Genomic DNA, 55709 nt, shown 5'->3' with positions numbered 1-55709 from the left:
CGCTGTACGAGTGGAACCACGCCAAGCAGTTGCTGCGGATCACCGCGGGCCGCAACGAGAGCTGGGATGAGACCCGTACCGACATCTTCGGCGAGGAGTTCCTGCTCTCCCGTCCGCTGCTCACCGCGATCCGCTCCGACGAACCGACCGTGCTGCTCGTCGACGAGACCGACAAGGCCGACGTGGAGGTCGAGGGGCTCCTCCTGGAGGTGCTGAGCGACTTCCAGGTCACCGTGCCAGAGCTGGGGACCATCACCGCCACCCGCCGCCCCTTCGTCGTGCTCACCTCCAACGCGAGCCGCGAGCTCTCCGAGGCGCTACGCCGCCGCTGTCTCTTCCTCCACATCGGCTTCCCCGAGGAGGAGCTGGAGCGCCGGATCGTACGGAGCAAGGTGCCGGGCATCGACGAGGCCCTAGCCGCGTCGGTGGTGCGGGTCGTCGGCGCCCTGCGGGCGATGGACCTGCGGAAGGCGCCCTCGGTCGCGGAGACCGTCGACTGGGCGCGCACGCTGCTCGCGCTCGGCGCGGACACGCTGTCCGAGGCGGTCGTGCGGGACAGCCTCGGGGTGATCCTCAAGCACCAGGAGGACATCCGGCAGGCCGCGGCCAAGCTCGACCTGGACGCGGTGTGACGGCGGCTCCCGACGGGGCCCCGGCCCGGGTCGCCGACGGGGGCCCCGACCGGATCGCCGACCGGGTGACCGGCCTGGTGCGGGCACTGCGGTCGCACGGCCTCGGCATCGGCACGGGCGAGACCGTCGACGCCGGCCTCGCCCTGGAGGCCGTCGGCTTCGACGACCGGGAGCGGATGCGCGCGGCCCTCGCCGCGACCCTGCTGCACGGCGAGGCCCAGCGACGGGTGTTCGACCGGGTCTTCGACCTCTACTTCCCGCTGGCCCGTCTCCCGCTCGCCGAGGGGCGACCGGAGGCGACGGGGCCTCCGACCGGAGAGGATCCCCCGGCCGGCCTCGCCCGGCTGCGCGACCGGCTGGCCGCCGCGCTCGCCGCCGGCGACGACGCGGCGCTGAACCTGCTCGCGGCCGAGGCCGTCGGCGCGCTCGGCGGGTACGGCGAGTCGCCCGGCTCGGACGGCTGGTCCTCGTACCGGACGCTGTCCCGGCTCCGGCCGGAGACCCTGCTCGCCCGGGTCCGCGCGCTGCTGCGGGAGGGTGCCGGCCCGGAGCCGGAGTTCACGGACCGGCTGACGGACGACGAGATCCGGCGGCGGATCGAGGACTTCCGGGAGCGGGTACGGACGGAGGCGCGGCGCCGGGTCGCCGAGCGGCAGGGCCGCGAGCACGTGGCCCGGCGAGCCGTCGCCGCGACCCCGGACCGGGTGGACTTCCTGCTGGCAGGGCGGGCCCAGCTCGACGAGCTGCGCCGCACGGTGCGGCCGCTCGCCCGCCGGCTCGCGACCCGGCTCGCGGCGCGGCGCCGCCGGGCCGCACGCGGCGAGATCGACCTGCGGCGCACCCTGCGGGCTTCGCTGTCGACCGGTGGCGTGCCGGTGCGGCCCGTCCTGCGGCGGCGCCGGCCGGGTCGGCCGGAGCTGGTCCTGCTCTGCGACGTGTCGGGTTCGGTGGCGGGCTTCGCCCACTTCACGATGCTCCTGGTGCAGGCGCTGCACGAGCAGTTCAGCCGGGTGTGGGTGTTCGCCTTCGTCAACCGGGTCGACGAGGTGACGGACCTGGTGGCCCGGGGCCGGACCGACCCTGCGGGGCTCGGCGAGCGGATCCTCGCCGAGGCGACGGTCACCGGCTGGCACGGGCAGAGCGACTACGGGACCGCCCTCGGCGAGTTCGCCGAGCGGTACGCCGACGCGCTGGGCCCCCGGACCGTCGTCTTCGTGCTCGGCGACGCCCGCACCAACCACAGCGACCCGAATACGCCGGCACTGAAACGAATCGCGGACCGGGCCCGCCGGGTCTACTGGCTCAACCCGGAACCGCCCACCCTGTGGCCCACCGGCGACTCGGTCGCCCCCACCTACGCAGAGCTGGTGCCCATGCACCCCTGCCGCAACGCCCGGCAGCTCACGGAACTCATCGGCCGCCTGCTCCCGATCTAGCGCGGGAAGCGGTTTCCGGGCCCGGGCCCTGCCCTGGGGCCGCCCGCAAGAAGCCGGGGCCCGGTTCCGGTCGGGCATGCCGCCTGAGCAGGGGCGACCTCCGCGCACCCGGTAGCGTGACCCGCATGGAACTCATAGGTGAGATCACCGCCGACCGTCCCCTGCTCGTGCTGGCGGTCAAGGAGGAGGCGCAGCACCTCGACACCGACCTGCCGGTGCTGCTGACCGGCATGGGCAAGGTCAACGCGGCGACGGCGCTCGCCACGGTTCTGGCGCGCGGGACGCGCCCCTCCGAGGTCGTCAACCTGGGCACGGCTGGCGCGCTGCGCCCCGGCTGGACGGGGACGCACGTCGTCGGCACGGTCGTCCAGCACGATCTGGACGGCGAGCTGCTCGCCACGCTCACCGGCGAGACGTACGGGGCGCCGCTCACCCTGCCGGACGGCGGCGACGTGGTCCTCGCGACCGGTGACGCGTTCATCGCGGACGACGCGGCGCGTGAGCGGCTCGCCCTGCGGGCCGCCCTGGTCGACATGGAGGGCTACGCGCTGGCGACGGCGGCCGGGCTCGCCGGGGTGCCGCTGCGGATGGTGAAGCACGTCAGCGACGAGGCCGGCGACGGCGCGGCCCGAAGCTGGCGCGAGTCGGTCGCCGCGTGCGCGCGAGCCCTCGCCGACTGGGCCGCGGCCCACACCCCTTACCGCGCCTGAACCCAGAGAGCGCATGAAGGGCGCGTGAGACGCCCAACCGGGGCAGGGGCGACACCGGTTGCCCGGGTTCCCGCGTGTGAAGCGGGTCGGGTCCGCTACCGCCGGGGGGCCGGAGCGGCCGGCTCGGGCGCGGCGGCCGATTCCGGCGCGGCGACGGATTCCGACGGTCGTACGACGAGCAGGGCGGCCACGTCGTCGTCGAGGCCGTTCACCCCGTAGGCGGCGAGATCGCGGTGGAGCAGCGGCAGGACGCGGTCGCCGGGCTCCGCGGCCCAGCCGAGCATCCGCTCCTCCAGGGGGTAGAACGCTCCGGCGCGGTCGCGGGTCTCGCTCACCCCGTCGGTGAAGAGCAGCAGCCGGTCGCCGGGCCGGAAGGGCACCTCCTCGATGTGGTGCCGGGAGGCGCACAGTCCGGCGAGGTTGAGCGGCAGGGAGGGGTCGTTGAGCGGGACGGGCCGCACCCGGTCGCCGTGCTGGAGCAGTGGGGCGGGATGGCCGCAGCTCAGGAGCCGTACGACGTCGTGGTCGTCGGGCAGTTCCAGGAGCAGGACGGTGGCGAAGCGTTCGGCGGCGTCGGAGTCGGGGTTCCAGGCCCCGTACCGTTCCAGGCCCTCTTCGAGGCGGTCGGCGAGCGCGGCGAGGTCGGGGGCCTCGGTGACGGCGGCGCGGTAGGCGCCGAGCAGCACGGAGGCGGTCTCGACCGCGCCGAGGCCCTTGCCCTGGACGTCGCCGAGCATCACGCGGACGGCGCCCGGTACCCGGACGGCCTCGTAGAAGTCGCCGCCGATCCGGGCCTTGGCGGCCGCGGAGACGTACAGCAGGTGGAGGTCGATGCCGCCGATCCGGGGGGCCAGCGGGCGCAGCAGGACCCGCTGGACCACTTCGGCGACGGCGGTGACCTCGCGCAGGTCGCGCTCGTAGCGGGTGCGGACCTGGCTGACCCAGACGGCGGCGGCGATGACGGCGGCGAGCACCAGCTCGGCGGCCACGGTGTCCTGGGCCGGGTCGCCCTGCGCCACGGCGAGCACGAGCCGCAGCCCGATCGCCAGCACGCCGACGACGAGGGTGCCGCGGGCGCTCCACGTGATGGCGGCGAGGGCGGGCCCGATGACGAGCAGCCGGTCGAAGTGCTGGCCCTCCGAGGTGATGAGGTCGGCCACCACCACGAGGGCGAGGGCGAGGAACGGCAGGGCGAGGCCGAGGTTGAACTGGGCGCGCGTCCCCGTCGCGGCGGGGAGGCGGGAACCACCGGTGGGCATTTCGTGATCGTACGTACGAGGTGGGGCGGACCGGGATGTTACGCCCCCGCTGGCGTGTCCGTGCCCCGTTCCGGCCCCGGTAGGGCGAGGGCGGCGGGGACGGCGAGCGCGGCGACGGCGGCGAGGGCCGGCAGGGCCGTCCCGGACGCGAGGAGCGGAGTCGCCAGGGCGACGCCGATGATCGGGCCGGTGTTCATGGCGGTCTGCTGGAGCCCGCCGGCGACACCCGCGTGCTCCTCGGCGGCCCGGTGCACCACGACGGAGGTCGCCGTGACCATGACGGCACCGAATCCGGCGCCGATGAGGGCGGCGCAGGCGCCTGTGGCGAGCCCGGAGTCGGTCACGGCGGGCCGGGCGAGCAGCAGCACTCCGGCGGCGAGCAGAACGGCACCGCCGGTGGCGACGCGGCGTGCCCCGAAGCGCTTCTTGAGCACGGCGCTGAGCGGCGCCCCGATCACCATGAGGACGGCGAGCGGCACCATGCGGCGGGCGGTGGTCGGCGCGTCGAGGCCGAGGGTGTCCTGGAGCAGGAACGTGGCGGTGAAGAGGGTGCCGGACAGGGCGGCCGAGGCGGCGAGCAGCACACCGAGCCCGGCGGCGACCGGCCCCGGCCGCAGCATGCCCGGCGGCAGCAACGGCGAGGGCGCCCGCCGCTCGCGCCACAGAAACGCCACCCCGGCGACTCCGGCCGCCCCCAGCGCGGGCACGGCTCCGGCGACGAGCCCCTGCACGAGGCAGGCGAGCGCCAGCCCGAGCAGACAGGCCCCGGGCAGATCGAGCGCCGCGAGCCCCTCGGGCGGGGCGGGAGAGACCGCCGCGAGCCTCTCGGGCGGGGCGGGAGAGACCTCCGCCTGTGGCGCGGGCGGGGCGGGGGCGGTGCCGCCGGGCGCCGGGGTGGTGGCCTCGGACGCCGGGGCGTCGGCCAGGGACGCCGGGGCGGTGACCTCGGAAGCCGAGACGGTGGCGCCGGACGCCGAAGCGTCGGTCACGGGCGCCGGGGCGGTGACCTTGGACGCCAAGACGGTGACACCGGACGCCGAAGCGTCGGCCACGGACGCCGGGGCGGCGGCTCCGGGCGCCGGGGCGGGTCCGGCCGCCCGGCTGCCGGGCGCGCGTTCGAGGCCGGTGGCGGTGGCCCGCGGCTCGGTCGTGAAGCGGCCCGCCGGGAGGCGGGGCGCCCTGGTGACCGTGGGGGCGGGGCCGGCAGCCGGTGCCGCCCCGGTGCCGGGCCCGGTCGCGAACCGGCCGGCCGTGCCCACGGGTTCGGGCGCCGGAACCACCGCCGCGCCGGATACCGGTCCGGCCTCAGGCCCGCCCGTGGCGCGCGACCCGGCACCGGCCGAGCATCGCCCGACGGGCCCGCCGCCGGCCACCGCGGCGACCGTGGCGCCCGCCCCCGGCATGGGCATCCCACCGCGTCCGGGCACCAATGGAGCTCCGCTCCTCAGTACCGCCCGCGTCTCAGGCCCGGTCCCGGACCGGCGGGCGCCGGGCGTGGTCAGGCAGAGGAGGGCGACGGCAACGGTCGGGGGCACGCCGAGGAGGAAGACCGCGCGCCAGCCGTACGCGTCGACGAGGACGCCGCCGATCAGCGGGCCGGCCGCCGCGGCGAGGCCGATGGCGCTGGTGCGCAGGGCAACGGGCATCCCGAGCCGTTCGGGCGGATAGGCGCCGCGCAGCATGCCGAGGGTGGCGGGCTGGAGGAGTGCGCCGGCCACGCCCTGCGCCACGCGCAGGGCGACGACCCAGCCGATCCCGGGCGCGGCGGAGATCGCGGCGGAAGTGGCGGCGAAGCCGAGACAGCCGACGGCGAAGAGCCTGCGGTGCCCGTAACGGTCGCCGAGCCGGCCCGCGAAGACGAGCATGCTCGCCACGGCGACGAGGTAACCGGTGCTGGTCCACTGCACCTGCCCGGTGTCCGCGCCGAGGTCGCGTCGCAGGGCGGGCTGGGCGATGGTCAGCACGGTGCCGTCGAGGGCGACGACCGCGGCGCCGACGACGCTGCAGGTGAGGACGAGGGTGCGGTGGAGGGCGGTGCGCTTCACCGGCGATCCTCCGCCGGTCCGAGGTGGGCGTCGAGCGCGGCGGTGAGCAGCGGTGCCACGTCGTCCGCGCCGGTCGCCAGGCGCAGGCTGCCCCAGCGCCACAGTTGGACGATGCCGTGCAGATTGGCCCAGAGGGCACCGGCCGCCGCGACGGGATCGACGATGTCCGGGCGAGCCAGGGCGAGAAGCTCGGCGAGCCGGGCGAACAGCGGCAGGCTGGTGTCCCGCAGGCCGAGCCGTCCGCTCTCCAGAAGGTCGTGCCGGAACATCAGCTCGTACATGCCGGGGCGGCCGTGCGCGAAGTCGAGGTAGCCGCGGGCCAGGGCCTCGATACGGGTGCGGGCCTGCTGCCCTTCGTCGTCCACCGCCGCCGTGCGCGCGGCGAGCTCGCGGAAGCCTTCGCGGGCGATGGCGGAGAGCAGGTCGAGATGGGTCGGGAAGTGGCGGCGGGGCGCACCGTGGGAGACGCCGGCGCGCCGGGCGATCTCGCGGAGCGAGAGGGCCGGCACGCCTTCGGCGTCGACGAGCTCGACGCCCGCCCGGACCAGCCGGTCACGGAGCCCGTCCTCGGAGGACGCGGAACCGGACGGCGAGGGGCCGGCGGGCGGAGGCTCGGGTCGGGACTCGGGTCGGAACTCGGGTCGGGACTCGCGTCGCGGATCGGGCTGGGGCTGGGGCCGGGGCTCGGGAGGCATGGGGTGTCCGTCCGTTGGCGAGTAGACAGTGTCTACCCCGTTCTACCAGCAGCCGTAGACACTGTCTACGCACAGCACCCACCGCCGTCGGCTACACTTGATCCCGCGAAGGGGAGTAGCCCTGCGAACCGGTCGTCGACACACTGGAGCCCCCGGGTTCCCGGTGACCGGGTCCGCCGCCGTATACCGGCCGCGGACGGGCGAGACCTTCGGCCAGGCAAGAGCGCCACGTCCGCATCCCTGTGGGCGTGGTCCGTCATGCCGGGCCGAGTGGTCCTCCCGTCGCCCACCGAGGCGCCGTGTCGGTCCCGGGCCCGGTCCGAGCAGAGAGCCCCCGGTATGCATCTCGACCCCTTGGCGATCGTCACCGCCTTCGGGCTGATCTTCCTCGCCGAACTACCCGACAAGACGATGTTCGCGTCCCTCGCGATGGGCACGCGCATGCGTCCGCTGTACGTCTGGTTCGGCACCGCCACCGCCTTCGTCGTCCATGTGGCCATCGCCGTCGGCGCGGGCAGCCTGCTCGGCCTCCTTCCCGGCTGGATCGTCAAGCTCGTCTCGGCCCTGCTGTTCGCCTTCGGCGCGTACATGCTGCTGCGCGGCGGAGACGACGAGGACGAGGAGGACGCGGGCGGCGCGACGGTGACCGGCTTCTGGCCGGTCTACTCCACCGCCTTCATGGCCGTGTTCATCAGCGAGTGGGGCGACCTGACCCAGATCACCACGGCCAACCTCGCCGCCACCAACGGCACCTGGTCGACCGCGATCGGCTCCGCCGCCGCCCTGATGTCCGTCTCGGCCCTCGCTCTCGTCGCCGGCCGCTTCATCGCGAAGCGGGTCCCCCTGAAGACGGTGCAGCGCATCGGCGGTCTGTGCATGGCCGCGCTCGCGATCTGGTCGTTCACGGAGATCTTCACCGGCTGACGATCCCGACGACCGGGGGCGGGCCGGGTCGCGCCGCGCTCTTGCTGAAGGTGTGAATCACTGCTTCACTCCTTCCATGCCCTACCGTCGCACGCCCGCGGTCCAGGCCCGTCTCGACGCACAGCGCACCGCCGTCGTCGAGGCGGGCCTCGGGCTGCTCGCCGAGCACGGCTACGCCGGCTGCACCATGGCCGCCGTCGCCACGCGGGCCGGCATCGCCACCGGCAGCGTGTACCGCCACTTCCCCAGCAAGGCCGAGCTCTCCGTCGAGCTGTTCCGGACCGTCGTCCGGCGTGAGGTCGCCGCCGTCTCCGAGGCCGCGGCGCTGTCCTCGCACCGGACGGCCGCCGACCGGGTGGTCGCGGTCATCGAGACCTTCGCGGGCCGCGCCCTGAAGGCACCGCGGCTCGCCTACGCGCTGCTCGCCGAGCCCGTCGACCCGGCCGTCGACGCCGAGCGGCTCGTCTTCCGGCGCGCGTTCCGCGACGTCTTCGCCGAACGGATCGACGCCGGCGTGCGGGCCGGCGAACTGCCTCCCCAGGACGCCGTGCTGACCGCCTCCGCGCTCGTCGGCGCGGGCGCGGAGGCGCTCGTCGGGCCCCTCGCCGAGGGGGCCGTCGGGCCCGGCACCGTCCCCGCCCTGGTCACCTTCACCCTGCGAGCCCTGGGAGTATCCGATGCCGACCACGCATGAGGTCACCAACCAAGTACCGCCGCTCACCGGTCACGACGTCGCGGCCGACCCGGCGCTCCTGGAGGCGCTGCACCGCGAGGGCGCGGGCTGGGCGGAGGCCGAGGTCCGGGAGCTCGGGGTGCGGGCGGGCGGCCGTCAGGCCCAGGAGTGGGGACGGCTCGCGGAACGCCACTCCCCCGTCCTGCACACCCACGACCGCTACGGCCACCGCGTCGACGAGGTCGAGTTCCACCCGTACTGGCACGAGCTGATGAACGTGGCCGTACGGCACGGTCTGCACGGCGCTCCCTGGGCCGACGGGCGCCCCGGCGCGCACGTCGCGCGCGCCGCGAAGGTGTTCGTGTGGGGGCAGGCCGATCCGGGGCACCTGTGCCCGATCTCGATGACGTACGCGGCCGTGCCCGCCCTGCGCGCCGAGCCCGAGCTGGCCGCGGTGTACGAGCCGCTGCTGACCTCCCCGTACTACGACTTCGGGCTGCGGGTGCCGACGGCCAAGCGCGGGATCATCGCCGGGATGTCGATGACCGAGAAGCAGGGCGGTTCGGACGTCCGCGCCAACACCACCCGCGCGGTCCCGGCGGGCGAACCGGGCACGTACGCGCTGACCGGGCACAAGTGGTTCACCTCGGCACCGATGTCCGACGTCTTCCTCACCCTCGCCCAGGCCCCCGGAGGGCTCTCCTGCTTCCTCGTGCCGCGCGTGCTGCCGGACGGCTCGCGCAACGCGATCCGCTTCCAGCGGCTGAAGGACAAGCTCGGCAACCGCTCCAACGCCTCCGGCGAGATCGAGTACGAGGGGGCGCTCGGTCGGCTCGTCGGCGAGGAGGGCCGGGGCGTGGCCACCATCATCCGCATGGTGAACATGACGCGGCTCGACTGCGCCGTCAGCTCGGCGTCCGGGATGCGCCAGGGCCTGGTGCAGGCCGTGCACCACGCCCGCCACCGCAGCGCCTTCGGCGCCCGCCTCGTCGACCAGCCGCTGATGACCAACGTGCTCGCGGACCTGGCGGTCGAGGCGGAGGCCGCGACGATCGCCGCGCTGCGGCTCGCGGGCGCCGTGGACCGGGCGGCGGCCGGCGACGCGGAGGAGGAGCAACTGCGCCGGCTGGGCCTCGCGGTCACCAAGTACTGGGTGTGCAAGCGGGCGCCCGCGCACGCGGCCGAGGCGCTGGAGTGCCTGGGCGGCAACGGCTACGTCGAGGACTCGGGCCTGCCCCGGCTCTACCGCGAGTCCCCGCTCCCCTCCATCTGGGAGGGTTCGGGGAACGTGGCGGCCCTCGACGTGCTGCGGGCGATGGGCCGTCAGCCCGAGGCGGTGGAGGCGTTCTTCGCGGAGGTCGACCGCGCGGCCGGCGCCGACCGGCGTCTGGACGCGGCGGTGGCCCGGCTCCGCAAGGACCTGGCCGATCTGGCCGACCCCGCCGCCCTCCAGTACCGGGCCCGCCGCCTGGTCGAACGGCTCGCGCTGGTCCTCCAGGGCTCCCTGCTGGTCCGCCACGGCCACCCGGCGGTCGCCGACGCGTTCTGCGCCTCGCGCCTCGACGCCGACTGGGGCATCGCCTTCGGCACCCTTCCGCCGGGTCTGGACACGACGGCGATCATCGAGCGCGGCACGCCGGTCTTCCCGGGGGCGGAGGCGGTACCGGGACAGTAGGGCCGCCGGGCGGGGGGCGGGCCGTTCCGGGCGGGCCTGTTCCGGGCGCGGGCCCGTTGCCCCCCCCGCAGCCCGTTCCGCGCGCGGGCGCGTGCACCGTGCGAGTCTGAGGACGCACGTCCTTGCCCCGCGTCGAGACGAAAGGCCCGTCCGTGGTGAGCACCGAACCGTTCCACGAGGAGGTCCGCGCGGAGCTCGACCGGAGCGCGGAGCGGACGGCGTCCCAGGTCGTCGCCTGGCGGCGGCATCTGCACCGGCACCCCGAGCTGTCCAACCGGGAGGAGAGGACGGCCGCGCTGGTGGCCGGTCATCTGCGCTCCCTCGGTCTGGACGAGGTGCGCACCGGCATCGCCGGGCACGGGGTGGTCGGGGTGCTCAGGGGCGGACTTCCGGGGGCGCGGACGGTCGCGTTGCGCGCGGACATCGACGCCCTGCCGGTGCGGGACCTGTGCGGCGCCGACTTCGCCTCCGAGACGGTCGACGCGGACTACCCGGGCGGCTCCTTGCCCGTGTCGCACGCGTGCGGGCACGACTGCCACACCGCGATGCTGATGGGTGCGGCGAGCGTGCTCGCCGGGGCGCGCGAACGGCTGCCCGGCACCGTCCTGTTCGTGTTCCAGCCCGCCGAGGAGGGGCCGCCGGTCACGGAGGAGGGCGGGGCGCGGGCCATGGTGGAGGCCGGGGCGTTCGCCGGGCCCGTGCCGACGATGGTGTTCGGGATGCATGTGACGCCGTATCCGAAGGGGTACGTGGGCTATCGCGTCGGGAACCAGTACGCCGCCTCCACGCTCGTCAGGATCGTCGTCACCGGCAGGCAGGTGCACGGCTCCACGCCCTGGCAGGGCATCGACCCGATGCCCGCCGTCGGGGCGATCCTCACCGGGATCGGCCAGATCTACCGCCAGGTCTCCGCCTTCGACCCGGTGACCGTCACCATCGGGCACGTCGAGGACGTCGGCCGCTTCAACATCATCGGGCAGACCGTCACCCTCTGGGGCACCGTCCGCTGCGCGGTGGAGTCGGACATGGCGGAGGTGCAACGGCGCCTCACGACGCTCGCCGAGCACACGGCCGCCGCCTACCACTCCACGGCCGAGGTGGACTACCTCCAGCCGGTGCCGCCGGTGCGCAACACGGCGGAGTGGGTGGCGGCGGGCCTGCCGACCCTGCGCAAGGTCGTCGGCGCGGAGCGGGTGGTGGAGACCGGGGCGACGCTCGGCTATGACGACGTGTCCGAGTTCGTGAACCGCTTCGGCGGCCTGTACGTGATGCTGGGCGTCCAGGACGCGACCCTGGACGAGGCCGGGCGTCCGGTCCCGGTCGAGGGCGGGCGCGGCCTGGTCACGAATCACAACCCGCACTTCTACGCGGACGACGACACCCTGGTCACCGGCGTCCGGCTGCACGCGCACGTGGCGTACGACCATCTGACGGGCGCGTTGACGACCGGGTAGCCGGGTCCCGGGCTCTGCGACCGGGCCAGGCCCCGGGGGCGGGGCCGCGCTTCACTCGTTCGTGAGTTTTCCGGGTCCGGCGGCCCACGCGTGATCATGCTGGCTGCCATGACATCCGGTAACGACGAAGACCAGGGCCAGGGCCAGGGCCGAGCACAGGGCCACGACCGGGCGGTGCTGCTGGTCGCCGGGCTCGCGGATCTCGCGGTGAGCACGCTGGGGTCGGCCCTTGGGACGGTACGGGGCTTGTTAGGGCGCTCGGACACCGCGCAACTGGTCGAGGAGGCCGAGCGGGACCTGATCGCGCGCGGCCGTCTGGCCCTGGACCGCCGTACGGCGCCGCCCCCGGCCCACCTGGAGGTACTCGCCCGACACGTACTGGCCCGGCAGGCACGGCAGGAACGACGGGTCGGCGGCGATGTCTGAGGGATGGGACCCGGTCGCGTTCAAGGCGCGGGTCGACCAGGTGCTGCACCGATTCGTGGCCGTGGAGGCGGACGCGCTGGCCGCCGTCGACGCCGCCCTGGCGCCGGTGGCCGAGCAGTTGGAGTCGGCGGTGGCGAGCGGCAAACGGCTGCGGGCCGCGTTCTGCTACTGGGGCTGGCGCGGCGGCGGTCAGCCGGACAGCGACGCGCTGGTGCGGGCGGCGGCCTCCATGGAGCTGGTGCACGCGGCGGCGGTCGTGCACGACGACCTGATCGACGACAGCCCTCTGCGGCACGGCCGGCCCACCGCGCACCGGGCCCTGCGGGCCGCCCTGCCGCACCATCCGCGGCCCGCCGGCGCGGCCCGGTCCCTGGCGATGCTGGTCGGTGACCTCCTGATGTCCCTGGCCGGGCAGTTGTTCGTCGGCAGCGGTCTGCCCGCGGCCTACCTCGGCCGGGCGCGCCCGCTGTGGGCGGCGCTGGCCCGGGAGCTGATCGCGGGCGAGTGCCTGGAGATCCTGCACACCGGCACCGTCCCGGACACGGCGGCCTCGCTCAAGGTGATCCGCTACAAGACCGCCAAGTACACCGTGGAGCAGCCGCTGCTGATCGGGGGCGCGCTGGCCGGGGCGTCGCCGCGCCTGAGCGAGGGCTACTCCGCGTACGGGCTGCCGCTCGGCGAGGCGTTCCAGTTGAGGGACGACCTGCTGGGTCTCTTCGGGGACCCGGAGCGCACCGGCAAGGCCGACGGCGACGATCTGCGGGGGCACCGGCCCACCGCCCTGCTCGCGGAGACCTGGCGGCTCGCGGACGCCGAGCAGCGGGAGCGGCTGAACGTCCTGCTCGGCGCGGGCGGCTCCGGCGCGGGCGGCTCCGGCCCCTCCGGCACGGGGATCGACGGCACCAGGGCCGACGGGGCGGGCGACGGGTCCGGACACGGATCGGGCGACGGGTCGGGCGGCCCGGGCGATGCCGACCGCGCGGAGGAGGTGCGTGCGCTGATGCGGAGTCTGAAGGCGCCCGAGCGAGTGGAGCGCATGATCGCCGCCCGGGTCGAGGAGGCGCTGCGCGCGCTCGACGAGCTCGACGCACCGCCGATCGCCGTCGCCACGCTCACCGCGCTCGCGCACTCCGCCTCGACCCGGTCGTCCTGACCTCCCCTGACTCTCCCCCTCCCCTCTCCCCCGTACCGCAGCACCCGGAGGAACCCCTCATGATCCCCACCGAGGCGTCGATGGACGCCCTGCGCCAGGCCGGCGACGAACTCGCCGACGCCACCGTCGCCACGCTGTTCGAACGCGGCCAGGTCGGCACCTTCAACACGCTGATGCGTTACGTCTCCACGGCCGGCGCGCCCCTGCCCGACGGGCTGCCGGAGGTCGCCCGCGCGTATCTGGAGGCCACCGCGGCGCCGCCGAGCTGGGTGGACTGGGGCGAGATGGAGAAGGCGCGGCTCTTCTTCGCCGACAACGACGTGCACATCACGACCGCGCTGTCCTTCGCCGCCATGCCCGCCTGCTACCTCGTCCCGCATGTCGCGAGACTGCTCTCGGCAACCCACGGGCTGCGGTATCCGGCGAAGCGCATGGCGGAGACCGGGCAGTTCACGGTGTACCTGATGCGGCCGGACGCCTTCGAGGCGGGCGGCCGGTTCGTCCCGGCCGCGCAGAAGGTGCGGCTGCTGCACGCCTCGATCCGCCACCATCTGCGGCGCGAGGACCGCTGGGACGTCGCGGAGCTGGGGGTGCCGATCTGTCAGGAGGACATGATCGGCGGGCAGATGTTCTTCTCGATGCTCGTCCTCGACAGTCTGCACCGGCTCGGCATCCACATGTCCACGGAGGGCGCGGAGGCGTACTTCTACGCCTGGCGGGTGGTCGGCGCGATGCTCGGCGTCGACCAGGACGCCGTGCCGAAGGACCTCGACGAGGCCCGCCGCTTCCTCGACCGCTACATGCTCCGGCACATGGGGCCGTCGGAGGAGGGGGTGCTGCTGACCCGGCAGCTCATCGAGCTCTACGAGGAGGTGGTGCCCGGCACCCTGTTCGACCCGATCGTCTCCGCTCTCGTCCGGCACCTGGTGGGCGACACGTGCGCCGACTGGCTGGAGGTCCCCCGCACCTCGTGGGACACCGTCGTCAAGGCGGTGCCGCGGTTGCTGGGCGTCCTGGAGACCGTCGAGGACCGCTCCCCGCTCGCGGCCTGGGCCCTCGACCGGCTCGGCCACCTCACCACGGTGTTCGAACTGTCCTCCCTCACCCGCGGCCGCGTCATGCACTACGCGATCCCCGAGCACCTCAAGAAGGACTACGGCGTGTCCTCGACGGTCTCGCCCAAGCGCAGGTGGAGCCCGCCCCCGGCCGTCCTCGACCTTCCCTAGGGGCGCGCCGGGGTCCGTCGTCGGAGCGCGCCGACGTAGACGCCGGCGAGGATCAGGGGGGTGCCGAGGAGCAGGGACGCGGTGAGGGGTTCGTCGTCGAGCCAGGCCGAGAGCACGAGGGTGACGACGGGGACGACGACGAAGACGTACGCGGCGCGGGACGCGTCCCAGCGGTGGACCACGTAGAGGTAGAGCACGAAGGTGAGGACGGAGCCGGCGACGACCAGATAGGCGAGGGCCCACCAGGTGGCGGGCCGGTCCGGGAGGCGCCAGGCGTCGCCGGCGGCGGCGGAGCCCGCGAAGAGGAGCACGGAGGCGGCGGTCATGCCGACGGCGTTCATGGTGACGGGATGGACCGTGGGCAGTCGCCGGACCAGCACGGTCGCCTGCGCGAAGCAGAGCATGCTGCCGAGGATCGCGAGGAAGGACGGCAGGGGTACGTCGCCGCTGAGCGGGGCGCGGGAGATGACGGCCACGCCGGCGGTGGCGAGCAGGGTGCCGACGGCGGCGGCCGCGCGGAAGCGTTCCAGGCCCTGGGCGACGGCGAGGAGGAGGGTGGCGAGCGGGGTGAGCGCGAGGATCGTCTGTCCGAATCCCGCGTGGATCCGGACCAGGGCGTAGTAGGCGAGGGCGAAGGTCACGCCGAAGTTGAGGATGCCGAAGACGACCGCGCCGGCGAGCGCCCTGCCGCGCGGGAAGGGCATGCGCCGTACGGCCATGAGGGCGAGGAGCAGCAGGGAGGCCGCGCCGAAGCGGAGGGCGGCGCCCCACAGAGGGTCGAGCTCACGGTTGCTGAAGCGGACGCCGACCGCGTTGCCGCCGGCGAAGAGCGCGGCGGCGGCGAACGCGGCGAGCGTCAGCCGGTCCTCGGCGCGCTGCACCGCCTCACCGTAGCCCCGGGGCCGCCGCGCCCCGAGCGGGACACGCGCCTGGGCGGGACACGCGCCGCCCGGCTCCGGGACCCGGGACCCGGGACCCGGGCCGGGCGGCGGCATCGGGCGCGGTCCCGAGTTGCGGGACGCCCGCCACGCGTAAGGCTGGGGTGTACCGGTCCGCCACCCGCAGGGAGTGACGATGCAGCAGCCCGAACCCTTCGAGCTCGGTGCCCTCGCCGACGAACACCTGGCGAACGCGCGCTCCGACGCGCACGGCCGCAGCGCCCATCTGCTGGTGCACGACGGAGTGCTCCGGCAGAGCGTGATCGCGCTGATCGCCGGGACGGCGCTGGACGAGCACAACACCCCGCCCGCCGCGAGCCTCCAGGTACTGCGGGGCCGGGTCGAGCTGACGGCGTCGGGGCGGACGCGGGAACTGGAGGCGGGGCAGCTCCAGATGCTCCCGAAGGAACGCCACGGTCTGACCGCCCTGGAGGACGCGGTCGTGCTGCTGACCGCCGTCAACGACTGAGGCTCGTCAACTACTGACGGCCGTCGTGGTCCGACCCACGGCTGACCCCGTCGAGGACTCCCTGACTGCCGTCCACGGCCGGCCCTCCGTCGAGGACCGACCGCCGCCGAGAACCGACCGCCGCCGAGAACTGACCGCCGTCGCCGACCGGGGCCCCGGTCGGCCGGTCGCCCGGTCGGCCCAGTCGGACCGGCTCGGGGCCGCTGCCAGGTCCTGACGCGCCATACTCCGACCGGTCGTTTGTGGCTCCCCGGCCCATAGGGGCGGAGTCCGCCCCGCCCCTACTCTCCGGCGCATCCCCACCCGTTCGAGCCGCACGGGAGTCCAGATGCGCCTTTCTCGAGCACCACGCACCGCACCACCCACCGCCCGCCGCCGGCGGCGCCTCGCGGCGCTGCTGCTGTCCGCCGTCACCGCCCTGTTCCTCGCCGCCCCCGCGTCGCCCGCCTCGGCGGCGGCGCCCTCACCCGTGCCGGGCACCCTCACCCCGTACAACGTCGGTTCGGTGTACACCGCCGGGATCTCGTCGGGCGGGTACATGGCGACGCAGCTCCACGTGGCCTACTCGGGCACCTTCTCCGGGTCGGCGGCCTTCGCCTCGGGCCCGTACCACTGTGCCCAGGGCTCGCTGTCCACCGCGCTCAACGCGTGCATGGACACCGTCCAGGACCTCCAACTGAGCAAGCTGGAGCAGACGACCCGGGACTGGTCGGCGCGCGGGATGGTGGATCCGATATCCCATCTGTCCGGGGACCCCGTGTACGTCTTCAGCGGGACGAACGACGCGACCGTGAAGCAGTCGGTCGCGACCGCGCTCGCCGACTACTACGGCCGCTTCGGCGCCCGGGTCCGCTACCAGCGCACGACGGCCGCGGGCCACGCCTGGATCAGTCCGCTGGGGCCCAACTCCTGCGGGGTGACGCAGACGCCGTTCATCAACGACTGCGGTTTCGACGCCGAGCGGGAGCTGCTCGGCCATCTTCTCGGTTCGGTCGTGGCGCCGGCCGCGGCTCCCTCCGGCAGCCTGATCCGCTTCGACCAGAATGCGTACGCGCCGGGCGGTTCGGCGGCGGCCCTGTCGATGGGCGCCGAGGGCTTCGCCTATGTGCCCAGGTCCTGCGCGGACGGCGCCGCCTGCACGCTCATGGTGGCGCTGCACGGCTGCAAGCAGGGCTACGCCTACCAGGGCTTCGGGACCCGCTTCGTCGAGAACGCCTATCTGAACGAGTACGCGGACACCAACGCGATGATCGTGCTGTATCCGCAGGCCGCGCCGACCGGCACGCTGGAGAATCCCAACGGCTGCTGGAACTGGTGGGGTTACCTCGGCGACACGGCCTACGCACGGCACGGCGGCCAGCAGATCGAAGCCGTGATGGGCATGGTCCGGGCGCTGCGCGGCACCACTCCCCCGCCACCGACGGGCGGCGGTGCGGTGACGCTGCCGAGCGTGGACGCGCAGGACGGGTACGTGAAGGCGGCGGCCGACGGGTCGGGCGCGGCGGTCGGGACCTTGGAGGACGCGTACGGCTTCGCGGTCGGCCGGGGCTCGGACGGGAAGGTGAACCGCACGCTGCTGTCCTTCGACACGTCGAGGATCCCGGCCGGCAAGGAGATCACCCGGGCGTATCTGACGGTGACCCGGTCGAGCGGCTCGGGCGACCCCTGGGCCTCGCCCGCCGGCAACCGGCTCCTGGTGGACGTCCGTACGGGCTGCTTCGGCGGCTGCGGTGTCGAGGCCGGGGACTGGTCGGCCGCGGCGACGGCGGCCGGCGCGGCGCGGATCGACGCGTTCTCGTCGGGCGCCGCGGTGTCCACGGATCTGTCGGCGGCCGGTCTCGCGGCCTTGGACCGCAGCGGGACGACGCAGATGCGCCTCGGCTTCGTGTCGGCTCCGGCGGGGACGGCGTATCTCTTCGTCAACCAGGCCGCTCCGGTGACGCTGACGGTCGAGTACCGCTAGCGGCTCGTCGGCGGGCGTGGAGGGGGCGTGGAGGGGGCCGTTCACCGCGACGGTGTCACGAGCACCAGGGGGATGCCCGCGCAGGGCGTCAGGTGCAGGGTGCCGTGGTGGTGGACGGCCGGTGGGGCGCCGGGCGGGGCCGCGAGGACCGCGGCGAAGTCGGGGCCCTTGACCAGGGAACCGGCGAGATGGGCCGGGTCGGTGGAGGCGGCGACCCGGCCACGGGCGTTCACCAGCCGGGCCGGGACCGGGAGTTCCTGGAGGACGGGCAGCACGGCCGCCTCGAAGTGGCGGAGGTACACGTCGGCGGCGGCGACCCCGACGAACACGCCGTCGACGTGTACCGGCGCGGAGAGCGTCAGGCCGTACTCGTCGGAGCAGAGGTAGTCGACGTAGGGGCCGGCGACGGCTCGCCGGCCGGTCTCCCGGGGCAGCGCGTACCAGTCCCAGTGCGTGTAGTCGGAGTACGGCGAGTGCTCCGGATCCAGGTCGAGCAGCAGCGGGCGCACGGTGCCGTCGGGTCCGCGCTGCCACCATTCCAGCCAGGCCGGTACGTCGGCGAGCAGTCCGGGCGCGGCGACGAAGCCGACGCCTGAGACGAGCCCGGGGAATCCGGCCGCCGGCCGGTCGCCGGGGCTGCCGGAACGACGGCCGGCGCGGGCCGGGGCGCCGGCCGGGCCCGCGCCGTCCGCGAGGCGGCCGTGCAGCCCGGGCCGGAGCGCGGCGAGGTCGGCGGAGACCGGGCGCCGTCCGCCGGAGGCGACGGCGGCGAGCAGGGCGGCGGTCTCGGCACCCGTCGCGGCGACGGCGGCGAAGACCCCTTCGAGCGTGTCGCGCACGCGCCGCGACACGGCATGGGCACCACCGGCGAACGGACCCGCACCACCGAACGGGGCCGGTGCGGGCTGGACCGGGACGGACAGGTCCGGGACGGGCTGGACCGGGACGGACAGGTCCGGGACGGGCGGGGCCGGGGCGGACGGGCCCGGGATGGACGGGTCCGGGGCGGACAGGTCCGGGACGCGCAGGTCCGGCGCGGGCAGGTCCGGCGCGGGCAGGTCCGGCGCGGGCAGGTCCGGCGCGGCCGGGACGGGGACGGACAGCTCGGAGACGGACGGCTCAGGAGCGGACGCATCGGAGACGGGCGGCTCGGTAGCGAGCGCGTCGGAGACCGACCGCTCGGGGACGGGCACGCCGGAGACCGACCGCCCACGAGCGGACGCGCCGGAGACCGACCGCTCGGGGACGGGCACGCCGGAGACCGACGGCTCCGGAGCGGACGCGCCAGAGGCAGCCGGCACGGGGACGGACGTGTCGGAGACCGACCGCCCGCGAGCGGGCGCGTCGGAGGCGGACGCCTCAGCGGCAGGTGCGTCAGGGGCGGCCCCGGTGGGGCGGGCGAGCCCGGTGGTCCTGGCCATCGGTGTCCTCCTCGGGACGCGGCTCGGGTGCGCGGGTGGCGGGAGCGAGCCGCAGGGCGATCAGCCGGCCCACGGACTCGCGTACGCACTGCTCGGCCAGCATTCTTGCCCGCTCGTCGGCCTCATCCTGCACGGCGGAGATCACGGAGCGGTGACGATCCGCCACCGAGGCGTGATACGCGGTGTCGTCGAGGACCAGGACGAGCAGCGCGCCCAACTCGGCCTGGAGGGCGACCTCCTCGCGGGTGAGCCGGGCCGACTGGGCGGCGGCGGCGAGTTCGACGTGGAAGCGGCCGTAGAGCCGGCTCCGGGCGGCCGGATCCTCGGCCCGGGTGAGTTCGTCGACGGTACGGGCGAGCGGGCGCAGGTCGCCGGGCTGGGTGCGCTGGGCGGCGAGCAGGGCGGCGGCGCCGGAGACGGCCGCCCAGTGGTCGCCGAGGTCGCGCAGCTCCTCGGTGGACCAGTCGGCGAGCCGGGCGCGCAGCCGGTCCTCGGCCGGTCCTTCGGGGACGGTGACGAAGCTGCCGCCGCCCCGGCCGCGGCGGGTGGTGACGAGTCCCTGCTGGCGCAGGGCCATGAGGGCCTCGCGCAGGGTGACGGTGGAGACGCCCAACTGGGCGGCGAGTTCGGTCTCGCCGGGCAACTGCTCGCCGTCGGACAGGAGTCCGAGCTCGATCGCGTCGCCGAGCCGGCGCGCCACGGTGTCGACCCGGGCCCGGGTGTCGACAGGGGTGAACACGGCCTGGCGGGCGCTCCCCGTCGCGCCCCCGCCCCGTCTGCCGTCTGGTCTCACGGTGTACCACCTCGGTCGTTGACTCAGGCTTTACCTTAAAGGGGTCTTGAGATTTGAACTATGACTTCATATGTTTGCGGTCATTCGGAGAACGCGCCCCCGCACCAGAAAGGTTCCCGCCCATGGAGGGAATGGCGATCCGGCTGTCAGGACTGCGCAAGAGCTACGGCCGGACGGAGGCGGTGGCCGGGGTGGACCTGGAGATAGCCGACGGCGAGTTCTTCTCGATGCTCGGCCCTTCGGGCTCCGGCAAGACCACCGTGCTGCGCATGATCGCCGGCTTCGAGACGCCGAGCGCGGGCACGGTGGAGCTGGCGGGCCGGGACGTCACCCGCCTCGCCCCCTTCGAACGCGACGTCCACACCGTCTTCCAGGACTACGCCCTCTTCCCGCACATGACGGTCGAACAGAACGTCGCCTACGGCCTGAAGGTGCGCGGTGTCCCGAAGGCCGAGCGCCTGGTCCGGGCCCGGGCGGCGCTCGCGCAGGTACGGCTCGAAGGGCTCGGCCGGCGCCGGCCCGGCGAGCTGTCCGGCGGTCAGCGCCAGCGCGTCGCCCTCGCCCGCGCCCTCGTCGGCCGTCCCCGGGTGCTGCTCCTGGACGAACCGCTCGGCGCCCTCGACCTCAAGCTGCGCGAGCAGATGCAGATCGAGTTGAAGGCGATCCAGCGGCAGGTCGGCATCACCTTCGTGTTCGTCACCCACGACCAGGAGGAGGCCCTGACGACGAGCGACCGGATCGCCGTCTTCCACCAGGGCCGGATCGAACAGGTCGGCACGCCCGGCGAGATCTACGAGCGCCCGGCGACCGCCTTCGTCGCCGGCTTCGTCGGCACCTCCAACCTCCTCGTCGGGGACGTCGCGCGGGCCGTGGTCGGCGCCTCGGGCACGTACAGCATCCGGCCGGAGAAGATCCGCGTGGTCGGGGACCCGGCCGCGCCCGTGGAGGCGGGCCACGCGAGCGCCGTCGGGACCGTGGCCGAGGTCGTCTACCTGGGCGACGCCACCCGCTTCCTCGTCGACCTCGACACGGGCGGCCGGCTCACCGCCGTCCAGCAGAACCTGGAGACCTCGTCCACCGACCTCGCCGCCTTCCGCGGCGCCCGGGTCGGCCTGCGCTGGCACCCGCGGCACGCGGTCCCCGTCCCCCAAGCCTCGTGACGGCGCCACGGCCACGAGACCCCGTACCGCCCTGCCTGTCCCGCTCCGCTCCCCGTACCGCACCACCCTCACCGCAAGGGAGAACCACGTGCGCCTGCACCGCTCGCTCCTGACCGCCGCCGCCGTCTCCGGTCTGCTGCTCGTCACCGCCTGCGGATCGGCCGATCCGGCCGCGTCCGGGAAGTCCGGCGGCCTCAACCCGCCCGCGCTCAAGGCGCCCACGGCCCTCGGCGCGCCCGAGGGCGAGGTCAATCTGATCGCCTGGGCCGGCTATGTCGAGGACGGCTCCAACGACCCGAAGGTCGACTGGGTGACCGCCTTCGAGAAGCAGACCGGCTGCCAGGTCAACGCCAAGACCGCCGCCACCTCCGACGAGATGGTGGCGCTGATGAAGACCGGCCGATACGACGCCGTCTCCGCCTCGGGCGACGCCTCCCTGCGCCTGATCGCCTCCGGCGACGCGGCCCCCGTCAACACCGCGCTCGTGCCGAACTACGCGGATGTCTTCGAGGGCCTGAAGAACAAGGAGTGGAACTCCGTCAAGGGCGTCTCCTACGGCATCCCGCACGGCCGCGGCGCCAACCTCCTCATGTACGACACGACGAAGGTCACCCCGGCCCCCGACTCCTGGTCGGCCGTGTTCGACCGGGCCTCCGTCCACAGCGGCAAGGTCACCGCCTACGACTCGCCCATCTACATCGCCGACGCCGCCCTCTACCTCAAGGCGACCAGGCCGGAGCTCGGCATCAAGAACCCCTACGCGCTCGACCAGAAGCAGTTCGACGCAGCCGTCAAGCTCCTCAAGGAACAGAACGAGCACGTCGGCGAGTACTGGAGCGACTATCTGAAGGAGATCTCCGCCTTCAAGAGCGGGGACTCCGTCGTCGGCACGAGCTGGCAGGTCATCGCCAACCTGGCCAAGGCCGAGGGCGCCAAGGTCGAGGTCGTGCTGCCGAAGGAGGGCGCCACCGGCTGGTCCGACACCTGGATGGTGTCCGCCAAGGCCAAGCACCCCACCTGCGCCTACAAGTGGCTCGACTGGATCGTCTCGCCGAAGACCAACGCGCAGGTCGCCGAGTACTTCGGCGAGGCCCCCGCCAACGCCAAGTCCTGCGCCGAGACCGCCGACAAGGCGCACTGCGCCACCTTCCACGCCACCGACGAGACCTACTGGAAGAACGTCCACTTCTGGACCACGCCCATCGAGCAGTGCCTCGACGGCCGCACGGACGCCCGCTGCGTCCCGTACGCCCAGTGGGTCCGGGCCTGGAACGAGATCAAGGGCTGACCACCTCCCATGACCGCGCTCTCCCCCCAGCCGCGGACCGCCGGAGGCGACCGGACGACCGCCGGAGCGGACCGGGCCGCCGCCGGTCCGGTCCGGCGGCTCGCCGGGGCCCTGCACCGGCGGCCCCGGGTCCGGCTCGCCGCCCTGCTCACCGCGCCGCTGCTGTGGCTGGTGCTCGCCTATCTGGGTTCGCTGGCCGCCCTGTTCCTCTCCGCCTTCTGGACCACCGACTCCTTCACCTCGGAGGTGGTCCGGGTCTGGTCGGCGCAGAACTTCCAGGAACTGGTGACCTCCCCCGTCCATCGGACGGTCGCCCTGCGCACGATCGGCGTCGCCCTCGCCGTGACCGTGCTGTGCGCCCTGATCGCCTTCCCGCTGGCCTTCTACACCGCCCGGGTGGCGAGCCCGCGCCGCCGGCCACTGCTCGTGGTCGCGATCCTCACCCCGCTGTGGGCCAGCTATCTCGTCAAGGTGTACGCGTGGCGGCTGATCCTCTCCGAGGGCGGACCGCTCGACTGGGCGCTGCGGCCGCTGGGCCTCACGGGACCGGGGTACGGGCTGACCGCCACCGTCCTGGTGCTGACCTACCTCTGGCTGCCGTACATGATCCTTCCGGTGCACACGGCGCTCGAACAGCTCCCGGACAGCCTGCTGCACGCCTCGGCCGACCTCGGGGCGCGGGCCGGGCGGACCTTCCTTTCGGTGGTGCTGCCGCTGGTGTGGCCGGCGGTGGCGGCGGGGTCGGTGTTCACCTTCTCGCTCAGCCTCGGCGACTACATCACCGTGCAGATCGTCGGCGGCAAGACCCAGCTCATCGGCAATCTCGTCTACTCCAACGTCACCCTCAACCTGCCGCTCGCCGCCGCGCTCGGCACCGTCCCGGTCGCCGTCATCGTGCTCTACCTGCTCGCGGTGCGGCGCACCGGTGCCCTGCGCAGCCTATGACCGGCCCCCCGGTGCCGCGTCGCCCGCGATCGTGACCGGCGCACGCGCCGCGTGCGCCGGTCGAACCGTCACCCCGCGGAAGGACCCTCCCGATGAACCTCTCCCGTCCCGCGCGGATCGCGCTGCGCACCGCGGCCGGGCTCGGCTTCGCCGTGATCTATCTGCCGCTGCTGCTCGTCCTGCTCGGCTCGCTCAACCCGGACCGTTCGGCGAGCTGGCCGCCGCCCGGGCTCACCCTGAAGTGGTGGTCGGCCGCCTGGAACAACGAGGGGGCCCGCGAGGCCCTGTGGACCTCGGTGCGGGCGGGGCTCGCGGCGACGGCCGTGGCGCTCGTGCTCGGCACCCTCATCGCCTTCGCCGTGCACCGGCACACGTTCTTCGGGCGGGAGGCGGTGTCGTTCGCGGTGGTGCTGCCGATCGCGCTGCCCGGCATCGTCACGGGCATCGCGCTCAACTCCGCCTTCGGGACGGTCCTCGAACCGCTCGGCGTGGGCCTCGGGCTCTTCACGGTGATCGTCGGGCACGCGACCTTCTGCATCGTGGTCGTCTTCAACAACGTGGTCGCGCGGCTGCGGCGGATGCCGGGCTCCTACGAGGAGGCGGCGATGGACCTGGGCGCCCACACCTTCCGCACCTTCTGGGACATCACCTTCCCGCGGCTGCGCTCGGCGCTGCTCGCCGGCGCGCTCCTCGCCTTCGCCCTCTCCTTCGACGAGGTCGTGGTCACCACGTTCACGGCCGGACCCGGCGTGCAGACCCTGCCCTTGTGGATCTTCGACAACATGACACGGCCTCAGCAGGCCCCGGTGGTGAGTGTGGTGGCGGCGGTGCTGGTCCTGCTGTCGGTGATCCCGATCTACGCGGCGCAGCGGCTGTCCTCGGACACGGCGGGCGGCGGAGGGCGGGTCTGACGGGCCCGCATCCGCGTGCGCCGGCCCCCGCCGCCCGGACGTCAGCGCGGTGTCGCGGCGGTCGGTGCGAAGGGGGCGCCGTGGCCGGGGACGACGAGGACCGGCGCGAGGTCCAGGACGGCCCGGCGCGAGGCGTGCAGGGCCTCGGGGTCGGTGGCGTAGGGATCCTCCACGGGACCGTCGGCGGACCACCAGAGGTGGGTGAGGACGACGAGCCCCTCGGCCGTGTCAACGAGGGTGCTGATGTCCTCGGGCGTGTGGCCCGGGGTGGCGGCGAGCCGGATCGACGGCGAGAGCGCGAAACCGTCGGCCGGGCGGTCGGTCCACAGGTCGTCCTGGTAGATCGCCCAGTGGTCGTGATAGCGGGCCGCCGGGAAGAGTGCCGCGTTGAGCGTGTGATCCGGGTGGTGATGGCTGAAGACCACGTCCGTGACCTGGTCGGGCGTCACGCCCGCGTCGGCGAGCGGTCCGAGGATCAGACCGCGGTCGGCGACCATCCCGGGATCGACGACCACGACCGTGTCGCCGTCACGGAGCAGGGTGACGGTGGAGGCGGTGCGCGGTCCGACGTAACCGGCGGTCAGGACGGTCACGGTGGCGGGAGGGGCGGAGGAGGCGGCGGAAGCGGCGGCAGAGGTCATGGGCCGCACGCTAGTGCGCACCGGCCACGCCCTTGGGGGATTTCCAGCCAGAACCAGGGGCCGAATTCCGGCCGAATTCAGTCGGGCGTGGAGAGAGGCGAGCGGGGCGGCGCATGGTCAGCGGGGGACCTCCGGGAGTTCCTCCCCCGTCTCCAGGAGCGACTTGAGACTGGAGATCAGCGCCGGCCAGCCTTCGGCGACGAGCGCGCGGATGGTGCCACGGGGGTCCAGGTCGTCGTGGACGACGGTCAGCTTGACCATGTCCCCGGCCGGTTCGATCCGGTACGTGACCTTGGAGCGGCCCTCCTCCCTGAGGCGCGCGTACACGTCCTCGCCGATGCCGACGGCCAGGGCCCACTCGGGCGTGAAGGTGTGCCAGGTGTACGAGAGCAGCCGTCCGGGCTCGGCGGCGAGGACGACCTGGGCGGGGTCCGAGGTGGTCCTGCCGCCCTCCTCCCAGACCATGGTCGAGCCGGCGGTCCAGTCGCTCTCGAAGGCCACGCCCCAGTAGCGGCGGGTGAAGACCGGATCGGTGAGCGCCTTCCACAGCTCGTCGGGGGTGGTGCGGATGTACGTGGTGTAGACGAAGGCACGGCCCTCGTCACCGGCGTTGCCGGCCATGCTGGCCGGGCCGGCCGTGCTGGCGTTGCTGTCCATCGGAGCCTGCTCCCTTGCTGACGTCCAGGCGTCCGCCCGTGCGCTCACGGGCGGAGGGCCGCCGCCACGAGCCCCTCGATCGCCTCGTTTACGCCGGTCGCGTCGGTCGCGGCGTACGTGTCGGTCGTGCCGGTCGGCTCGTTCGTTCCGGTCGGCTCGTTCGCCTCGGCCGCCCGGCTCATCGCCTCCTCTCCGGCGACCACCCGGTCGAGGACCAGTCCGTCCACGCAGGCGAGCAGCGTCAGTGTGCGGGCTTCGGGATCCACGACGCCCCGGGCGGCGAGGAAGGACCGGACCGCCTCGCGCCCCGGGTTCTCCCTCGGCACCAGGATGTCTCGCAGTTCGGGGTCTCGCACGCTCTCCAGGACGCAGGCGTAGCGGGCGAGGGAACGGCGCCGCCCCTCTCCCCGGGTCCTGGCGGCGACCAGGGCGGCGAGGCCCCGCACGAGGTCGTCGGCCGTACGGAACTCCGGGGCACGCGCGGCCGCCGCCGTGAGCTCCGCCTGGTCCAGCTCGACCAGGCGGCGGACCAGTCCGGTGAGCAGGGCCGAACGGGTGCGGTAGTACGCGGAGGTCGTCCCCGCGGGGAGCCCGGCGGCGGCGTCGACGGCCCGGTGGGTCAGACCGCGCATGCCGGCGTCGGCGAGGACGCCGAGCGCGGCGTCGGCGAGCAGGGTGCGGCGGGCGGGAGCCAGAGGGGCGCGGCGAGTCGAGGAAGTCACCCCTTCTTTCTACACCTGTAGAGACGGGCGCTACGCTTCTACACCTGTAGAAAGCGAACCGGGCACGAACCGAGAGAGAGGCATGGCCATGGGCCACACCGCCGTCGTCGTCGGCGCGGGAATCGGCGGTCTCGCCGCCGCCGTAGGACTCCAGCGCATCGGCTGGGAGGTGACCGTCGTCGACCGCTCCCCCGTCCTCGCCGACGCGGGCGCCGGCATCTCCCTCGCGGCCAACGGCATCCGCGCCCTCGACGCGCTCGGGCTGGGCGCCGCCGTACGCGCCGCCGGGCGCGGCCAGTACACCGGAGGCACCCGCACCCCCGGCGGCTCGTGGCTCGCCCGCATGGACGGCGCCGTGCTCGAACGCGCCCTCGGCTCCCCCATCGTCGGCATCCCGCGGGCCGAGCTGCACCGGCTGCTGCGGGCCGCGCCGAAGCCGGGCACCCTGCGTACGGGCCTGACGGCCACGGCCGCCACAACCCTCGCGAGCGGCCGCGCCCGCGTGGAGTTCGGGCCCGGGAGCGAGCCGCTGGAGGCGGATCTGGTCGTCGCCGCCGACGGGATCGGCAGCCGTCTCCGTACCGCCCTGTTCCCCGGACATCCGGGGCCGGTGCACAGCGGCTCGACCGTGCTGCGGGCGATCACGCACCGGCCGGTGGACCTCCGTACCGACTTCGAGCTCACCTGGGGACGCGGGGCCGAGTTCGGGCACATCGCGTTCACCGACGGACGCGCCGAGTGGCACGCGGTCCTCAACGCGCCGGCCGGAGTGCGGCACGCCGACCCCCTCGCGGTGCTGCGCCGGCGCTTCGCCGGCTGGCACGACCCGATCCCGGAGCTGCTGGCCGCGACCCGCGCCGAGGACGTCCTGCACCACGACGTGGCCGAACTGGCGACGCCGCTGCCGTCGTTCGTCTCCGGGCGGGTGGCGCTGCTCGGGGACGCCGCGCACGCGATGACGCCGAACCTCGGGCAGGGCGCCTGCCAGGCGCTGGAGGACGCCGTGGTCCTCGCGGCGGAGCTCGACCGTACGGACGACGTCGACATCGACGCCGCGCTCGCCCGCTACGACGCCGTACGGCGCCCGCGCACCACGGCCGTCGCCGCGGCGGCCCGGCGGGCGGGCCGGATGGGGCAGCAGCTCAGCCATCCGCTCGCCGTGCCCCTGCGCAACACCCTGCTGCGGCTTGCGCCCTCGGGCGCCGCGGTGCGGGCGATCCTGCGCCACGCCGCCTGGACCCCGCCTCTCACCAGGTCTTTCGCGGGTGAGTAGGGAGTGAATAGGTGTGGAGGAAACTATTCAACGGACTGCTAGTTTGTCCGGATGTCTCTGAAGCACGCTGTTCTGGCGGCTCTCCTGGAGGGAGAGGCGTCGGGGTACGACCTGGCCAAGCTCTTCGACGTGTCGGTGGCCGACTTCTGGGCGGCGACGCCGCAGCAGCTCTACCGCGAGCTGGAGCGGCTCTCCGAGGCCGGTCTCATCGCGGCCCGCGTGGTGCAGCAGGAACGCCGCCCCAACAAGCGCATGTTCACGCTCACCGAGGCGGGCCGGCAGGACCTCGTGGCGTACACCGCGCACCCGCCGAAGCCGACGGCGGTGCGCGACGAGCTGATGGTGCAGGTGCAGGCATGCGACCAGGGGGACACGGCGGCGGTCCGTACGCATGTGCGCGATCGGATGGAGCATGCGCGGGCGAAGCTCGCGCGCTACGCCCGCATGCGGGAGCGGATGCTCGACGGGCGGGACGAGGACGTCTATCTGCGCGAGGTCGAGCGGGTCGGTCCGTATCTGACCCTGCTGCGCGGCATCGCCTTCGAGGAGGAGAACGTGCGCTGGGGCGAGCGGGCCCTGGCGGTCCTCGCCGAGCGTGCGACCGTCCGGGAGACGTGAGGAGTGGGGCGGAGAGCGGGCGGGGGCGGCGCATCCGACGGAGGAGGAGAGCGGACGTCCACAGGGCGCCCAGGGCGGGTGACGCCTTGGCTACCGTGGGGTAACGTCCGTGCGCATGAACGTCGGTGACATCGTCGAGGACTTCACCCTGCCGGACGAGACGGGGCGGCCCCGCTCGCTCTCCGGGCTGCTGGCCGAAGGTCCTGTCGTCCTCTTCTTCTATCCGGCGGCCCTCACGCCCGGCTGCACCGCGGAGGCGTGCCACTTCCGTGACCTGGTGGGCGAGTTCCAGGCGGTCGGAGCCCGGCCCGTCGGCATCAGTACGGACGAGGTGGAGCGCCAGCGGGAGTTCGCCGACCGACACTCGCTCGGGTATCCGCTGCTGTCCGACCCGTCGGGCGCGATACGCGACCGGTTCGGGGTGAAGCGCGGATTCTCGCTCGCGCCGACCAAGCGGGTCACCTTCGTCATCGACGAGGACCGAAAGGTCTTGGAGGTCGTCCGCAGCGAACTGCGGATGAGCGCCCACGCCGACCGTGCGCTGGCGGCGCTCCGGGCCCGCGGCCGGGGCTGAACGGACGCGGTCATGGCCGAGCGGCGGCAGGGCCGGCCGGTGTGCGGACCGGTCGTCCGGACCGATCGTCCGGATCGGTGCGGTGTCAGGTGCCCAGCAGCTTCGCCTTGGCCGCCGCGAACTCCTCCGGCGTGAGCAGACCCTGCTGCGCGAGGTCGCCCAGCCGGGCCAACTGGTCCGGGATCGACGGTCCTCCCTCGGCCCAGGACGCGGTCGGCGGCGGGCCGGACTGCGACGGTGCCGGCGCCGGCGCCGGCTGGGCGGTGGTCTCCTGGGGCGGGGCCTGCCGGGCGGTGCGGGCGGCGCCGCGGCCCGCCGCGTAGGCGGCCCCACCGACCAGGGCGCCCCGCAGCAGTGGCGCTCCGACGGGCCGCACGACCGGGCGGACGAGGGGGCGACGGCGCAGGAACATCCCGTCAGCTCCTTCCGGACGCGGCCTCGGCGACGGCCTCGCGATAGGCGGCCCGCGCCTGCTCCACGAACTCGTGCGGAACGGCGACCCGTCCGGCGACGTACCCGTCCGCCTCCCGGATCGCCTCCGCGGCCCGCGCCGCCCAGACGTGTTCGACGAGCAGCATCAGCGCGCAGGAGCCGGGTTCCAGGGTCGCGCCCACCTCGGCGGCGTCCTCGGGGCCGAGCAGGTTGGCCTCGGGACCGAGCTCGGCGACCGCGTCCTCGAACTCCTCGTACTCGGCGAGCTCGGAGCTCCACACCTCTCCGGCGGCCGTCTTCGTGACGACCAGCGAGTCGATCAGCCGCACCTGACCGGCCCGGCGCAGGTCGGCGACGGCGGTCACCGCGGCGACCTTGAGCCGTTCGCCGGGAAAGGCGAGCACCAGACATTCCACCGGCCCCATGGGACTCCCTCTCGGACGAGCGCCGCGCCCTCCGCGTACGCGGGGACGCCCGCCCATCCGACCACGACCTGCGCCGGCCCGCAGCCCGAGCGGACGTCACGGAGCTCGTCCTGTCGGCGGGTGTGACGGCGTACCTGTGCGGTCCGCTGCCCTTCATGCGTGGCGTGCGCGGTGACCTCCTCGCCCTCGGGGTGGCTCCGGCGGACATCCACTGCGTGGTCTTCGGCCCTGATCGGTGGCTCGGCGCCCCGGCCTGAGAATCCCCGCCCACCTGGGATCCTCGGAGCCCTGGTGCAATTCGCCTGAATATTGCATAGTGATGCCGCGATTTCACCTGAGGATCAGCGGCAGGAGCGGGCGGATGGGTACGGCGCACGGAGCGGTGCGAGGGTCGGCGGGCGCGGTCCGCGGGCTCGCCCTCGACATCGGCAGTTCCCGCACCCGGGTGTGGGCGCCGGGCCGGGGCGTGATCGCGGACGTACCGAGCGGACCGGTCCTGCGCGGCCGGGTCACGGACGCCGCGTCGCACCGGCGGCTGCTGCGGAAGGTGGCGGCATCGGCGTTCGGCGGCGCCGCGCTCGACGGCGGCCTCGGGGACACCGTCGTCATGCTCTGCCACCCCGTCCTGGCGGGTATGGAGCAGCGGGAGGCGGCCCGTCGGGTGGTGGCCGGTCTCGGGCCCGCCCGGGTCGTGTCGGTGGACAGCGCGCGAGCCGCCGCGGCCTACGCGGGTCCTGCGGGCGGCGGTCCCCTGCTCGTCGTGGACCTGGGCGCGGAGCTCACCGAGGTCACGCTGCTCGTCGACGGTCTGGTCCAGGACGCCCGGCTGGCCGAGGTCGGCCTCGACGACCTGTCGGAGCCGACCGGTTCGCCCGCCGCGGTCGTGCACACGGCAGCGGACATGGTGAGGGACCTGTGGCGGTGCGACTCGACGGGCGCCGTCCGGGGAGCGCTGCGGCGCGGCGTCCTGGTCACCGGCGGCGGCGCGCTGCGCCTCGACCTGACGAGCCGGCTCGCCCTCCGTCTCGGGGTGCGGCTGCGTCTCGCCAACGACCCCGCCACCAGCGCAGTCCGCGGCGCGGGCCTCCTGCTGTCCTCGGCCCTCGGCGACCCTCCGACGGCCGCCGGCTGACCTCGCGTCCGGCCGCCGTCCGGGTCGGTGACGAGCACTCCCGTACGGGGCGGCGGCACCGCGGGCACGCACGCCGTCGTTCGCGTGCCGCGCTGTGCTTGAGCACCCTGCCCGTCCGCCGCGCGGGCGCGGGGCGGACGGGCAGGGTGCGCAGTGCGCGGCCGGGATCAGCAGCCGGTGGCCCAGATGTGGGAGTCGCCTCGGTCGTTGGCGGCGCCGTTGTAGCCGACCTCCTGGCCCGGGGCGAGGCAGATCGTCATGGAGCCGCCCTGCCAGGCGGACTCGTAGACCTGGACGTGGTCCTTGATTCCGGCTCCGGAGATGCCGTGGTTGGCCCAGGACGAGTCGGTGTCGGAGATCCAGCCCTCCCACCAGCCGTCGTCACCGCTCCAGTTGGCCCGCTGTCCGCCGAAGTTGGCGTCCTGCCAGACGCAGAAGTGCCCGGACGGACACTCGGCGGCCGTGGCCGGCGCGGTCAGGGCGAGGCCGCCGGTGAGGGCGAGGAGTGCCGCCGCGGCGGGGCCGAGGAGTCGCTTCATGAAGCGTCGTTGCCTTTCGTTTCGGTGGTGGTCGCGGACAGCTCGGCTGCCCGCAGCAGTGCGCGGGCGCGCAGCCGCTCGTAGGTGGCGAGCTGGTCGCGGTGCAGGGTGCGCACGGTGGCCAGTTCGGCGGGTTCGAGTCGTGCCTTGACTGCGGCGAGCCCGCTCTCGCGGGTGCAGCGGTCGGCGACGACCGGGTCGGGGCGGCCGGTGCGCGGCCCACCCGCGGGGGCGGCGCACCGGGTCCAGCGATCGAGGGCGGCCCGGTGGGCCGGATCGTCCTTCATCCGGGCCTGGGCCTCGGCGCGCAGGTTGTCGACGGTGACCTGGGCCCGGAACCAGCGGTTCTGGTCGCCGTAGAGGTTCGCCCGCGCGGCGGCGACACAGCCGTCGCTGTTGGCGGTCACGGTGAGGCCAGTGGCGAGGGTGAGCGAGAGCTCGCGGGGTTTCTTGCCGAACAGGGCGGTCTGGAGGCGGGCGTCCTCGGCCGGGGCCCTGGGCTGGGCGGCCGGTCTCAGGGTGAGGCCCTGAGCGCTGAGGCAGTCGACGACGAGCCGGTGCTCGGCGGCCTTCAGGATGCGGTCCTGTTCCTGCCGTGAGGGGGGTGCGGCGGCGGGTGCGGCGGGCCCCGGGCGGGCCGTGGCGCAGCCGGCGAGGACGAGGGCGGCGGTGGCCGTGATGATCGCGCGGCGGGTGGCGTGGTGCATGGATTCCCCTGGTGGCGGGCCTGGTGACGCTGGTCGGCGGGGGTGATCGCGCCGGTTTCGTGGCGATCAATGCCCGGTGCCGAACGGGCCATGCGGAGGGACACGGCGACTCACCCGAAGGGGTCGAATGCGCCGGAGCGTGCGCCGCCAACAGGGTGTTCGAGAGGCTCACGGGGAGGGTGTGGGGGGGGAGCGCGCGGCGGCAGCCGGGAGACGACAAAGCCCCGGTTGGACGGGGGATTCCAACCGGGGCTGATTGCCGTGACGCAGGAAGGGCGGTCACCTCTCGGTGGGGGGGACCGAGGGGACCGGGCCCCTTCGCCGTCACATACAGATGAACGATAAACCTTCCCTCATTGTTCCGTCGTGTCCCCTGTGCCGGATGTGAGGGACCTCACCCTGTTTGGGCGCTTCGGCCGCCGGGCGCCGGACTGCCGGAGACCCGGGTGCCCGCGTGCGCGACGACCCCGGGCGGCGCCCGTCCGCTCCGCCCGGGGAGTCTCGGTCACGTCGGTCAGCGGGACGCGAGGAGGAGCCGCGCCTCGGTCTCCTGATCGCCGGAGACGGATTGCAGGGACTGGATCTCGAACGTGCGGGCCAGGACCTTCTCCACCTCGTCCACGGCGTGGTACCCACCGGTGAGCAGGGCTCCGACCATTCCGGTGAGCCGGACGGGCGGTGTCTCCTCGTGGCGGCCGCCGGCCGTGTCGAAGGTGGCCATCCAGACGGTGGGGGCGGGCCCGGTGACCGCCTCCGGGCCCGGTGCCGTCACGTCCTCGAGCTGGTAGGTGCGGTCGAGGACGTCGAAGACGGCCTGGGCGTCCTCCCGGCAGCAGTCGCTTAGCTGCACGGTGACATCGGTGTCGATGTGCAAGTCGTACACGGCGCTCATCTCCTCGTGTGCCGCTTCCAGCATCCCTCGCGGCGGCGCGTCCCGCGAGGTTCGTGGCACCGTGGACGCAGGGACGGAGCGCGACCCGGGAGGCGCCGTGGCCGGAGGCGGAGAGGGACCCAGGAAGCACGACGACGGATGGGACGCCGACGGCCTCTACCGGGGCCGGCACGAGACGCCCGAGGAGAACGCGGACCGGCGCTGGACCGAGCTGATGCAGGAGATCCGGGTCGCCCAGACGGGCGTACAGATCCTCTTCGGTTTCCTCCTGACGGTCGTCTTCACCCCCCGTTTCCCCGAGCTGCCGCAGAGCGACCGGGTGATCTACATCGTCACGGTCACGCTGGGCGCCGCCGCGACCGGGGCCCTGATCGGCCCGGTCTCCTTCCACCGGATCGTCACGGGGCGCCGGATCAAGCCCCGGGCGGTGGTCTGGGCGTCCCGGCTGACCTTCGTGGGCCTGGTACTGCTCTTCGCCACCCTGGGCGCCGCGCTCCTGCTCGTGCTGCGCGTGGCCACCGGGGCGACGTACGTTCCCTGGCTGGTGGCCGGGCTCCTCGTCTGGTACCTGCTCTGCTGGTTCGCGCTGCCCCTGTGGGTCCGCCACCGCCACACGAGCCGCCCGCGCGACTGACGGGACGACGATGACCGCCGCTGCGGCCAGGGCGGACGGGGCGGCGGCTCAGCCGCCGGCGAGGACCCGCTCGACGGTGTCCGCCTCGGCGGCGGGCTTGTCGGGGCGGTGGCGTACGACACGGGCGAACCGCAGCGTCACTCCGGCCGGGTAGCGGGTGGAGCGCTGGAGCCCGTCGTAGGCGATCTCGACGACCAGCTCGGGACGTACCCGGACGGTGAAGCCGTCGTCCTCCACGGCCAGTTCGCCCAGCCGCTCGGTCTGCCAGCGCAGCATCTCGTCGGTGAGCCCCTTGAACGTCTTGCCGAGCATGACGAACGTGCCGTCGGCGGCGCGGGCCCCGAGGTGCAGGTTGGACAGCAGCCCGGTGCGCCGCCCGTGGCCCCGTTCCGCGGCGAGGATCACGAGGTCGAGCGTGTGGACCGGTTTCACCTTCAGCCAGGTGCGCCCTCGGCGTCCGGCGACGTAGGGCGCGTCGAGGGCCTTGACGAGGACGCCTTCGTGGCCGCGGGCCAGGGTGTCCCGGAAGAAGTGTTCGCCCGCTTCGACCGCGGCCGGGTCGTCGGGGTCGCCGACCACGGTGCGGCGCACCCGCAGCGGCTCGGGCAGCAGCCGGGCGAGGACGGCGTGCCGCTCGTGTCCCGGCCGGTCGACCAGCACCTCGCCGTCCGCCGCGAGGACGTCGAAGAAGACCGGCGACAGCGGCAGGGCGGCCCGCGCGGTCGCCACGTCGAGGCGGGAGCCGACTCGGGAGGCGATGTCCTGGAAGGCCAGGGGCCGGCCCGTCGCCGGGTCCAGGGCGATCACCTCACCGTCCAGGACGAACGCGTCGCCCTCCGTCTCCCGGGCCGTGGCGACGACCTCGGGGAGCCGGTCGGTGATGTCGTCGAGGGAGCGGGTGTAGACACGGACCTCGTCGCCGCGCCGGTGCACCTGGACGCGGATCCCGTCGAGCTTCTCCTCGACCACACACGGGCCGAGGGCCGCGACGGCCTCGGTGACGCTGCCCGCCGTGTGGGCGAGCATCGGCTGCACGGGGCTGCCGACCCGCAGGGTGAAGCGCTCCAGGGCGGCCGGCCCCTCGGCGAGGACGGCCCGGGCGACCCTGGGCAGCGATCCTTCGAGCATGACGGCCCGCCGCAGCTCCTCGGCCGGGACCGCGGCCGCCTTGGCGACGCCTTCGAGGGCGACGGCGTCGAGGGCGCCCTGACGGACCTCGCCGGAGAGCAGACGCAGCAGGAACTCCTGCTCGGGCAGGGTCGCGGCGGCCAGAAGGTCGCGCACCAGCCCGGTCCGCCGGGCCTGCGCCCCGGCCCCGGAGACGGCCGCCAGGGCGGTCATCGCCGCGTCGGTGTCGGCGAGGGTGAGGGCGGGACTCGGCGCGGGAGGCACGGCCGGCGGGAGGACGTTCTTGATCACGCTCCAGCCGACCCCGATCCGCCCCTGCGGGAGCCGTCCCGACAGATAGGCGATGACGAGCGGACTCTCCTCGGGCTCGGCCTCCGCAAACAGCTCGGCGAGCAGTCCGGTCTTCCGCGACCGGGCCGCCGTGGCGGCGACCTGGCCCGACACGTCCGCGACCCGGGCAAGGAGCATGCGCCCATCCTGCCCGCGAGCAACCCGAATCGCACCCCGGCCACCCCTGTCGACGCCGGGGAACCTGCCGCTCTGCCACCCCCTCCCCCGGGTGGACCTCGCGGGCCCGGGCGCGCCGGCCGACTAGCGGGGCGTGGCCTCCTTCCGTCTGCGCAGCCGGTCGAGCAGGCTGCGCCGGATCCGCCGACCGGGCGGGCGGGTGACGGCCACCGGACGGACGGGCCCTGCCGCTCCGGGCCAGGGAGCGGGCCCGCCACCGGTGGCGGGCGTCGCGATCTCCGCCCGTACGGTCGGCGCGGCGGGCAGACTCGGCACCGGGGACAGGGTGGGGCGGGGCGGCCCGATGGGTGCGAGGGGCGCGGCAAGGGAGGTCGAGGCGGCCATGCCCGGTAGCGGCGCCTGGCGTTCGGCGCGGGCCTCGTCCAGGGCGAGGGCGAGGCTCATCCGGTGCCAGAGGATCTCGTCGGGATCGTCCGCGAGCAGCAGGCGGTCGGCGATCTCCCGGGCGGCCGGGGCGCTCGGCCGCCAACTGGGCGGCGCGGGACGCAGCCGGTCCAGATAGGCCCGTTCGAAGGGATCGTCAACGACCTCGGCGAGCTGGACGGGGTCGAGGAGCGAGGCGATGGCGGCCGCGCGCGTCCAGGGGTCGTCGTCGGCCCGCAGCAGTATCCCGAGCCGTCGGGCCCGCCAGTTGCGCGGCCGCCAGTCCTCGCCGGCGTCCGAGCGCGTGCGGATGTCCACGGGCAGCCGGCCGGTGAGGAGTCCCGGGTGGGTGAGGGCGAACTCGCTCAGCTCGGCGGCGGGATAGAGCCAGACGACGGCCCTGTAGCGGTTGACGTAGAACCGCACGGGGCTGAAGTGGCCCGTCCTGGCCAGCCGGGCGAAGCGGTCGCGGGTGACCGAGAGCAGATGCGCACCCTCGGTCGTCCCGACGGCCCGGACCCGCTCGCGCAGTCCGTGCGGGAAGTCCGGGGCAGCTTTCAGTCGCGCGATCTCGCTTTGGGCCACGCGCCGCCGCACCACGTCCCCGCAGAGGCCCGGGGGCCCTGAGCTCGTCCCCGAGCCCCAGCCCCCGCCCGGGCCGGCTCCGCCTCCGGCTCCAACCCCGGTTCTGGTTCCGGTTCCGATCCCGGCTCCGATCCCCGTTCCGATGCCGGCTCCTCTTTCAGGCGCGGAACCCGACGGGCCGAGGACCGGCACCGTGCGCACGAGTCCCAGGTGGACCGCCAGCCGGAACTCGTCGCGCTTCAGCCCCAGTTCCTGTGCGGCCCGCCCCGGCGCCACCGTGCCCCCGTCGCCCGTCTCGGTCTTCTCTGTCGTCCCGTCCATGGTCATGCGGTCGGTCCTTCCCCCGTGCGTCGTTCGGCTCGAACACTTTCAGTGATGACCGTAACGCAGAGTGACAACTTCCCGCTCGCCCTGTGGATAACTTCCCAGGCGCCCGCCCGGAGCGAGAGTCAGAGCTCGGCGATCCCCCGGCCGCCGGGCTGCCGCGCCGCCACGCCCAGATGCTCACCGACCCGGTTGACCAGCAGCGTCATCTCGTAGGCGACCTGGCCGACATCGGCCTCGGCGGCGCTCAGGACGCACAGGCAACTGCCCTCGCCGGCGGCCGTCACGAACAGCAGCGCCTCGTCGAACTCGACCATCGTCTGCCGGGCCCGGCCCGCCTTGAAGTGCCGCCCCGAACCGCGCGCCAGACTGTGCAGGCCCGAGGAGACCGCTGCCAGGTGCTCGGCGTCCTCCCGCTCCAGGCCGCTGCTCGCCCCCGTCACCAGCCCGTCGTTCGACAGCACCAGTGCGTGCCGTATCGAGTCGACCCGTCGCGTCAAGTCGTCCAGGAGCCAGTCGAGTTCCTTGTCGAGCGCCATGCCTGTCCTCCCCCTGTGCGGTGCATGCGTCGCCTCAGCCTTACGCACTGTCGTGGACAGGGCAAGCACCTGCCCTCACCCCACCGAGTCCAGGAGTCGCGCCGTGTGGATCCGTCCCGCGTACTCGACGAGCCGGATGAGCACCTCCTTGCCGGAGTCGCGGTCCCTCGCGTCGCACAGCACCACCGGCGTACCGCGGTCCAGGTCCAGGGCGCGCGAGACGTCGTGCGCCCCGTAGGTGCGGGCGCCGGCGAAGCAGTTGACGGCCACGACGAACGGGATCCCGCGGTGCTCGAAGTAGTCCACGGCAGGGAAGCAGTCCTCCAGGCGGCGGGTGTCGGCGAGGACGACCGCGCCGAGCGCCCCCTGGGACAGTTCGTCCCACAGGAACCAGAAGCGGTCCTGACCCGGCGTTCCGAAGAGGTAGAGCGAGAGCCCGGACCGGATGGTGATCCGGCCGAAGTCCATGGCGACGGTCGTGGTGGTCTTCCGGTCCACTCCCTCGGTGTCGTCCACGGACTCCCCCGCTCGGCTGAGCTGTTCCTCGGTCCGCAGGGGGCGGATCTCGCTGACCGCGCCGACCAGGGTGGTCTTGCCGACCCCGAAGCCGCCGGCGACCAGGATCTTCAGGGCGAGGACCGTGGGGTCCACGTCGCCGGCGGGGGTGCTCTCAGAGCGCTCGTAGGCCATCGATGACTTCCCTCAGGATCCGTTCGTCAGGGAGCTGGGCGGGCGGGACGGGACGGCTGACCTTCACGAAGCCCGCTTCGAGGAGGTCGCCCAGGAGGACCCGGACCACCCCGACGGGGAGGTCGGCGTCGGCGGCCAGTTCGGCGACCGACTGCGTCTCGGCCCGGCAGAGCCCGAGCAGGGCCCGGTGTTCGGGGCCGAGCAGGGACTCCTCGGCCCGGCCCGGCGGGTCGTCGTCGACGACGACGAGCGCGATGAGGTCGAACCGCACGTTGCTCGGTCCGGGGCGGGTGCGGCCGCCGGTCATGGCGTACGGCCGTACGAGCGGCCCCGCCTCGGCGTCGTACCACCGACCGTCCGGTACGGCCCGGCCGTCGCCCGTGCCGTCTCCGGTGCCGTCACCGATGCGGTCGCCGGTGTCGTCGCCCGTACTGTCCTCGTTCATGGAAGGTCTCCGGGTCAGCCGGCGGCGGGCGGGGTCACCGTGAGCCGCGGCGGGGTGTGCAGGTGCTCGCCGACCCGTTTCACCAGGCGGGCCATCTCGTAGGCGATGAGGCCGATGTCGGCGTGGGCGGTGCTGAGCACGGCCAGGCAGGAGCCGTCCCCGGCCGCCGCCACGAAGAGGAAGCCGTCGTCCATCTCGACCATCGTCTGGCGCACGCCGCCGGTGTGGAACTGCCGTCCGGCGCCCTTGGCGAGGCTGTGGAAGCCGGAGGCGATGGCGGCCAGGTGCTCGGCGTCCTCCCGGCTCAGACCGCTGGAGGCGCCGACGGCGAGCCCGTCGTTGGAGAGCACCACCGTGTGGCGGACCTCGCGGACACGCGTGACGAGGTCGTCCAGGAGCCAGTCGAGCTCTCCGGAGCGGTGGTGGGACATCCTCTCGTGGTCGATCACTCGTCGTCTCCTTCACTGCCGGTTTCGCTGGATGCCTGCGGGCCATGGCCGGTGCCCAGAGGGCGCCGGGTGCCGATCGGGGTGCCGGGTGCCGGGCCGCCGCCGCGCCGCCAGCCGTCGCGGTAGGCGGACATCCGGTCCCTGACCTGCTCCGGGGTCCGCCCGCCCGGCGCATCGGCGGGCGCCGGCGCGGCGTACGGTTCGGGCGCCGGCGCGGCGGTGCGGAGCTGCGGTACGAGGCTCGCCTGCCGTACGCGCCGGGGCAGGTCGGCTCCGGTGTCCTCAGCGGAGGCGCCGGATGGCGGCGGCGCCCCGGGAGGCTGGAGGGACTCGGGCCGCTCTCGTGGCGGAGGCGCGAACGGGCCGGACGGGGTCACCGACGAGGGCCCTGATGGGGTCCCTGAGGGGGAAGGGGCCGGAGGCGAGGGGGGCGTACGCCGGCGCAGGGCGGTGACTCCGGCCGGCGGTCGAGCGGGACCGGGTCCGGGACGGGGACCGAGACCTGGGCCGGGACCGGGACCTGGGCCGGGTTTCGTCGCGGGGGCCCCGACGGGGTGAGCCGGTGAGACCGGGGAGACCGGTGAGCCTGGCGCGCCCGGGGACTCCGAGGAACTGGGCGCGGCGGAACCAGGATCGGGTTCGGCGGGCGCTCCGGGGTGCGTGGGCGCGTGGGCGCGCGCGGGGTCGGCCGCGGAGGGGACGGTGCCCGCGGTGCCGCGCCCGGGCGGAAGGGCGTTCTGCAGCAGATCGGTGGGCAGGAGGACGACGGCCGTCGTGCCCCCGTAGGGCGAGGTGCGCAGGTGGACCTTGATGTCGTGGCGCGCGGAGAGGCGGCTGACCACGAACAGACCGAGCCGGTCGCTGTCGAAGAGGTCGAGGGCCTCGGACTGGGCGATCCGGGCGTTGGCCTCGGCGAGGCTCTCCTTGCCCATGCCGAGCCCCCGGTCCTCGATCTCGAGGGCGAAGCCGTTGCCCACGGGTTCGCCGCTGACGCGCACCTTGGTGTGGGGCGGGGAGAACTGCGCGGCGTTCTCGATGAGCTCGGCGAGCAGATGGGTGAGGTCGGCGACCGCGCCGCCGACCACGGCGGTCTCGGGCAGCCGGCGCACCTCCACGCGCGCGTAGTCCTCGATTTCGGAGACGGCGGCGCGCACGACGTTGGTGAGGGGGACGGGCATGCGCCACGCGCGGCCGGGGGCCGCGCCCGAGAGGATGATGAGGCTCTCGGCGTGACGCCGCATCCGGGTCGTGAGGTGGTCGAGCCGGAAGAGGTCGCCGAGCTCGTTCGGGTCGTCGGCGCGCCGCTCCATGCTGTCGAGCAGGTTGAGCTGACGGTGCACCAGGACCTGGCTGCGACGGGCGAGGTTGACGAAGACGCCGGAGATGCCGCTGGCGAGCTCGGCGCGCTCCACGGCGGCGAAGAGCGCGGCCCGGTGAACGGTGGTGAGGGCGTCGCCGACCTGTCCGATCTCGTCCTGCGGGGCGGGTCCGGGCGGGGCCTCGGCCAGGACGTCGATCTCCTCGCCGGCGCGCAGTCGGCGCATGGCGGCGGGGAGTTTACGGTGGGCGATCTCCAGAGCGCCGTTGCGGAGGCTGACGAGTTCGACGACGAGCCCGCGGCCGATGCGTACGGAGATGGCGAGGGAGGCGGCGACGGCGGCCAGGCCGAGCAGCACCGCGGCGCCGCCGGCGCTGAACAGGCCGCCGCCGAGGGGACGGTAGCGGTCCGCGGCGGCGGTGCGGGCGGCCTGCTCGACGGCGGCCAGGCCCTCCCGTACGGCGGAGTGGGCGGCGTCCCATTCGCCGGAGGTGACGGCCTGTGCGGCGCGTCGGCCGGGGGCGGCCGCGACGACCCGTTCCTCGGCCGCGCCGAGCTGACCGTAGGCGGGCCGGGCGGTCAGGGTCCGCCAGGCGGTGCGCTGCGCCGCGGGAAGGTCCGCGGTGGCGGACTCGGTCAGTGCGCGCCGGGCCGCGACGGCAGCGGCGAACGCGCGGAGTCGTGCGGCGTCGAGCGCTCCGGTGAGATGGGCGGAGCCGAGCAGCGCGTCCTCGCGGGCGAGCATCTCGCCCGCACGGCCGAGTTCGAGCAGGACGCGCGCCTCGGCGCCGTTCCCGCTGTGCCCGACAACCCCGGCGTCCTCGATGCCGGCGAGGGCGCCGAGGGGGGCGAAGCCCGCGAAGATGGTGGCGGTGTACTCCTCGTAGATCTGGTCTCCGTCGGCCCGTCCGGCGACGGCCGCGGTACGCAGCCGGCTCAGGCCCTCGGTCCGCACGACGAACGCCGTTACGCGCGTGGCGACGTCGGCGGGGAGGCTGCCGTTGTCGCCGACGGTGTGCCGGTCGCCGAGGCGGAGGCGGCTGACGGCGGAGTCGGTCGCCCTCACGTACTCCTTCAGCTCGGCGGCGCGCCCGCTTCCGGGAGCCGCCGCCTGCCGTACGGCGGCGCGCCGTTCGTCCTGGAGCGCGGCGATCGCGGCGGTGACCGGCTGCCGGACCTCGGCGTCCACGGACCGCAGGAGTCGGAGCCGGGCGATGTCCTGGGCGGTGGTGACGGTGGCGAATCCCCACAGGGCGAGCAGGGAGACGACCGGGACCATCAGCAGCGAGACGATCTTGGCGCGTACGGTCCGCGGCCGCAGCCGGTGGATCCGGCTCTCGCCTCCCTCGGAGCCAGCGGGCGCGGGGTGTGCGGACATGGCCGGTGCCGTGGCCTTGGCGGTGGCGGTGGCGGTGGCGGTGGCGGTGAAGGTTCCGGGGGCGGGGGGTGCGGACCGCTCGCGGGGTGCCGTCTCGTCGGCGGGGCGCCCGGCGTGTGCGCGGCGCCCGCGGGCCGCCGTGGCCGGCCGGCCGGGGGCTCCGGCTTCGTCCGGGGTCCTGCGGGGAGTTCGCATGGCCTCCTCGTTCCTTGGTTCATCACGGGCCCGTGGGGGCGGCGGGCTCCGGGGGTCCGACGGGCTGCTCAGGTCCGTGCGTCGTCGCCGGCGGCAGCATGGCCATGGGCGTCAGGGGTGGGATGGATGCCCGCTCCGGTCGCCGGGCCGTGGACCGGCCCCGACGGGTGGACGGGGGCCGGGGTGGCTGCGGCCGCCCGGCGTGGGTGCGCCGCCTCGGGCCGGAAGCCGGCGGGTGCGACGTCCACGGCCCGCTCGTCGGGCTCGGTCAGCCGTCCGGCGGAGGCGTAGGCGGCGCGTTCGCCCGCCGTGGGCGAGAGAGCGACGAAGGCCGAGGTGATGAAGAGGTAGGAACCGAGCCCGACCGCGAGCGGGAAGACGAACTGCATGACGGTGGCGCCCGGGAGAGGGGCCGGCGAGGGCGCGACCTCGACGCGTACGGCGAACATGCCCGTGTAGTGCATGCTGCTGACCGCCGCGCCCATGACGAGGGAGGCGAGGGCCACGGCCGCGGGAGCGTGGATGTTCAGCGCGGCCCACAGGGCCGCCGTGGCGGCCACGACGGCGATGACGACCGAGAGGGCGACGAGCAGCGGGTCGTACCGGACCTCGCCGTGCAGTCGCAGTGCCGCCATGCCCATGTAGTGCATGCTCGCCACGCCGATGCCGGTCGTCAGACCACCGATCAGCAGCGCACGCACCCGGTCCTTGCCGTAGCCGACGGCGAAGACGCCGACGCCGACCACGGCCATGGCGATGAGCAGACTGAGGAGGGTGAGCGGGACGTCGTAACGGATGTCGGTGCCGGTGACGCCGAAGCCGAGCATGGCGACGAAGTGCATCGTCCAGATGCCGGTGCCGAGGGCGGAGGCGGCGGTGAGCAGCCAGTTGCGGCGCGAGCGGCCGGTCGCGTCGAGGGCGCGCACGGTGCAGCGCAGTCCGAGGGCGGCGCCGACGCAGGCCATCGCGTACGACAGCACGGGTGTCAGCCAGCCGAAGGTGGCGTGGTCCAGGTGTCCCATGACTCGGGGACGCTAGTGCGCACTCGGGGGCGCATCGGGGGCGCATTTCGAAAGCTGATGGAATATGACAGAGAGATGTTCCCGAACGATCAGCACAGGGTCGAACATGCGCGCAGATCGTTCACTCACAGGGGGGTGGTCGGGGCGGGTGACTCACCCCTGTGAGTGAGGCGCGTCTGAGGGATCATGGGCACATGAGCGATGACCCCACACGTGTACGGGAGTTCTTCGGCGCCCGCGCCGCCCACTGGGATTCCCGGTTCCCCGACGACGGCCCCGCCTATGCCGCCGCCGTCGCCGATCTCGGTCTGCGCCCCGGCGACGCCGTGCTCGACGCGGGCTGCGGCACCGGCCGGGCACTTCCCCCGCTGCGCGCGGCGGTCGGCCCCACGGGCACGGTGATCGGGGCCGACCTCACGCCCGAGATGCTCGCCGAGGCGGTCAAGGCGGGCCGCGACCGGGACGGGACGCTGATCCTCGCGGACGTGGCACGGCTGCCGGTGCGCGACGGCGCGCTCGACGCAGTGTTCGGGGCGGGGCTCATCTCGCACCTCGCCGACCCGGCCCGCGATCTGCGCGAACTGGCCCGCGTCGTCCGGCCCGGGGGACGGCTCGCCCTCTTCCACCCGATCGGCCGCGCCGCCCTGGCCGCCCGGCACGGCCGCCAGATCACCGACGACGACCTGCGCGCCGAGCCCAACCTGCGTCCCCTGCTGGCCGGTTCGGGCTGGGAGCTGCGCGATTACGTGGACGAGGACCACCGCTACCTCGCGCTTGCCGTGCGCCGGGCGGAGTGACGGTGCCGGTGATCCGGTGATCGCACTTATGTCACGAGGGGCCCTCTGACGGCCTGCCACGGCAACGGCAACGGCAACGGCAACGGCAACGGATGCCCTCCCCGGCTGACGGGCGGTCGACGGGCGGACGGGCGGACGGGCGGAGCGGCACCCGGGGCGATGGCGCTCCGGGTCACCTCGATCACCGGTTTCGCGCCCTCTCCCCGCCCAGGACCGGACGGCACGGAAAACGCCGCAGCCGGGCCCTGAGCCGGCGGCGCCGCGGCGCGGTGCGGCCGTCGCAGGACGGGCCGCCGTACTCCGCCGCCTCGACCGCCTGGGCCGGGTCTCCGACTCGCGCGGCTCTCGACGGGTGGGTTACTCACTGGTTAGGGTGCGCCGACGACCAGATGGGGAGGCTCACGTGAGTGAACCGGAATCCGCCGTGACCGGCACGGAGGACGGCGACGACGACGCGCTGTTCGTGCTGACCGCGGCGCTGCTCACGCCCGCGCAGTTCCCCAGCGTGCTCGGTGACGACTACCCGGCGGCCTGCGCGGCGCTGGGGCTCGAGCCGTACGCGGACGGGTACGGGCTCGTGCTCGGGCAGGACGGCACGGGGGCCCGCTGGACGGTGGTCGTCGACGACGTGTCGCTGGTCGCGGTCGCCATCGCGTCCTGGGACTGCGGCATGGAGTACGACCTCTCCCCCGACGAGCGGTCCGTCGTGTCCGCGCTCCCCGGCTGGCCGCTGGCCGTCGCCACCTCCGCGCCCGGCCTCCCGGCGCCCCACGATCCGGCGCCGGAACCGGGCGACCCCGCTCCCCTGGCCCCGCCGGACGGCGCGGCATGGGGGCCGGCCCAGCGACGCCTGGGCGCGGACATGGTCGCCCTGCAGTGGAACGAGTGGCGGGCCCGGGTGGGCGACGACCCGAGCGCGGACGGAGGCGGCCCGGCGGCAGCCGTTCCGTCCGGGGCCGGCGAGGCGCCGGAGGCCGGCGGTGGCGCCGATCCGTACGACGGGGTGCGGCGGGCGCTGAAGGAGCTCGGTGAGTACGTGACCCACGCACCGCCCGTCGGGCGGGTCCGGTCGAGCTTCGCCGGGGGCGAGGCCCGGATGCTGCGGGCCGACGGCCCGGGCTGGTCGCTGGTCGCACGGACCGACGACATGGCGTTCGTCCTCCTCGACGACGAGCCGCACGAGGTGCTCCCGGTGACGCGCGGCCCCCGGCTGCCCGCGCTGCTCGAAGCGCTGGACGCCATGGCGGTACGGCCGAGCTGAGCGCGCCCCACACGACGGCGGCCGCCGAGGTGTGGTCAGGGCCCATGGCCGCGGTGATCGTGTCGCGCGCACGATGGGGCGGCGCGCCGAGGTGTCCGCCGACGCATCGCGGTGCGCGCCCCGGCGCGCTCACGCCGGGGCACCCCGTACCGCCGTCCCACCGGAGGCCCCATGCACCCGTTCCGACGCGTTCCCCTGCTGGCCGCCGCCCTCCTCACCGGTCTCACCGTCCTCGGCCCTGCCACTCCCGCCGGGGCGCACGGCGCGGGTCACTGCGCCCGCCAGGACCGCCTCGACGTGCCCGGCGCCGCACACCAGGAGACCGCGTGTCTGCCCGATCTCACGACGGCGGGGCTCGCCGGCACGCCGTACACGGACATGGCCGACCAGGCGGGCCTGTCGGCGAAGGGCACGGTCAACCCGACAGGGGTCCCCGGGGTCCAGATCGACGGCTACTTCCCCGACACCTCACGCCTCAACGCCACCCACGGCTGGACCCACGACGCGCAGTTCGTGATCCGACTGCCCGACCGCTGGAACGGCGGCCTCGTCGTCACCGGCGCTCCGGGGACCCGCCGCCAGTACGCGACCGACACGATCATCTCCGACCACGTCCTGGCGCAGGGCTTCGCGTACGCCGCCACCGACAAGGGCAACACCGGGCCGGACTTCTACACGGACGGGCGGGAACCCGGCGACGCCGTCGCCGAGTGGAACCGGCGGGTCACCGAGCTGACCGTGGCCGCGAAGAAGGCAGTGCGGCAGCGGTACGGCACGGCGCCCCGGCGGACGTACATGACGGGCATCTCCAACGCCGGCTATCTGACCCGCTGGCAACTGGAGAACCGGCCCGAGCTGTACGACGGCGGGGTGGACTGGGAGGGGGTGCTGTGGACCACCCACGGCCCGAACCTCCTCACCAGCCTGCCGGTCACCGTCGCCCGCCACTTCGGCACGGCCTCCGACGAGGATCTGATCGAGGCCGGTTTCGCGCCCGGCTCGCGGTTCCTCTGGCCGTACCACGACCGGGCCTACTGGGGGCTGACGCAGAAGATCTTCCGGGCCGAGTTCGATCCCTCCTACGACCCGGAGTGCCCGGGTGCGACGGCCGGTTCGACAGTGGAGCGGATCCTCGCGCCGTGCGCGTCGGACGCCTCGTACGACTACGCGGCCCGGCCGCCCTCGGTGCGGCGCGCGGTCGCGAAGGTCGCGCTGACCGGACGGATCGGGAAGCCGCTGATCACGCTGCACGGCGATCTGGACGCGCTGCTGCCCGTGGCCACCGGCTCGGACGTGTACGCACGGATGGTCGACGACCGGGGCCGGGGCGCCCTACACCGCTTCTACACGATCCAGGACGGCACCCACACCGACGGCCTGTACGACACCCACCCGGACCGGCTGCGGCCGATCCTGCCCTGCTACCGCTCGGCGTTCACGGCGCTGACGCGGTGGGTGGAGGCGGAGGCCGCGCCGCCCGCCGACCGTGTGGTCGCACGGCCGGCGGGCGGTGACGTGGTCAACTCCTGCGCCCTGCGCTGACGCGGGTCAGGGGGCGGGGTCCCGGGCCGGGGGCCCGGGGGCGCGCGGCGGAGACCGGGGGACGCGGGGGCGGAGACCGGGAGGGGGCGTCAGACCCTCTCCAGGGGGCGGTGCGGTGCGGCCGGGAGCTCGACGCGGACGGCATCGCCGGGCCGCACCTCGCCGCCGGTCACGACGACGGACATGATGCCCGCCTTGCGGACGAGCTGCCCGTTCTCGTCGCGGCCGACGACCTGCTTGAGCAGTCCGTGCCGGAAGCCGTTGATCTGTTCGCACGGATTGCGCAGGCCGGTGACCTCCACGACGGCCTCGGCGCCGAGGTGCAGCCGGGTGCCGGTGGGCAGGCCGAGCAGGTCGACGCCTCGGGTGGTGATGTTCTCGCCGAGGTCGCCGGGCGCCACCTCGAAGCCGGCGCCCGCCACCTCGTCGAAGAGCTCGGCGTGGATCAGGTGGACCTGGCGCAGGTTGGGCGCGGTCGGGTCCTGCGCGACACGGGAACGGTGCTTGACGGTCACTCCGGCGTGCACGTCGCCCTCGACACCCAGCCCGGCGAGGAGCGTGATGCTGTCCCGGTTGGGCTTGGTGAACGAGTAGACGCCGTTGCTGCTGACCGCGGTGACGATTCCGGTGCCCGTGGTGGATTCCGCACTCATGACGTGGAGTTCCCCTTCTCCGAGGTGCCTGAGGTGTCGCGCGTCCTCGACCCTACGCGACGCCTTCGGCGCGCAGCGGGGCCCCCACCTCGTGGAGGTGGCCGAGCGCCTGCCGGTAGGAGTCGACGAAGCCGGTCTCCGTGTACGGGATGCCGAGCGCCTGGCAGTGCGCGCGCACCGCCGGCTGGGCCAGGCGGAGATGCGGCCGGGGCATGCTGGGGAACAGGTGGTGTTCGATCTGGTAGTTGAGCCCGCCGAGGAACCAGTCGGTGAGGGCGCCGCCGCGGATGTTGCGGGAGGTCAGCACCTGGCGGCGCAGGTGACCCCACGAGTCGCCGTCGGGGTGCGCGTCGGGCGTCTCCATGCCCTTGTGGTTGGGGGCGAAGGCCATGCCGAGGTGAACGCCGAGCAGCACCTGGTGGAGGAGGGCGAAGACCAGCGCCTGAAGCGGGGTCAGAAGCGTGAGCAGCAGGGCCGTGTAGCCGGCGATGTGGGTGAGGAGCAGGGCGCCTTCGACGATGCGCTCGCGGCGGGTGCGGTAGGGGCCGTTCCTGGAGAGCAGGGCCTGGATGCCGTACACCTTGAGGGCGATGCCCTCAAGGGTCGTCAGCGGGAAGAAGAGCCATGCCTGGTGGCGGGTGAGCCAGCGGCGCAGTCCGGCGCGGTCGGTGGTCTGGTGGGCGGCGAAGACGAGGACGTCGGCGGCCACGTCCGGGTCCTTGTCGAGGTGGTTGGGGTTGGCGTGGTGGCGGTTGTGCTTGTCGTTCCACCATTCGCGGCTCATGCCCAGGAGCAGGTTGGCGTGGACGAGTTGGATGATCCGGCCGAGGCGACGGCTGTCGGTGATCTGCGCGTGCCCCGCGTCGTGCCCGACGAAGGCGATGCGGGCGGAGAACAGGGCGAGCGGCAGGGCGAGGGGCAGCGCCCACCAGGACGGGCCGAGGAGCACGAGACCGGTGACGACGGCGGCGACGCCGAGGAGATTGGCCGCGATGCCGCGGGCGTACCAGCCGCCTCGGCGTTCGAGGAGGCCCTGTTTCTTGATGGTGCGCAGCAGCGGGGCGAATTCGCTGCCGCCGCCCTTGGCCTGGCCGCGGGAGCGAGGGGCGGGGGCATGGGGACCGGGGCGGCCCGGGTCGAGGGTCGCGGGGTCCGACGCGAAGGGCGCGGGCGCGGAGGGCGTGGGGGGCGCGGAAAGCTCGGTGAGTTCGGTGAGCTCGGTGAGCGTCGCGGTGGCCTGGGACATGGCGGTCTCCGGTGTCCGTGGAAGTCCGTGGGAGCGGCCGTCGCGCGGGCCGCGTCGGCTACCGAAAACGTACGGATCGGTGATCACCCGCGACCATGGCGTCACCACCCCGACCCGTTCGGGGGGCGGCCCGGGGGCGAGGGTGGGGCCTCCCCCACCTGCGACGAGGGGCGTGATGTGGATCACGGTGGTGAGGTGTGCGTGGGGGCGCCGAGTTGGGGTACCCTCGGCCGCTCGACCCGGTAGTCAAATTTGAGGAATGCGTTGTCGCAGTCTCCGCAGCAGTCGCCGTCCCCCTCTCTCCCACCCTCTTCTTCGCCCTCTTCTTCGCCCTCCTCCCCTTCTCCTTCTCCGTCGCCTTCTCTTTCGCCCTCACCCGCACCGTCTCCCGCTCCGCCGCTCGACGGCGGTGAGCTCGCCCGCTGCGCGGCCCTCTTCCTGCCCGCCGATCCGCCGCGCGCGGGCCGGATCGCGTTCTGGTCCCCGGACGCGGAATCCGAGGTTCCTCAGGTCCCGGACGGGACGCACGCCGAACTGACCGTGGTCGACGACGATGTCCAGGAGCGGACGGTCCCCGCGCTCCTGCTGTCCGTACGGGACGCCCTACCCGTCCTGGCCCGCGCCCGGTTCGACGAGGGCTCCTCGGCGTCGGCGGCCTTCTGGGGCGCGGCCTCGCTCTTCTCCCTCGACCTCGTCGCCCGGGGACTGCTCCTGCCCGGCCTCACCGCCACCGACCTCGACGCCTGGCGGGTCGGTCCGCTCGGCCCCGAGGACCTGGGCGCGCTGCGCGACCTCGCCGCCTGCATGCCTCCTTCGGCCCACGCCGTACCACTCAGGCGGGCAGAGACCGAGGCCGACGACCACGGGCTGCTGCTGCCCGAACCGGAGCAACTGCTGCGGGCGTTCGCCGACGCCGTCGCCGACGTCCTGCCCCGCACCCCGGCCGCCCCGCTGGCCGCCGGCGGGCCCGCCTTCGCGGCCGACGAGCACCAGGAGCCGCAGGCCCTGACGCACCAGCGGGCCTGGGCGGCGGACGTGGCCGCGGGACACGACGCGGGTGTACGGCTGTCGCTGCGCATCGAACTGGTGGCATCGGGCGAGCCGGCCGGGCCGATCGAGGGCGCCGAGCCTGCCGGGCCGGTCGGTACCGGTGCGGGGCCCTCCTTCCGTGCCGTCCTCCAGATGCACGGCGTGGCCGACCCGGCGCTCGTCGCGGACGCGGCCGAGGTGTGGGCCGGCACGACCGTCGCGGGTGCCGCCTTCGGGCCCCGGGCCCGGATGGACGCGCTGCTCGCGCTGCGGCGGGCGGCGCGCGCGTGGCCGCCGCTCTCCCCGCTGCTCACGGCGGCCGTCCCCGACGCCGTCGACCTCGACGACGAGGAGGTGGCCGAACTCCTGGGTCCGGCCGCCCGTACCCTCGCCGCCACGGGCGTACGGGTCCACTGGCCGCGCGACCTCGCCCAGGGGTTCACGGCCCGCGCCGTGATCGGACCGCCCGACGGAGACGGTGCCGGGGACGGTTCCGGGGACAAGGACGGGAACGGTGTCCGTGACCGGGGCGACGCCCTGCCGTCGTTCCTCTCCGCCGACGCGCTGCTCGCCTTCAACTGGCGTTTCGCGATCGGCGACCAGGAGCTGACGCGTGCCGAGCTCGACCTCCTCGCCGAGGCCGGGCGTCCTCTCGTACGGCTGCGCGGCCAGTGGATCCTCGTCGACCCCGAGGAGATCCGGCGCGCCCGGGCCGGGCAGGACCGCAAGCTGACCCCGGTCGACGCGCTCGGCGCCGTGCTCACGGGCACCACCGAGGTCGACGGACGGCAGGTCGAAGTCCAGGCGACCGGCTGGATGGAACGCCTGCGGGCGCGGCTCGCCGACCCCGAAGGCGGTGAGCCGGAGACGATCGAGCAGCCGGCCGCGCTGGCCGCGACCCTGCGCGACTACCAGCTTCGCGGCCTCGGCTGGCTGCACCGGATGACCTCGCTCGGGCTCGGCGGCTGCCTCGCCGACGACATGGGCCTCGGCAAGACCATCACCCTGATCGCGCTGCACCTCCACCGGCAGACCGACCCGGCCACCGCCGGTCCGACGCTGGTGGTCTGCCCCACCTCCCTCATGGGCAACTGGCAGCGAGAGATCGAGAAGTTCGCCCCCGGCACGCCCGTACGGCGCTTCCACGGCGCGGCGCGGACCCTGGAGGGACTCGCCGACGACGGCTTCGTGCTCACCACGTACGGCACGATGCGGCTCGACGCGCCCCGGCTCGCCGACCGGCCCTGGGGTCTGGTCGTCGCCGACGAGGCGCAGCACATCAAGAACCCGTACGCGGCGACCGCGCGGGCGTTGCGCACGATCGGCGGGAAGGCGCGGGTGGCGCTGTCCGGCACGCCCGTCGAGAACAACCTCTCCGAGCTGTGGGCGATCCTCGACTGGACGACGCCGGGCCTGCTCGGCGGGCTCGGCGCGTTCCGCGCGCGGTACGCCTCCGCCGTCGAGGGCGGCGCCGATCCGGGCGCCGCGGCGCGACTCGCCGCGCTGGTCCGGCCGTTCCTGCTGCGGCGGCGCAAGTCGGACCCGGGCATCGCGCCCGAGCTGCCGCCGAAGACGGAGACCGACCATTCCGTCACGCTCACGAAGGAGCAGGCGGGACTGTACGAGGCGGTGGTGCGCGAGACCCTCTCCGCCATCGCCGAGGCGGACGGCATGGAGCGGCGCGGCCTGGTGGTGAAGCTGCTCACGGGGCTCAAGCAGATCTGCAACCACCCCGCGCAGTATCTGAAGGAGGAGCGGCCCCTGATCGGCGGGCGCTCGGGCAAGCTGGAACTGCTCGACGAGCTCCTCGACACGATCCTCGCGGAGGAGGCGAGCGTGCTCGTCTTCACCCAGTACGTGGCCATGGCACGCCTGTTGGAGGAGCACCTGGCGGCGCGCGGGGTGCCGACGCAGTTCCTGCACGGCGGCACGCCGGTCGCCGCGCGGGAGTCGATGGTCGCGCGCTTCCAGGCCGGCGAGGTGCCGGTCTTCCTGCTGTCCCTGAAGGCGGCGGGCACCGGGCTCAACCTGACCCGGGCCGGTCACGTGGTGCACTACGACCGCTGGTGGAACCCGGCCGTCGAGGCGCAGGCCACGGACCGCGCGTACCGGATCGGTCAGACCCAGCCGGTGCAGGTCCACCGGCTGATCGCCGAGGGCACGATCGAGGACCGGATCGCGGACATGCTGGAGCGCAAGCGGGCGCTCGCCGACTCGGTGCTGGGCTCGGGCGAGGCGGCGCTGACCGAGCTGACCGACGCCGAGCTGGCGGAACTGGTGCGGCTGCGCGGGGAGGACGGACGATGAGCGGAGACCGTGTGCACGGGATGGACGGCGCGGGGGAACGGGAGGACCGGGGGGACGTGGACGGCGTGGAGGAGCGGACCTTCGCGGCGCTTCCGCCGGTACGGGGCGCGGTCTTCGCCCGGACGTGGTGGGGCCGGGCGTGGCTGAAGGCGCTGGAGGACACGGCGCTCGACGCGCAGCAGTTGAAGGCGGGGCGGCGACACGCGCGGGCCGGGGCGGTCGGCGCGGTGTCGGTGCGGCCCGGCCGGGTCACCGCCGTGGTGCAGGACCGGGACGGCACGGCGTACCGCAGTGACGTGCTGTTCCACGAGTTGTCCGAGGAGGAGTGGGACCGGCTCGTCGACCTCGCCGTGGACAGCGCCGGGCACATCGCGGCTCTCCTCGACCGGGAGATGCCGCCGCATCTGGTCGAGGACGCGGCGGCCACCGGGCTCGAACTGCTGCCGGGCATCGGCGACCTGGAGCCGCAGTGCGGCTGCGAGGCGTGGGACCACTGCCCGCACACGGCGGCCCTCTGCTACCAGGTGGCGCGGCTGCTCGACGAGGACCCGTTCGTCCTGCTGCTCCTGCGGGGGCGGGGGGAACGGGCACTGATCGAGGCGCTGCAGGAGCGGAGCACGGCCCGGGCGACGGCCGAGGAGGAGGCGCGCGGGGACCGGTTCGGCCGGTCGGGTACGTCCAGCGGCGTGCGGGGCGACATGCCGGGCGGCGTGTCGGGCGCGGTGCGTGGGCCCGGCGTGTCGGGCGTGTCGGCGTACGAGGCTTTCGCCGCGCGGGACATCCTGCCGCCGCTGCCCGCCCCGCCGGTCCCGCCCACGGCGCCGGGCGAGCCCCCGTCCCTCGACACGGAGGTCGCGCCGGGCCCGGGGGTCGACCCGGCGGCCCTCGCGTTCCTGGCGGCGGACGCGGCGGCCCGCGCGCAGCGGCTGCTGTCCGGCGCGGCGCCCTTCGGGACGCCGCCCCTGACGGCGGCTCAGGACGCGGTACGGCTCGCCGCCGGCTCCCCCGCCCCAGGGATCGCGGCGCGCCTCGCCGACGGCTCGCGCCGCGACCCGGCCGCGCTCGACCGCGCGGTCCGCGCCTGGCGGTTCGGCGGTCCGGCCGCCCTCGCGGTCCTGGAGGAGGAGTGGACGCCCGGCCCGGAGGCCCTGCGCCGTGCCGACGCGCAACTGGCCGAGTCCTGGGACGACACCGACCGCCCCGCCCTGCTTCCCGCCGGCCCGGCCCGCTGGACGGTCACCGGCACGACCACCCAGCTCCGCCTCGGCCCGGACGGCCGCTGGTGGCCCTACCGCGAGGAGCGGGGCGCCTGGACCCCGGCGGGTCCCCCGGAACAGGACCCCGCGGCGGCCCTGGCGGGGGCGGCGGCCCCGTAGGACGTAGGACCAGCCGGTCAGCGGTCGGCCGGCCGCCGGCCGGTGTCTGCTCGTGTCCCGCCGCGTCCGAGGGGTGGCGGGACACGACGCGCCGTTACGGACGGACGCGGCGGTCCCGCGTGGCGCGCCGCCCTCGGGCCCGGAGCCGGGGCGGCGGGCGGCCGGGCTCCGGCGCCCGCCGCCTCGGCGTCCCGTCACTGCAGGGGCGACGTCAGTTTCCGGCCCGAGTCGGAGGGAGCGGCGAGGCTGCAGGCGACGGTGTCGCTGCCGAGGAGGTAGCTGGTGCGGTAGGGGTACTGGACGAAGGTGGCCCAGCGCGTGCCGAGCGGCTGCTGTGCCGCCTCGGCCCGCAGCGGCGCCCGGCACAGGGCGGCCGCCGCGTCCCGTACCGCGCGGTCGTCGGCGTACGCGCCGGTGAGCCGGAGCCGCGCGACGAGTTCGGCGTCGTGGGGCGTGTCGCAGGCGCGGCGGACGACCGTGCCGGGCGCGTCGCGGGCGATGTCGAAGCAGTCGCCGACGCGCAGCGCGTCGTACGGCGCGCGCGGGGCGGCGGTCGCGGCCCGGCGGTCGGCGGTCGGGCGGGGCCGGGGTTTCGCGGTGCCGGACGTGCCGGGCGTGCCGGTGGTGTCCTTCGGCGGGCTCGTGCGGCCCCGGTCCGTGCGGGCGGGCACGGCGCGCTTCTGGGTGGGCGCGGGCAGGGGCGAGGCGCTCTCGCCCTGGGCGGAGGGACGCTGCCCCGGCGTACCGGCCGCCCTGCCCTCCCCCACACCGTCCGTCCCGCCGTCCGGACTGCCGCCCGTCCCGCCGCTCCGCGACGGCGTGTCCGTGCCGCCCGCGGCCGGTGCGGACGGCGCGGCGCGGCGGTCGCCGTCGTCCGTGTCACCGCGGGTGGTGACGGACGCCGCGACGACCGCGGTGGCGATGAGGAGCGCGGCGAGCGCCGCGGCCGGCAGGACGAAGACGCCCGGCCGTCTCGGTGACCGGGCGTCGCGGGACGGGGATTCCGTCGACGGGTGGAGCATGGGAATCAGGGTCGCCCGCGCTCGCCCGTGTGGCGAGCGCTAACGGCCGGTTGGGGCCCGCTCGTACAGAACCGTGACCATATCGCGGCTCTCGCGAGACCCTGGGCCGGTCGCACGGGACTACAGGCCGAGCCGGCGCTCGGCCGCGTCGACGGTCTGCGCGAGGAGGACGGCGATGGTCATCGGGCCGACGCCGCCGGGGACGGGAGTGATGAGGGAGGCGCGCTCGGCGGCGCTGTCGAAGTCGACGTCGCCGACGTTGCCGGGGTTGTAGCCGGCGTCGATCACGACGGCGCCGGGCTTGATGTCCTCGCCCTTGATGAACTGCGGCTTGCCGACGGCGGCGACCAGGATGTCCGCCTCGCGGACGGCGGCGGAGAGGTCGGTGGTGCGGAGTGGCAGTAGGTGACGGTCGCGTCCCGTCCGAGGAGCAGCAGGCCGGCCGGCTTGCCGAGGATCGCGCTGCGGCCGACGACCACGGCCCGCTTGCCGCTGAGCTCGACGTCGTACGCGTCGAGCAGGCGCATGATGCCGCCCGGGGTGCAGGAGACGAAGCCGGGCAGTCCGAAGCCCATGGCGGCGAAGGAGGCCATGGTGACGCCGTCGACGTCCTTCTCCGGGGCGATGGCCTCGAAGGCGGCGCGCTCGTCGATGTGGTGCGGCACCGGGTGCTGGAGCAGGATGCCGTGGACCTCGGGGTCCTCGGAGAGCGCGGTGATCGCCGCGACGAGCTCCTCGGTGGTCGTCTCGGCGGGCAGTTCGATGTGCTTCGAGCGGATTCCGGCCTTGGCACAGCGGTTCTGCTTCATCTTCACGTACGTGACGGAGGCCGGGTCGGCGCCGACGAGGACGGTCGCGAGGCAGGGCGTGGTGCCGGTGCGGCGGGTGATCTCCGCGGCGCGCGCCGCGGTCTCCTCGACCGTGCGGCGGGCGAGCGCGGTGCCGTCCATGAGGCGGGCGGTACTGGTGGACATGGGCCACTCCTGGGCGTCGTCGAGAACGAGGGATCGCCCAGGCGCACGGCTGCGACACCGCCGCGCGGGGTGCGCGCGTCCGCCGGGCCGCTCCCCGGTGGTGATCCACCTCGAGCGCGAGTCACGGCCCGGGCTCCACTCTACGTGACGGGTCTGCGTGACGAGGGCGGGCGGTACCGGCCGTACGGCGTCCACGGGCCGGTCCGGGCGCTTGTCCCCGGGCCGCGCTCCGACCACGATGACCTCCACGAGAGCGACGACTCGCCGGGGAGGCCGAGTTGAGCGAGGTGACCGGGCGGGCGACGGCGGCGGTGCGGCGGGCTCACGAGGCGTCCACGAGCGCGGGTGCGGGATCGGCGGAGCCGGCGCCCACCGCCTCTCCCCCCTCGGAGGGGGCGTCCTCGGCCGCCGCCGTCCGGCCGCTGGTCGCCGAGTCCTGGCGGCGTTCCGTACGGGCGAAGGTGAGCCCGGACGGAACGCCGCCGGTCGAACTGGACGAGGAGGACCTGGCCGCCCATCGGGAGGCGCATCCGCTGGCGGCCGTGATGCCGGTGATCCGCGAGCTCACGGGCACGTACGCGCGGGACGGCGAGCATCTGCTCGCCGTGTGCGACGCCGCCGGGCGGATGCTGTGGGTGGAGGGGCACCCCGGGACGCTGCGCAAGGCGCGCGGCATGAACTTCGTGGCCGGGGCGCGCTGGTCGGAGTCGGCGGCGGGGACGAACGCGCCCGGCACCGCCCTCGCCGTCGGCCGGCCGGTGCAGGTGTGCGCGGCGGAACACTTCCGGCGGCCGGTGCGGGCGTGGACGTGTGCCGCGGCGCCCGTGCACGATCCGCACAGCGGGCGGTTGATCGGGGCGGTGGACATCACCGGCGGGGACGGTCTCGCGCATCCGCACAGCCTGGCGTTCGTGCAGGCGGTGGCGCGGGCCGCCGAGTCGCAGCTCGCCCTGGTCGCGCCCGCCCCCTCAAGCCGGAGTACGAAGAGGTCGAGCTCGGTACGGCGGGGTCGTCGTGGACGGGGCACCGATGGTCGTGCCGACCGTGTACGGCGTCGAGGGCGACCGGATCTACGTGCACGGCTCGGTCGCGAGCC

52 protein-coding genes and 4 pseudogenes (1 of these 56 running past the window's edge) are annotated in these 55709 nt (G+C 74.5%); 28 read left to right on the top strand and 28 right to left on the bottom strand.

The genetic code is table 11. The features are described from left to right. The 3 genes from ABZ135_RS22430 to ABZ135_RS22420 all read left to right on the top strand — a co-directional run. Nucleotides 1-632, top strand: the 3' portion of a protein-coding gene (locus ABZ135_RS22430; protein ID WP_356697985.1) for a MoxR family ATPase. Its footprint begins 238 nt before the window's first position; 632 of the gene's 870 nt are visible here — the last part of the coding sequence; its start codon lies beyond the left edge, outside the window; it ends in the stop codon at nt 630-632. Nucleotides 633-685: 53 nt separating this feature from the next. Then, nucleotides 686-2068 (top strand): VWA domain-containing protein, encoded by a 1383-nt coding sequence (locus ABZ135_RS22425; protein ID WP_356698049.1) that lies wholly within the window; start codon nt 686-688, stop codon nt 2066-2068. A 125-nt stretch (nt 2069-2193) separates the two neighbouring features. Then, on the top strand, nt 2194-2778 hold the full coding sequence (locus ABZ135_RS22420) for a nucleosidase (protein ID WP_356697984.1): 585 nt from the start codon (nt 2194-2196) through the stop codon (nt 2776-2778). A 95-nt stretch (nt 2779-2873) separates the two neighbouring features. Here the strand turns inward: ABZ135_RS22420 and ABZ135_RS22415 are convergent, their stop codons facing one another. The 4 genes and pseudogenes from ABZ135_RS22415 to ABZ135_RS22400 form a co-directional block, all read right to left on the bottom strand. After that, nucleotides 2874-4037 carry a PP2C family protein-serine/threonine phosphatase gene (locus ABZ135_RS22415; RefSeq protein ID WP_356697983.1) on the bottom strand — a complete coding sequence of 388 codons (1164 nt, stop codon included), beginning with the start codon at nt 4035-4037 and terminating at the stop codon, nt 2874-2876. Nucleotides 4038-4075: 38 nt separating this feature from the next. Next, a complete protein-coding gene (locus ABZ135_RS22410) occupies nt 4076-5440 on the bottom strand; it encodes an MFS transporter (protein ID WP_356698048.1) in 1365 nt (454 codons plus the stop codon). Continuing rightward, a pseudogene (locus ABZ135_RS22405) lies at nt 5429-6082 on the bottom strand (MFS transporter); the annotation flags it as partial. The pseudogene ABZ135_RS22405 and the gene ABZ135_RS22410, both read right to left, overlap by 12 nt. After that, nucleotides 6079-6777, bottom strand: a complete 699-nt coding sequence (locus ABZ135_RS22400; protein ID WP_356697982.1) for a TetR/AcrR family transcriptional regulator — start codon at nt 6775-6777, stop codon at nt 6079-6081. The pseudogene ABZ135_RS22405 and the gene ABZ135_RS22400, both read right to left, overlap by 4 nt. A 339-nt stretch (nt 6778-7116) precedes the next feature. Here ABZ135_RS22400 and ABZ135_RS22395 point away from each other — a divergent pair, with 339 nt between their 5' ends. The 7 genes from ABZ135_RS22395 (at nt 7117) to ABZ135_RS22365 (ending at nt 14308) form a co-directional block, all read left to right on the top strand. Next, entirely contained in the window at nt 7117-7701 is a 585-nt protein-coding gene (locus ABZ135_RS22395) for a TMEM165/GDT1 family protein (RefSeq protein WP_356697981.1), read from the top strand. Between the two features lie 76 nt (nt 7702-7777). Continuing rightward, nucleotides 7778-8395 (top strand): TetR/AcrR family transcriptional regulator, encoded by a 618-nt coding sequence (locus ABZ135_RS22390; RefSeq protein ID WP_356697980.1) that lies wholly within the window; start codon nt 7778-7780, stop codon nt 8393-8395. Next, on the top strand, nt 8379-10049 hold the full coding sequence (locus ABZ135_RS22385; protein WP_356697979.1) for an acyl-CoA dehydrogenase family protein: 1671 nt from the start codon (nt 8379-8381) through the stop codon (nt 10047-10049). The genes ABZ135_RS22390 and ABZ135_RS22385 overlap by 17 nt, the downstream gene beginning before the upstream one ends. Before the next feature lie 155 nt (nt 10050-10204). Continuing rightward, nucleotides 10205-11503: an amidohydrolase gene (locus ABZ135_RS22380; protein ID WP_356697978.1), complete on the top strand. Its 1299-nt coding sequence runs from the start codon at nt 10205-10207 to the stop codon at nt 11501-11503. A gap of 108 nt (nt 11504-11611) precedes the next feature. Further along, nucleotides 11612-11929 carry a polyprenyl synthetase gene (locus tag ABZ135_RS22375; RefSeq protein ID WP_356697977.1) on the top strand — a complete coding sequence of 106 codons (318 nt, stop codon included), beginning with the start codon at nt 11612-11614 and terminating at the stop codon, nt 11927-11929. Further along, a complete protein-coding gene (locus tag ABZ135_RS22370) occupies nt 11922-13082 on the top strand; it encodes a polyprenyl synthetase family protein (protein WP_356697976.1) in 1161 nt (386 codons plus the stop codon). Before ABZ135_RS22375 ends, ABZ135_RS22370 begins: the two co-directional genes overlap by 8 nt. A gap of 59 nt (nt 13083-13141) precedes the next feature. Further along, the gene (locus tag ABZ135_RS22365; protein ID WP_356697975.1) at nt 13142-14308 is read left to right on the top strand and encodes an oxygenase MpaB family protein; all 1167 of its coding nucleotides are present in this window, start codon (nt 13142-13144) and stop codon (nt 14306-14308) included. On the opposite strand, the gene ABZ135_RS22360 is transcribed toward ABZ135_RS22365, so the two are convergent. Beyond that, nucleotides 14305-15189: a DMT family transporter gene (locus ABZ135_RS22360; protein WP_356697974.1), complete on the bottom strand. Its 885-nt coding sequence runs from the start codon at nt 15187-15189 to the stop codon at nt 14305-14307. The genes ABZ135_RS22365 and ABZ135_RS22360 overlap by 4 nt on opposite strands. A 193-nt stretch (nt 15190-15382) precedes the next feature. Between ABZ135_RS22360 and ABZ135_RS22355 the strand changes: the two genes are divergently transcribed. Beyond that, on the top strand, nt 15383-15715 hold the full coding sequence (locus ABZ135_RS22355; RefSeq protein ID WP_356697973.1) for a cupin: 333 nt from the start codon (nt 15383-15385) through the stop codon (nt 15713-15715). 328 nt (nt 15716-16043) lie between these two features. Further along, complete coding sequence (locus ABZ135_RS22350; RefSeq protein ID WP_356697972.1) at nt 16044-17678, top strand: PHB depolymerase family esterase; 1635 nt, start codon at nt 16044-16046, stop codon at nt 17676-17678. Between the two features lie 41 nt (nt 17679-17719). Here ABZ135_RS22350 and ABZ135_RS22345 read toward each other — a convergent pair whose 3' ends face one another. Both ABZ135_RS22345 and ABZ135_RS22340 read right to left on the bottom strand, forming a co-directional pair. Further along, the gene (locus ABZ135_RS22345) at nt 17720-18529 is read right to left on the bottom strand and encodes a cache domain-containing protein (RefSeq protein ID WP_356698047.1); all 810 of its coding nucleotides are present in this window, start codon (nt 18527-18529) and stop codon (nt 17720-17722) included. 523 nt (nt 18530-19052) lie between these two features. Continuing rightward, nucleotides 19053-19838 carry a GntR family transcriptional regulator gene (locus ABZ135_RS22340; RefSeq protein WP_356697971.1) on the bottom strand — a complete coding sequence of 262 codons (786 nt, stop codon included), beginning with the start codon at nt 19836-19838 and terminating at the stop codon, nt 19053-19055. Between the two features lie 176 nt (nt 19839-20014). On the opposite strand from ABZ135_RS22340, the gene ABZ135_RS22335 reads away from it, so the two are divergent. The 4 genes from ABZ135_RS22335 (at nt 20015) to ABZ135_RS22320 (ending at nt 24196) form a co-directional block, all read left to right on the top strand. Further along, complete coding sequence (locus ABZ135_RS22335) at nt 20015-21052, top strand: ABC transporter ATP-binding protein (protein WP_356697970.1); 1038 nt, start codon at nt 20015-20017, stop codon at nt 21050-21052. A gap of 88 nt (nt 21053-21140) precedes the next feature. Then, complete coding sequence (locus ABZ135_RS22330; protein ID WP_356697969.1) at nt 21141-22340, top strand: ABC transporter substrate-binding protein; 1200 nt, start codon at nt 21141-21143, stop codon at nt 22338-22340. Nucleotides 22341-22349: 9 nt separating this feature from the next. Further along, a complete protein-coding gene (locus tag ABZ135_RS22325) occupies nt 22350-23285 on the top strand; it encodes an ABC transporter permease (RefSeq protein WP_356697968.1) in 936 nt (311 codons plus the stop codon). Between the two features lie 92 nt (nt 23286-23377). Then, nucleotides 23378-24196: an ABC transporter permease gene (locus ABZ135_RS22320; RefSeq protein ID WP_356697967.1), complete on the top strand. Its 819-nt coding sequence runs from the start codon at nt 23378-23380 to the stop codon at nt 24194-24196. Between the two features lie 41 nt (nt 24197-24237). Here the strand turns inward: ABZ135_RS22320 and ABZ135_RS22315 are convergent, their stop codons facing one another. The 3 genes from ABZ135_RS22315 to ABZ135_RS22305 form a co-directional block, all read right to left on the bottom strand. After that, nucleotides 24238-24837, bottom strand: coding sequence for an MBL fold metallo-hydrolase (locus ABZ135_RS22315; RefSeq protein WP_356697966.1), 600 nt, complete (start codon nt 24835-24837; stop codon nt 24238-24240). A 117-nt stretch (nt 24838-24954) separates the two neighbouring features. Further along, on the bottom strand, nt 24955-25494 hold the full coding sequence (locus ABZ135_RS22310; RefSeq protein ID WP_356697965.1) for an SRPBCC family protein: 540 nt from the start codon (nt 25492-25494) through the stop codon (nt 24955-24957). Between the two features lie 44 nt (nt 25495-25538). Continuing rightward, nucleotides 25539-26189 (bottom strand): TetR family transcriptional regulator, encoded by a 651-nt coding sequence (locus ABZ135_RS22305; RefSeq protein ID WP_356698046.1) that lies wholly within the window; start codon nt 26187-26189, stop codon nt 25539-25541. Between the two features lie 115 nt (nt 26190-26304). On the opposite strand from ABZ135_RS22305, the gene ABZ135_RS22300 reads away from it, so the two are divergent. The 3 genes from ABZ135_RS22300 (at nt 26305) to ABZ135_RS22290 (ending at nt 28681) form a co-directional block, all read left to right on the top strand. Next, nucleotides 26305-27489 carry an FAD-dependent monooxygenase gene (locus ABZ135_RS22300; protein ID WP_356697964.1) on the top strand — a complete coding sequence of 395 codons (1185 nt, stop codon included), beginning with the start codon at nt 26305-26307 and terminating at the stop codon, nt 27487-27489. 51 nt (nt 27490-27540) lie between these two features. Then, nucleotides 27541-28107: a PadR family transcriptional regulator gene (locus ABZ135_RS22295; protein ID WP_356697963.1), complete on the top strand. Its 567-nt coding sequence runs from the start codon at nt 27541-27543 to the stop codon at nt 28105-28107. A gap of 115 nt (nt 28108-28222) precedes the next feature. Then, nucleotides 28223-28681 carry a peroxiredoxin gene (locus tag ABZ135_RS22290; RefSeq protein WP_356697962.1) on the top strand — a complete coding sequence of 153 codons (459 nt, stop codon included), beginning with the start codon at nt 28223-28225 and terminating at the stop codon, nt 28679-28681. A gap of 85 nt (nt 28682-28766) precedes the next feature. On the opposite strand, the gene ABZ135_RS22285 is transcribed toward ABZ135_RS22290, so the two are convergent. Together ABZ135_RS22285 and ABZ135_RS22280 are read right to left on the bottom strand one after the other, a co-directional pair. Further along, nucleotides 28767-29093, bottom strand: a complete 327-nt coding sequence (locus ABZ135_RS22285; RefSeq protein ID WP_356697961.1) for an SHOCT domain-containing protein — start codon at nt 29091-29093, stop codon at nt 28767-28769. 4 nt (nt 29094-29097) lie between these two features. Continuing rightward, nucleotides 29098-29538, bottom strand: coding sequence for a DUF6325 family protein (locus tag ABZ135_RS22280; RefSeq protein WP_356697960.1), 441 nt, complete (start codon nt 29536-29538; stop codon nt 29098-29100). An 86-nt stretch (nt 29539-29624) separates the two neighbouring features. On the opposite strand from ABZ135_RS22280, the pseudogene ABZ135_RS22275 reads away from it, so the two are divergent. Both ABZ135_RS22275 and ABZ135_RS22270 read left to right on the top strand, forming a co-directional pair. After that, nucleotides 29625-29795: pseudogene (locus tag ABZ135_RS22275) on the top strand (hemin transporter); the annotation flags it as partial. A gap of 104 nt (nt 29796-29899) precedes the next feature. Next, nucleotides 29900-30670, top strand: coding sequence for a rod shape-determining protein MreC (locus ABZ135_RS22270; protein ID WP_356697959.1), 771 nt, complete (start codon nt 29900-29902; stop codon nt 30668-30670). Between the two features lie 167 nt (nt 30671-30837). Here the strand turns inward: ABZ135_RS22270 and ABZ135_RS22265 are convergent, their stop codons facing one another. The 3 genes from ABZ135_RS22265 to ABZ135_RS22255 form a co-directional block, all read right to left on the bottom strand. Further along, nucleotides 30838-31209 carry a peptidase inhibitor family I36 protein gene (locus ABZ135_RS22265; RefSeq protein WP_356697958.1) on the bottom strand — a complete coding sequence of 124 codons (372 nt, stop codon included), beginning with the start codon at nt 31207-31209 and terminating at the stop codon, nt 30838-30840. Beyond that, nucleotides 31206-31916 carry a hypothetical protein gene (locus ABZ135_RS22260; protein WP_356697957.1) on the bottom strand — a complete coding sequence of 237 codons (711 nt, stop codon included), beginning with the start codon at nt 31914-31916 and terminating at the stop codon, nt 31206-31208. Before ABZ135_RS22260 ends, ABZ135_RS22265 begins: the two co-directional genes overlap by 4 nt. Before the next feature lie 514 nt (nt 31917-32430). Beyond that, nucleotides 32431-32808 carry a hypothetical protein gene (locus ABZ135_RS22255; protein WP_356697956.1) on the bottom strand — a complete coding sequence of 126 codons (378 nt, stop codon included), beginning with the start codon at nt 32806-32808 and terminating at the stop codon, nt 32431-32433. A 61-nt stretch (nt 32809-32869) separates the two neighbouring features. Here ABZ135_RS22255 and ABZ135_RS22250 point away from each other — a divergent pair, with 61 nt between their 5' ends. Continuing rightward, nucleotides 32870-33442 (top strand): DUF6328 family protein, encoded by a 573-nt coding sequence (locus tag ABZ135_RS22250; RefSeq protein ID WP_356697955.1) that lies wholly within the window; start codon nt 32870-32872, stop codon nt 33440-33442. A 48-nt stretch (nt 33443-33490) separates the two neighbouring features. On the opposite strand, the gene ABZ135_RS22245 is transcribed toward ABZ135_RS22250, so the two are convergent. The 9 genes and pseudogenes from ABZ135_RS22245 to ABZ135_RS22205 all read right to left on the bottom strand — a co-directional run bounded on the left by ABZ135_RS22245 (nt 33491) and on the right by ABZ135_RS22205 (nt 42406). After that, complete coding sequence (locus ABZ135_RS22245; protein ID WP_356697954.1) at nt 33491-35038, bottom strand: ATP-dependent DNA ligase; 1548 nt, start codon at nt 35036-35038, stop codon at nt 33491-33493. Between the two features lie 123 nt (nt 35039-35161). Next, nucleotides 35162-36046 (bottom strand): DUF6397 family protein, encoded by an 885-nt coding sequence (locus tag ABZ135_RS22240; protein WP_356698045.1) that lies wholly within the window; start codon nt 36044-36046, stop codon nt 35162-35164. Nucleotides 36047-36244: 198 nt separating this feature from the next. After that, nucleotides 36245-36367, bottom strand: a pseudogene (locus tag ABZ135_RS22235) (hypothetical protein); the annotation flags it as partial. A gap of 128 nt (nt 36368-36495) precedes the next feature. Continuing rightward, nucleotides 36496-36909, bottom strand: coding sequence for a roadblock/LC7 domain-containing protein (locus ABZ135_RS22230; RefSeq protein WP_356697953.1), 414 nt, complete (start codon nt 36907-36909; stop codon nt 36496-36498). Nucleotides 36910-36984: 75 nt separating this feature from the next. Continuing rightward, nucleotides 36985-37599, bottom strand: coding sequence for an ATP/GTP-binding protein (locus ABZ135_RS22225; protein WP_356697952.1), 615 nt, complete (start codon nt 37597-37599; stop codon nt 36985-36987). Continuing rightward, nucleotides 37580-38044, bottom strand: coding sequence for a DUF742 domain-containing protein (locus ABZ135_RS22220; protein WP_356697951.1), 465 nt, complete (start codon nt 38042-38044; stop codon nt 37580-37582). Before ABZ135_RS22220 ends, ABZ135_RS22225 begins: the two co-directional genes overlap by 20 nt. Nucleotides 38045-38058: 14 nt before the next feature. Continuing rightward, nucleotides 38059-38475: a roadblock/LC7 domain-containing protein gene (locus ABZ135_RS22215; RefSeq protein ID WP_356698044.1), complete on the bottom strand. Its 417-nt coding sequence runs from the start codon at nt 38473-38475 to the stop codon at nt 38059-38061. 14 nt (nt 38476-38489) lie between these two features. Beyond that, complete coding sequence (locus ABZ135_RS22210; RefSeq protein WP_356697950.1) at nt 38490-41384, bottom strand: nitrate- and nitrite sensing domain-containing protein; 2895 nt, start codon at nt 41382-41384, stop codon at nt 38490-38492. Nucleotides 41385-41452: 68 nt separating this feature from the next. After that, complete coding sequence (locus ABZ135_RS22205) at nt 41453-42406, bottom strand: MHYT domain-containing protein (protein ID WP_356697949.1); 954 nt, start codon at nt 42404-42406, stop codon at nt 41453-41455. A 194-nt stretch (nt 42407-42600) separates the two neighbouring features. On the opposite strand from ABZ135_RS22205, the gene ABZ135_RS22200 reads away from it, so the two are divergent. From ABZ135_RS22200 to ABZ135_RS22190, 3 genes are all read left to right on the top strand, one after another. Then, entirely contained in the window at nt 42601-43203 is a 603-nt protein-coding gene (locus tag ABZ135_RS22200; RefSeq protein ID WP_356697948.1) for a methyltransferase domain-containing protein, read from the top strand. Between the two features lie 424 nt (nt 43204-43627). Continuing rightward, a complete protein-coding gene (locus ABZ135_RS22195) occupies nt 43628-44464 on the top strand; it encodes a hypothetical protein (protein WP_356698043.1) in 837 nt (278 codons plus the stop codon). A 171-nt stretch (nt 44465-44635) separates the two neighbouring features. Then, complete coding sequence (locus tag ABZ135_RS22190) at nt 44636-46006, top strand: tannase/feruloyl esterase family alpha/beta hydrolase (protein ID WP_356697947.1); 1371 nt, start codon at nt 44636-44638, stop codon at nt 46004-46006. Nucleotides 46007-46095: 89 nt separating this feature from the next. Here the strand turns inward: ABZ135_RS22190 and ABZ135_RS22185 are convergent, their stop codons facing one another. Next, nucleotides 46096-46659 (bottom strand): MOSC domain-containing protein, encoded by a 564-nt coding sequence (locus ABZ135_RS22185; RefSeq protein WP_356697946.1) that lies wholly within the window; start codon nt 46657-46659, stop codon nt 46096-46098. 52 nt (nt 46660-46711) lie between these two features. After that, entirely contained in the window at nt 46712-47905 is a 1194-nt protein-coding gene (locus tag ABZ135_RS22180; RefSeq protein WP_356697945.1) for an acyl-CoA desaturase, read from the bottom strand. 438 nt (nt 47906-48343) lie between these two features. Between ABZ135_RS22180 and ABZ135_RS22175 the strand changes: the two genes are divergently transcribed. After that, nucleotides 48344-51241: a DEAD/DEAH box helicase gene (locus tag ABZ135_RS22175; protein ID WP_356698042.1), complete on the top strand. Its 2898-nt coding sequence runs from the start codon at nt 48344-48346 to the stop codon at nt 51239-51241. 20 nt (nt 51242-51261) lie between these two features. Further along, the gene (locus ABZ135_RS22170; protein WP_356698041.1) at nt 51262-52617 is read left to right on the top strand and encodes an SWF or SNF family helicase; all 1356 of its coding nucleotides are present in this window, start codon (nt 51262-51264) and stop codon (nt 52615-52617) included. A gap of 194 nt (nt 52618-52811) precedes the next feature. Here the strand turns inward: ABZ135_RS22170 and ABZ135_RS22165 are convergent, their stop codons facing one another. Together ABZ135_RS22165 and ABZ135_RS22160 are read right to left on the bottom strand one after the other, a co-directional pair. Beyond that, nucleotides 52812-53639 carry a hypothetical protein gene (locus ABZ135_RS22165; protein ID WP_356697944.1) on the bottom strand — a complete coding sequence of 276 codons (828 nt, stop codon included), beginning with the start codon at nt 53637-53639 and terminating at the stop codon, nt 52812-52814. 120 nt (nt 53640-53759) lie between these two features. Further along, nucleotides 53760-54613: pseudogene (locus tag ABZ135_RS22160) on the bottom strand (tetrahydrofolate dehydrogenase/cyclohydrolase catalytic domain-containing protein). A 278-nt stretch (nt 54614-54891) separates the two neighbouring features. Here ABZ135_RS22160 and ABZ135_RS22155 point away from each other — a divergent pair. Then, nucleotides 54892-55709: GAF domain-containing protein (locus ABZ135_RS22155; RefSeq protein WP_356697943.1), on the top strand; the 818-nt coding region annotated here is incomplete at its 3' end.

The sequence above is a fragment of the Streptomyces sp. NPDC006339 genome (genome assembly GCF_040612775.1).
GTDB lineage: Bacteria > Actinomycetota > Actinomycetes > Streptomycetales > Streptomycetaceae > Streptomyces.
The sequence above is the reverse complement of the archived record's forward strand: the minus strand, read 5'-3'. Positions and strand labels throughout refer to the sequence as shown.

Coding starts and splice junctions, on each gene's coding strand:
- ABZ135_RS22420 (WP_356697984.1), top strand. CDS start 2,194: ATGGAACTCATAGGTGAGATCACCGCCGACCGTCCCCTGCTCGTGCTG.
- ABZ135_RS22415 (WP_356697983.1), bottom strand. CDS start 4,037: ATGCCCACCGGTGGTTCCCGCCTCCCCGCCGCGACGGGGACGCGCGCC.
- ABZ135_RS22410 (WP_356698048.1), bottom strand. CDS start 5,440: ATGCCGGGGGCGGGCGCCACGGTCGCCGCGGTGGCCGGCGGCGGGCCC.
- ABZ135_RS22400 (WP_356697982.1), bottom strand. CDS start 6,777: ATGCCTCCCGAGCCCCGGCCCCAGCCCCAGCCCGATCCGCGACGCGAG.
- ABZ135_RS22395 (WP_356697981.1), top strand. CDS start 7,117: ATGCATCTCGACCCCTTGGCGATCGTCACCGCCTTCGGGCTGATCTTC.
- ABZ135_RS22390 (WP_356697980.1), top strand. CDS start 7,778: ATGCCCTACCGTCGCACGCCCGCGGTCCAGGCCCGTCTCGACGCACAG.
- ABZ135_RS22385 (WP_356697979.1), top strand. CDS start 8,379: ATGCCGACCACGCATGAGGTCACCAACCAAGTACCGCCGCTCACCGGT.
- ABZ135_RS22375 (WP_356697977.1), top strand. CDS start 11,612: ATGACATCCGGTAACGACGAAGACCAGGGCCAGGGCCAGGGCCGAGCA.
- ABZ135_RS22370 (WP_356697976.1), top strand. CDS start 11,922: ATGTCTGAGGGATGGGACCCGGTCGCGTTCAAGGCGCGGGTCGACCAG.
- ABZ135_RS22365 (WP_356697975.1), top strand. CDS start 13,142: ATGATCCCCACCGAGGCGTCGATGGACGCCCTGCGCCAGGCCGGCGAC.
- ABZ135_RS22355 (WP_356697973.1), top strand. CDS start 15,383: ATGCAGCAGCCCGAACCCTTCGAGCTCGGTGCCCTCGCCGACGAACAC.
- ABZ135_RS22350 (WP_356697972.1), top strand. CDS start 16,044: ATGCGCCTTTCTCGAGCACCACGCACCGCACCACCCACCGCCCGCCGC.
- ABZ135_RS22335 (WP_356697970.1), top strand. CDS start 20,015: ATGGAGGGAATGGCGATCCGGCTGTCAGGACTGCGCAAGAGCTACGGC.
- ABZ135_RS22325 (WP_356697968.1), top strand. CDS start 22,350: ATGACCGCGCTCTCCCCCCAGCCGCGGACCGCCGGAGGCGACCGGACG.
- ABZ135_RS22320 (WP_356697967.1), top strand. CDS start 23,378: ATGAACCTCTCCCGTCCCGCGCGGATCGCGCTGCGCACCGCGGCCGGG.
- ABZ135_RS22315 (WP_356697966.1), bottom strand. CDS start 24,837: ATGACCTCTGCCGCCGCTTCCGCCGCCTCCTCCGCCCCTCCCGCCACC.
- ABZ135_RS22310 (WP_356697965.1), bottom strand. CDS start 25,494: ATGGACAGCAACGCCAGCACGGCCGGCCCGGCCAGCATGGCCGGCAAC.
- ABZ135_RS22300 (WP_356697964.1), top strand. CDS start 26,305: ATGGGCCACACCGCCGTCGTCGTCGGCGCGGGAATCGGCGGTCTCGCC.
- ABZ135_RS22295 (WP_356697963.1), top strand. CDS start 27,541: ATGTCTCTGAAGCACGCTGTTCTGGCGGCTCTCCTGGAGGGAGAGGCG.
- ABZ135_RS22290 (WP_356697962.1), top strand. CDS start 28,223: ATGAACGTCGGTGACATCGTCGAGGACTTCACCCTGCCGGACGAGACG.
- ABZ135_RS22285 (WP_356697961.1), bottom strand. CDS start 29,093: ATGTTCCTGCGCCGTCGCCCCCTCGTCCGCCCGGTCGTGCGGCCCGTC.
- ABZ135_RS22280 (WP_356697960.1), bottom strand. CDS start 29,538: ATGGGGCCGGTGGAATGTCTGGTGCTCGCCTTTCCCGGCGAACGGCTC.
- ABZ135_RS22270 (WP_356697959.1), top strand. CDS start 29,900: ATGGGTACGGCGCACGGAGCGGTGCGAGGGTCGGCGGGCGCGGTCCGC.
- ABZ135_RS22265 (WP_356697958.1), bottom strand. CDS start 31,209: ATGAAGCGACTCCTCGGCCCCGCCGCGGCGGCACTCCTCGCCCTCACC.
- ABZ135_RS22260 (WP_356697957.1), bottom strand. CDS start 31,916: ATGCACCACGCCACCCGCCGCGCGATCATCACGGCCACCGCCGCCCTC.
- ABZ135_RS22255 (WP_356697956.1), bottom strand. CDS start 32,808: ATGAGCGCCGTGTACGACTTGCACATCGACACCGATGTCACCGTGCAG.
- ABZ135_RS22245 (WP_356697954.1), bottom strand. CDS start 35,038: ATGCTCCTTGCCCGGGTCGCGGACGTGTCGGGCCAGGTCGCCGCCACG.
- ABZ135_RS22230 (WP_356697953.1), bottom strand. CDS start 36,909: ATGGCGCTCGACAAGGAACTCGACTGGCTCCTGGACGACTTGACGCGA.
- ABZ135_RS22225 (WP_356697952.1), bottom strand. CDS start 37,599: ATGGCCTACGAGCGCTCTGAGAGCACCCCCGCCGGCGACGTGGACCCC.
- ABZ135_RS22220 (WP_356697951.1), bottom strand. CDS start 38,044: ATGAACGAGGACAGTACGGGCGACGACACCGGCGACCGCATCGGTGAC.
- ABZ135_RS22215 (WP_356698044.1), bottom strand. CDS start 38,475: ATGTCCCACCACCGCTCCGGAGAGCTCGACTGGCTCCTGGACGACCTC.
- ABZ135_RS22210 (WP_356697950.1), bottom strand. CDS start 41,384: ATGCGAACTCCCCGCAGGACCCCGGACGAAGCCGGAGCCCCCGGCCGG.
- ABZ135_RS22205 (WP_356697949.1), bottom strand. CDS start 42,406: ATGGGACACCTGGACCACGCCACCTTCGGCTGGCTGACACCCGTGCTG.
- ABZ135_RS22200 (WP_356697948.1), top strand. CDS start 42,601: ATGAGCGATGACCCCACACGTGTACGGGAGTTCTTCGGCGCCCGCGCC.
- ABZ135_RS22190 (WP_356697947.1), top strand. CDS start 44,636: ATGCACCCGTTCCGACGCGTTCCCCTGCTGGCCGCCGCCCTCCTCACC.
- ABZ135_RS22185 (WP_356697946.1), bottom strand. CDS start 46,659: ATGAGTGCGGAATCCACCACGGGCACCGGAATCGTCACCGCGGTCAGC.
- ABZ135_RS22180 (WP_356697945.1), bottom strand. CDS start 47,905: ATGTCCCAGGCCACCGCGACGCTCACCGAGCTCACCGAACTCACCGAG.
- ABZ135_RS22170 (WP_356698041.1), top strand. CDS start 51,262: ATGGACGGCGCGGGGGAACGGGAGGACCGGGGGGACGTGGACGGCGTG.
- ABZ135_RS22165 (WP_356697944.1), bottom strand. CDS start 53,639: ATGCTCCACCCGTCGACGGAATCCCCGTCCCGCGACGCCCGGTCACCG.